The 57,671-nt window shown below is 44.9% G+C and carries 53 protein-coding genes (1 of these 53 running past the window's edge); 15 read left to right on the forward strand and 38 right to left on the reverse strand.

Going from position 1 to position 57,671, the window contains the following annotated elements; genetic code table 11:
• Positions 1-148: 148 nt before the first annotated feature.
• From fusA to fkpA, 8 genes are all read right to left on the reverse strand, one after another.
• Positions 149-2,245: an elongation factor G gene (fusA, locus tag ACFI6G_RS15480; protein ID WP_016768003.1), complete on the reverse strand. Its 2,097-nt coding sequence runs from the start codon at positions 2,243-2,245 to the stop codon at positions 149-151.
• Between the two features lie 166 nt (positions 2,246-2,411).
• A complete protein-coding gene (rpsG, locus tag ACFI6G_RS15485; RefSeq protein WP_010435163.1) occupies positions 2,412-2,882 on the reverse strand; it encodes a 30S ribosomal protein S7 in 471 nt (156 codons plus the stop codon).
• 106 nt (positions 2,883-2,988) lie between these two features.
• The gene (gene rpsL, locus ACFI6G_RS15490; RefSeq protein WP_004737194.1) at positions 2,989-3,363 is read right to left on the reverse strand and encodes a 30S ribosomal protein S12; all 375 of its coding nucleotides are present in this window, start codon (positions 3,361-3,363) and stop codon (positions 2,989-2,991) included.
• A gap of 182 nt (positions 3,364-3,545) precedes the next feature.
• Positions 3,546-3,821, reverse strand: a complete 276-nt coding sequence (tusB, locus tag ACFI6G_RS15495; RefSeq protein ID WP_010435170.1) for a sulfurtransferase complex subunit TusB — start codon at positions 3,819-3,821, stop codon at positions 3,546-3,548.
• An 8-nt stretch (positions 3,822-3,829) separates the two neighbouring features.
• Positions 3,830-4,186: a sulfurtransferase complex subunit TusC gene (gene tusC, locus ACFI6G_RS15500; RefSeq protein ID WP_010435172.1), complete on the reverse strand. Its 357-nt coding sequence runs from the start codon at positions 4,184-4,186 to the stop codon at positions 3,830-3,832.
• The gene (gene tusD, locus ACFI6G_RS15505) at positions 4,183-4,572 is read right to left on the reverse strand and encodes a sulfurtransferase complex subunit TusD (RefSeq protein ID WP_462710349.1); all 390 of its coding nucleotides are present in this window, start codon (positions 4,570-4,572) and stop codon (positions 4,183-4,185) included. The genes tusC and tusD overlap by 4 nt, the downstream gene beginning before the upstream one ends.
• A complete protein-coding gene (locus tag ACFI6G_RS15510; RefSeq protein WP_004729851.1) occupies positions 4,566-5,291 on the reverse strand; it encodes a helix-turn-helix transcriptional regulator in 726 nt (241 codons plus the stop codon). Before ACFI6G_RS15510 ends, tusD begins: the two co-directional genes overlap by 7 nt.
• Before the next feature lie 204 nt (positions 5,292-5,495).
• Complete coding sequence (fkpA, locus tag ACFI6G_RS15515; protein WP_010435176.1) at positions 5,496-6,272, reverse strand: FKBP-type peptidyl-prolyl cis-trans isomerase; 777 nt, start codon at positions 6,270-6,272, stop codon at positions 5,496-5,498.
• A 131-nt stretch (positions 6,273-6,403) separates the two neighbouring features.
• Here fkpA and ACFI6G_RS15520 point away from each other — a divergent pair, with 131 nt between their 5' ends.
• Positions 6,404-7,381 carry a WD40 repeat domain-containing protein gene (locus ACFI6G_RS15520; protein WP_010435178.1) on the forward strand — a complete coding sequence of 326 codons (978 nt, stop codon included), beginning with the start codon at positions 6,404-6,406 and terminating at the stop codon, positions 7,379-7,381.
• A gap of 4 nt (positions 7,382-7,385) precedes the next feature.
• Complete coding sequence (locus ACFI6G_RS15525; protein ID WP_462710350.1) at positions 7,386-7,613, forward strand: SlyX family protein; 228 nt, start codon at positions 7,386-7,388, stop codon at positions 7,611-7,613.
• Positions 7,614-7,793: 180 nt separating this feature from the next.
• Here the strand turns inward: ACFI6G_RS15525 and ACFI6G_RS15530 are convergent, their stop codons facing one another.
• The 5 genes from ACFI6G_RS15530 to kefG all read right to left on the reverse strand — a co-directional run bounded on the left by ACFI6G_RS15530 (position 7,794) and on the right by kefG (position 12,384).
• Entirely contained in the window at positions 7,794-8,759 is a 966-nt protein-coding gene (locus tag ACFI6G_RS15530) for an isoaspartyl peptidase/L-asparaginase family protein (protein ID WP_462710351.1), read from the reverse strand.
• 220 nt (positions 8,760-8,979) lie between these two features.
• Positions 8,980-9,564, reverse strand: a complete 585-nt coding sequence (gene slyD / locus ACFI6G_RS15535) for a peptidylprolyl isomerase (protein WP_016783707.1) — start codon at positions 9,562-9,564, stop codon at positions 8,980-8,982.
• Between the two features lie 96 nt (positions 9,565-9,660).
• Complete coding sequence (locus ACFI6G_RS15540; RefSeq protein WP_022570897.1) at positions 9,661-9,861, reverse strand: YheV family putative zinc ribbon protein; 201 nt, start codon at positions 9,859-9,861, stop codon at positions 9,661-9,663.
• A 155-nt stretch (positions 9,862-10,016) separates the two neighbouring features.
• Positions 10,017-11,813, reverse strand: a complete 1,797-nt coding sequence (gene kefB, locus ACFI6G_RS15545) for a glutathione-regulated potassium-efflux system protein KefB (protein WP_010435193.1) — start codon at positions 11,811-11,813, stop codon at positions 10,017-10,019.
• The gene (gene kefG / locus ACFI6G_RS15550; RefSeq protein WP_010435196.1) at positions 11,800-12,384 is read right to left on the reverse strand and encodes a glutathione-regulated potassium-efflux system ancillary protein KefG; all 585 of its coding nucleotides are present in this window, start codon (positions 12,382-12,384) and stop codon (positions 11,800-11,802) included. The genes kefB and kefG overlap by 14 nt, the downstream gene beginning before the upstream one ends.
• 173 nt (positions 12,385-12,557) lie before the next feature.
• Between kefG and ACFI6G_RS15555 the strand changes: the two genes are divergently transcribed.
• The 6 genes from ACFI6G_RS15555 (at position 12,558) to crp (ending at position 18,349) form a co-directional block, all read left to right on the forward strand.
• The gene (locus ACFI6G_RS15555; RefSeq protein ID WP_010435200.1) at positions 12,558-14,480 is read left to right on the forward strand and encodes an ABC transporter ATP-binding protein; all 1,923 of its coding nucleotides are present in this window, start codon (positions 12,558-12,560) and stop codon (positions 14,478-14,480) included.
• Positions 14,477-14,947: a TIGR02444 family protein gene (locus tag ACFI6G_RS15560; protein WP_010435202.1), complete on the forward strand. Its 471-nt coding sequence runs from the start codon at positions 14,477-14,479 to the stop codon at positions 14,945-14,947. Before ACFI6G_RS15555 ends, ACFI6G_RS15560 begins: the two co-directional genes overlap by 4 nt.
• Positions 14,948-15,218: 271 nt before the next feature.
• A complete protein-coding gene (locus tag ACFI6G_RS15565; protein ID WP_010435205.1) occupies positions 15,219-16,226 on the forward strand; it encodes a hydrolase in 1,008 nt (335 codons plus the stop codon).
• A gap of 91 nt (positions 16,227-16,317) precedes the next feature.
• Positions 16,318-16,530 (forward strand): YheU family protein, encoded by a 213-nt coding sequence (locus ACFI6G_RS15570; protein WP_010435208.1) that lies wholly within the window; start codon positions 16,318-16,320, stop codon positions 16,528-16,530.
• A gap of 77 nt (positions 16,531-16,607) precedes the next feature.
• On the forward strand, positions 16,608-17,477 hold the full coding sequence (locus tag ACFI6G_RS15575) for a phosphoribulokinase (protein ID WP_010435210.1): 870 nt from the start codon (positions 16,608-16,610) through the stop codon (positions 17,475-17,477).
• A 239-nt stretch (positions 17,478-17,716) separates the two neighbouring features.
• Entirely contained in the window at positions 17,717-18,349 is a 633-nt protein-coding gene (gene crp, locus ACFI6G_RS15580) for a cAMP-activated global transcriptional regulator CRP (protein ID WP_004729651.1), read from the forward strand.
• 198 nt (positions 18,350-18,547) lie between these two features.
• On the opposite strand, the gene ACFI6G_RS15585 is transcribed toward crp, so the two are convergent.
• From ACFI6G_RS15585 to pilM, 18 genes are all read right to left on the reverse strand, one after another.
• Entirely contained in the window at positions 18,548-19,339 is a 792-nt protein-coding gene (locus ACFI6G_RS15585) for a DUF1338 domain-containing protein (protein WP_010435216.1), read from the reverse strand.
• A 211-nt stretch (positions 19,340-19,550) separates the two neighbouring features.
• Positions 19,551-21,008 carry a succinylglutamate-semialdehyde dehydrogenase gene (gene astD, locus ACFI6G_RS15590; RefSeq protein ID WP_462710352.1) on the reverse strand — a complete coding sequence of 486 codons (1,458 nt, stop codon included), beginning with the start codon at positions 21,006-21,008 and terminating at the stop codon, positions 19,551-19,553.
• 39 nt (positions 21,009-21,047) lie between these two features.
• Positions 21,048-22,067 (reverse strand): arginine N-succinyltransferase, encoded by a 1,020-nt coding sequence (gene astA, locus ACFI6G_RS15595; protein ID WP_016767993.1) that lies wholly within the window; start codon positions 22,065-22,067, stop codon positions 21,048-21,050.
• A gap of 107 nt (positions 22,068-22,174) precedes the next feature.
• Positions 22,175-23,386, reverse strand: coding sequence for an aspartate aminotransferase family protein (locus tag ACFI6G_RS15600; protein WP_016767992.1), 1,212 nt, complete (start codon positions 23,384-23,386; stop codon positions 22,175-22,177).
• A gap of 464 nt (positions 23,387-23,850) precedes the next feature.
• A complete protein-coding gene (locus tag ACFI6G_RS15605; protein ID WP_010435229.1) occupies positions 23,851-24,429 on the reverse strand; it encodes an aminodeoxychorismate/anthranilate synthase component II in 579 nt (192 codons plus the stop codon).
• 188 nt (positions 24,430-24,617) lie between these two features.
• A complete protein-coding gene (locus ACFI6G_RS15610; protein WP_171343934.1) occupies positions 24,618-27,212 on the reverse strand; it encodes an ExeM/NucH family extracellular endonuclease in 2,595 nt (864 codons plus the stop codon).
• A gap of 384 nt (positions 27,213-27,596) precedes the next feature.
• Entirely contained in the window at positions 27,597-28,613 is a 1,017-nt protein-coding gene (gene trpS / locus ACFI6G_RS15615) for a tryptophan--tRNA ligase (protein ID WP_010435234.1), read from the reverse strand.
• A 176-nt stretch (positions 28,614-28,789) separates the two neighbouring features.
• Entirely contained in the window at positions 28,790-29,476 is a 687-nt protein-coding gene (locus ACFI6G_RS15620) for a phosphoglycolate phosphatase (RefSeq protein ID WP_016767991.1), read from the reverse strand.
• Positions 29,477-29,593: 117 nt separating this feature from the next.
• A complete protein-coding gene (gene rpe, locus ACFI6G_RS15625) occupies positions 29,594-30,268 on the reverse strand; it encodes a ribulose-phosphate 3-epimerase (protein WP_010435263.1) in 675 nt (224 codons plus the stop codon).
• Positions 30,269-30,468: 200 nt separating this feature from the next.
• On the reverse strand, positions 30,469-31,314 hold the full coding sequence (locus ACFI6G_RS15630; RefSeq protein ID WP_010435266.1) for a Dam family site-specific DNA-(adenine-N6)-methyltransferase: 846 nt from the start codon (positions 31,312-31,314) through the stop codon (positions 30,469-30,471).
• A gap of 69 nt (positions 31,315-31,383) precedes the next feature.
• A complete protein-coding gene (locus tag ACFI6G_RS15635; RefSeq protein WP_010435269.1) occupies positions 31,384-32,901 on the reverse strand; it encodes an SPOR domain-containing protein in 1,518 nt (505 codons plus the stop codon).
• 80 nt (positions 32,902-32,981) lie between these two features.
• Positions 32,982-34,070: a 3-dehydroquinate synthase gene (aroB, locus tag ACFI6G_RS15640; protein WP_016793897.1), complete on the reverse strand. Its 1,089-nt coding sequence runs from the start codon at positions 34,068-34,070 to the stop codon at positions 32,982-32,984.
• Positions 34,071-34,094: 24 nt separating this feature from the next.
• Complete coding sequence (gene aroK, locus ACFI6G_RS15645) at positions 34,095-34,613, reverse strand: shikimate kinase AroK (RefSeq protein WP_009848907.1); 519 nt, start codon at positions 34,611-34,613, stop codon at positions 34,095-34,097.
• Positions 34,614-34,789: 176 nt separating this feature from the next.
• On the reverse strand, positions 34,790-36,481 hold the full coding sequence (locus ACFI6G_RS15650; protein ID WP_010435279.1) for a type IV pilus secretin PilQ: 1,692 nt from the start codon (positions 36,479-36,481) through the stop codon (positions 34,790-34,792).
• 59 nt (positions 36,482-36,540) lie between these two features.
• Complete coding sequence (locus tag ACFI6G_RS15655; protein WP_016793898.1) at positions 36,541-37,059, reverse strand: pilus assembly protein PilP; 519 nt, start codon at positions 37,057-37,059, stop codon at positions 36,541-36,543.
• Entirely contained in the window at positions 37,046-37,675 is a 630-nt protein-coding gene (locus ACFI6G_RS15660; RefSeq protein ID WP_010435284.1) for a type IV pilus inner membrane component PilO, read from the reverse strand. The genes ACFI6G_RS15655 and ACFI6G_RS15660 overlap by 14 nt, the downstream gene beginning before the upstream one ends.
• Positions 37,668-38,282 carry a PilN domain-containing protein gene (locus ACFI6G_RS15665; RefSeq protein ID WP_010435288.1) on the reverse strand — a complete coding sequence of 205 codons (615 nt, stop codon included), beginning with the start codon at positions 38,280-38,282 and terminating at the stop codon, positions 37,668-37,670. The genes ACFI6G_RS15660 and ACFI6G_RS15665 overlap by 8 nt, the downstream gene beginning before the upstream one ends.
• Complete coding sequence (gene pilM / locus ACFI6G_RS15670) at positions 38,266-39,291, reverse strand: type IV pilus assembly protein PilM (RefSeq protein WP_016767986.1); 1,026 nt, start codon at positions 39,289-39,291, stop codon at positions 38,266-38,268. Before pilM ends, ACFI6G_RS15665 begins: the two co-directional genes overlap by 17 nt.
• Before the next feature lie 151 nt (positions 39,292-39,442).
• Here pilM and ACFI6G_RS15675 point away from each other — a divergent pair, with 151 nt between their 5' ends.
• Positions 39,443-42,001 (forward strand): penicillin-binding protein 1A, encoded by a 2,559-nt coding sequence (locus tag ACFI6G_RS15675; protein ID WP_010435294.1) that lies wholly within the window; start codon positions 39,443-39,445, stop codon positions 41,999-42,001.
• Between the two features lie 95 nt (positions 42,002-42,096).
• On the opposite strand, the gene oxyR is transcribed toward ACFI6G_RS15675, so the two are convergent.
• Complete coding sequence (gene oxyR / locus ACFI6G_RS15680; protein ID WP_010435297.1) at positions 42,097-42,990, reverse strand: DNA-binding transcriptional regulator OxyR; 894 nt, start codon at positions 42,988-42,990, stop codon at positions 42,097-42,099.
• A 221-nt stretch (positions 42,991-43,211) separates the two neighbouring features.
• Here oxyR and ACFI6G_RS15685 point away from each other — a divergent pair, with 221 nt between their 5' ends.
• Complete coding sequence (locus ACFI6G_RS15685) at positions 43,212-43,940, forward strand: glutathione peroxidase (RefSeq protein WP_010435300.1); 729 nt, start codon at positions 43,212-43,214, stop codon at positions 43,938-43,940.
• Between the two features lie 307 nt (positions 43,941-44,247).
• Complete coding sequence (locus tag ACFI6G_RS15690) at positions 44,248-45,714, forward strand: dihydrolipoyl dehydrogenase (RefSeq protein WP_010435302.1); 1,467 nt, start codon at positions 44,248-44,250, stop codon at positions 45,712-45,714.
• Between the two features lie 250 nt (positions 45,715-45,964).
• On the opposite strand, the gene ACFI6G_RS15695 is transcribed toward ACFI6G_RS15690, so the two are convergent.
• Positions 45,965-46,312 carry a RidA family protein gene (locus ACFI6G_RS15695; protein ID WP_010435305.1) on the reverse strand — a complete coding sequence of 116 codons (348 nt, stop codon included), beginning with the start codon at positions 46,310-46,312 and terminating at the stop codon, positions 45,965-45,967.
• 87 nt (positions 46,313-46,399) lie between these two features.
• Here ACFI6G_RS15695 and ACFI6G_RS15700 point away from each other — a divergent pair, with 87 nt between their 5' ends.
• Complete coding sequence (locus ACFI6G_RS15700; protein ID WP_080572706.1) at positions 46,400-46,648, forward strand: DUF3624 domain-containing protein; 249 nt, start codon at positions 46,400-46,402, stop codon at positions 46,646-46,648.
• Between the two features lie 252 nt (positions 46,649-46,900).
• On the opposite strand, the gene argH is transcribed toward ACFI6G_RS15700, so the two are convergent.
• The 4 genes from argH to argC form a co-directional block, all read right to left on the reverse strand.
• Complete coding sequence (argH, locus tag ACFI6G_RS15705; RefSeq protein ID WP_010435308.1) at positions 46,901-48,775, reverse strand: argininosuccinate lyase; 1,875 nt, start codon at positions 48,773-48,775, stop codon at positions 46,901-46,903.
• A 345-nt stretch (positions 48,776-49,120) separates the two neighbouring features.
• On the reverse strand, positions 49,121-50,332 hold the full coding sequence (locus tag ACFI6G_RS15710) for an argininosuccinate synthase (protein WP_010435312.1): 1,212 nt from the start codon (positions 50,330-50,332) through the stop codon (positions 49,121-49,123).
• Between the two features lie 120 nt (positions 50,333-50,452).
• A complete protein-coding gene (gene argB, locus ACFI6G_RS15715; RefSeq protein ID WP_010435314.1) occupies positions 50,453-51,241 on the reverse strand; it encodes an acetylglutamate kinase in 789 nt (262 codons plus the stop codon).
• Positions 51,242-51,253: 12 nt separating this feature from the next.
• Positions 51,254-52,258: an N-acetyl-gamma-glutamyl-phosphate reductase gene (gene argC, locus ACFI6G_RS15720; RefSeq protein WP_016792190.1), complete on the reverse strand. Its 1,005-nt coding sequence runs from the start codon at positions 52,256-52,258 to the stop codon at positions 51,254-51,256.
• Between the two features lie 153 nt (positions 52,259-52,411).
• Here argC and argE point away from each other — a divergent pair, with 153 nt between their 5' ends.
• The 3 genes from argE to ACFI6G_RS15735 all read left to right on the forward strand — a co-directional run bounded on the left by argE (position 52,412) and on the right by ACFI6G_RS15735 (position 57,351).
• Positions 52,412-53,548: an acetylornithine deacetylase gene (gene argE / locus ACFI6G_RS15725; protein WP_016783697.1), complete on the forward strand. Its 1,137-nt coding sequence runs from the start codon at positions 52,412-52,414 to the stop codon at positions 53,546-53,548.
• Between the two features lie 253 nt (positions 53,549-53,801).
• Positions 53,802-56,438 carry a phosphoenolpyruvate carboxylase gene (ppc, locus tag ACFI6G_RS15730; RefSeq protein WP_016787690.1) on the forward strand — a complete coding sequence of 879 codons (2,637 nt, stop codon included), beginning with the start codon at positions 53,802-53,804 and terminating at the stop codon, positions 56,436-56,438.
• Positions 56,439-56,811: 373 nt separating this feature from the next.
• Positions 56,812-57,351 carry a PadR family transcriptional regulator gene (locus ACFI6G_RS15735; RefSeq protein ID WP_010435321.1) on the forward strand — a complete coding sequence of 180 codons (540 nt, stop codon included), beginning with the start codon at positions 56,812-56,814 and terminating at the stop codon, positions 57,349-57,351.
• Between the two features lie 129 nt (positions 57,352-57,480).
• Here ACFI6G_RS15735 and metF read toward each other — a convergent pair whose 3' ends face one another.
• On the reverse strand, positions 57,481-57,671 hold the 3' portion of the coding sequence (gene metF / locus ACFI6G_RS15740; protein WP_010435323.1) for a methylenetetrahydrofolate reductase. The gene runs 694 nt beyond the window's last position; only the last 191 of its 885 coding nucleotides appear in the window; its start codon lies off the right edge, out of view — the gene reads right to left on this strand; it ends in the stop codon at positions 57,481-57,483.

The following is a 57,671-nucleotide window of genomic DNA, read 5'->3' on the forward strand; positions in this document are numbered from 1 at the left end:
CAATCGTGTTCCTTCCTAGTTATGATTCGCCACGTTCATTATTGAGCGAGACGCGCCAGAAATTGCTATTTTATGCGCCAACTCTCGTTAGCGCAATATTTGGACGCATTGTTCTTTCAAAAAATGAAAAAAAATGCCTCCGTCTTGTTTAACCACGTTCTGCAATGATTGCTTTTGCAACATTGTTAGGCACTTCAGCGTACTCACTAAACTCCATAGAGTAAGAAGCACGACCTTGTGTCGCAGAACGTAAATCAGTTGCGTAACCGAACATGACAGACAACGGAACTTGTGCACGAATTATCTTCAGGCCAGCTGTCCCCTCGTCCATACCTTCAATGAGGCCGCGGCGACGGTTAATATCACCAACAACATCACCCATCCAGTCTTCTGGAGTAGTTACTTCAACTTTCATCATAGGCTCAAGCAGAACTGGTTGCGCTTCAAGTGCACCCGTTCTGAAAGCCATAGAGGCAGCGATTGTAAACGCCATCTCACTTGAATCTACTTCATGGTAAGAACCATCATATAGTGTAGCTTTGATATCCAAAACTGGATAGCCAGCAAGTACACCATTGTTCATCTGCTCTTCAACACCTTTAGCAACTGAAGCGATAAACTCTTTTGGAACGATACCGTTGGCAATTTCGTCTACAAAGACAAAACCTTCGCCAACTTCTGATGGTTCGAGCTTAAGCCATACGTGACCGTACTGACCTTTACCACCATGTTCGCGGATGAACTTACCTTCCGCTTTCGCTGTACCACGAATGGTTTCACGGTAAGCAACTTGCGGGTTACCAACGTTGCAGTTAACGTTAAATTCACGTTTCATGCGGTCAACGATGATATCTAAATGCAGTTCACCCATACCAGAAATTAGTGTCTGGCCTGTTTCGTCATCCGTTTCAACACGGAACGATGGATCTTCTGCTGCTAGCTTACCTAGAGCGATCGTCATTTTGTCTTGGTCAGCTTGAGAGCGCGGCTCTACAACGATCTGAATAACTGGATCTGGGAACTCCATGCGCTCAAGAACGATTTTATGGTTCTGGTCACAAAGCGTTTCACCAGTGGTCACATCTTTAAGGCCAATAATAGCTGCGATGTCACCTGCTCGTACTTCTTTTACTTCTTCACGTTTGTTTGAGTGCATTTGAACAATGCGACCTAAACGTTCACGTTGTTGCTTCACTGAGTTGTAAGCCGTTTTACCGCTTTCAACAACACCAGAGTAAACACGGATGAAAGTTAAAGTACCAACAAATGGGTCTGTTGCAATTTTAAATGCCAGTGCAGAGAACGGTTCTTTGTCGTCTGCGTGACGCTCTGCTTCATTCTCGTTCTCATCGATACCTTTAATAGCAGGTACATCAACAGGAGAAGGAAGGAAATCAACGACGGCATCTAGAACAGCTTGTACGCCTTTATTTTTGAACGCACTACCGCAAGTTGCGAGTACGATTTCATTGCTAAGGGTACGAGTACGTAGACCTTGTTTGATTTCAGCTTCAGTCAGTTCACCTTCTTCAAGGTACTTATCCATTAGCTCTTCAGATGCTTCTGCAGCTGCTTCAACAAGTTCTGTACGATACTCTTCAGCCATTTCTTGCATGTCTGCAGGAATATCTTCGTACGTAAAAGTCATGCCTTGATCAGCGTCGTTCCAGTTGATTGCCTTCATCTTGATAAGATCGACAACGCCTTGGAAATTATCTTCAGCACCAATGTTCAGTTGAATTGGAACAGGAGTCGCGCCTAGGCGGTCCTTGATCTGTTCAATTACACGCAAGAAGTCTGCGCCTGTACGGTCCATTTTGTTAACGAAAACCATACGTGGAACTTGGTACTTATCAGCTTGACGCCAAACTGTCTCTGACTGAGGTTCAACACCCGACGAGCCACAGAACACGACAACGGCTCCATCAAGTACACGCAGAGAACGTTCTACTTCAATAGTGAAGTCAACGTGTCCTGGAGTATCTATGATATTGATGCGGTGGTCTGGGTACTGAGCTTCCATACCACGCCAAAACGTAGTAGTTGCAGCCGAAGTGATCGTAATACCGCGCTCTTGCTCTTGCTCCATCCAATCCATGGTTGCTGCACCATCGTGAACTTCGCCGATTTTGTGAGAAAGACCGGTATAGAACAGAATACGTTCACTTGTGGTTGTTTTACCTGCATCTACGTGAGCAACGATACCAATATTTCGGTATTGCTCTATAGGAGTTTTACGAGCCACGGTTGAATCCTCTTATTCGAGACTTAGGGACTATTGCTATGTCTAGATTATGCGTTAATAGCGATACTTCGCTAAAAAAGGCTTGCCCTAGAAATAGCAATAGTTCCTAGCATAAGCATAGGAACTAAAGAAGTACTGCAAGGAACCTTGCAGTACTAAAAAGGTATTACCAACGGTAATGTGCGAACGCTTTGTTTGCGTCAGCCATGCGGTGAACGTCTTCACGTTTCTTAACCGCAGTACCTTTGTTCTCAGACGCGTCTAGCATTTCAGCAGCTAGGCGTTGAGCCATAGATTTTTCACCACGCTTACGCGCAGCTTCAACTACCCAACGCATAGCAAGAGCGTTACGGCGAACCGGACGAACTTCTACAGGTACTTGGTAAGTTGAACCACCTACACGGCGAGATTTAACTTCTACCGCTGGGCGAACATTTTCAAGAGCTTCTTCAAATACAGCTAAGTGGTCTTTACCAGACTTCTCAGCCATTGAATCTAGTGCAGTGTAAACAATTTTCTCTGCAGTAGATTTCTTTCCGTCAACCATAAGGATGTTAACGAATTTTGCCAGCAATTCAGATTTGAACTTAGGATCTGGAAGGATCTTACGCTGACCTATTACGCGACGACGTGGCATGGATATTCTCCGTTGTCTTCTTCAGGTTTTTTCCAAAACTTTTCAGAATAATAAATAAAATAGTGTTTGGCCTTACTTAACGCTTTCTTTTAAAAAAGAAAATGCATTAAGACTTAGGACGTTTCACACCGTACTTAGAACGACCTTGTTTACGGTCGTTAACGCCAGCACAGTCAAGCGCGCCGCGAACAGTGTGGTAACGTACACCCGGAAGGTCTTTTACACGACCGCCACGGATTAATACAACACTGTGCTCTTGAAGGTTGTGACCTTCACCACCGATGTACGAAGTTACTTCGAAACCGTTGGTTAGACGTACACGACATACTTTACGTAGTGCCGAGTTAGGTTTTTTAGGTGTAGTAGTGTAAACACGAGTACATACACCACGTTTTTGTGGGCACGCTTCTAGTGCAGGCACGTTGCTTTTAACAACTTGCTTTACACGAGGTTTGCGAACCAACTGGTTAATAGTTGCCATTAACTAGCTCCTGAAATTTACTTGAAAGTAAGCTTTGTGAAAAATCTATCCCTAATTACAAGTCGTAATTAGGGACGCAAAATTCTATTCAGCAGTGGGAGGTGTGTCAAGAAATATACAGATCTTTTTTAGCCATCTAGAGCTCAGGATGGTTTATTTTTGACCACAATGATAAAAGATAGTTACCAAGTTACTGATTTGTCGTTTAAAACCGTTAATTTAACAAATCCATCGAAGTCTACTTGAGCCAATGAACTTGAAGCCAACTGTTGTAAACCTCGACTGTCGAGATCCGGTTTTAATACCGACACATCTTCAACTGCAGAAATTTGAGTGTATAACTCATGATTTGGAAGGCAAACATACACAGCATCCTCGACCAAAATAAACTGATCCTGTGGTTGGGAATACAATAATGCGAGTTTTAGTTTCTCTGCCGATTTTACAATATGAAGCATAGCGTTTCCTAAAAAGTCAGTATTTGTTGGCATTGAGCTAACTTTCGCGCTAATTGATCCACTTCAACAACCGTCACATCAATGAGTAGATTGTCCGTCGATAAACCAAATTGATTTAGGCTACGTTGACACACATACACCTGTTCGATGTCGTATAGGTCCATTAATTTAAATGCAGAGATGTAGTCACGTGATAGTGTTTCGCTTGGCTGCTGTGCTTTGAGAAGCTGTGTCACACCATCTCCGACAAAGAACACGGTAATATCTTCACTGAAAGCTGAAGCTGCGAGCAATGCATCTAGCCCTTCTCTACCAGCCGCGGTTGTGTGAGGAAAACTATTAAATATAAAGGCTAATTTTCTCAAAACTGCACAACCCTATCTTGTGTTAGTAACGCTTCAGATAAGCTTCCCAACCCAGTTTGAGTGAAGCCAGATGCTAGATTAGAACCGCTTAATTGATGTTGCTCAGATTCTTCAGAGCTTACCACACCTCGTCTTAAGGCCGCTGCGACACAAGTTTCAAGGCTAATATCATATTCACTTGCAAGCTTTTGCCACTCAGAAGCTAAATCAAATTCATCATTAGCAGGCACAGTGAGATTCGAGCCATTGCTCACACCGTCTTGATAGAAGAATACACTGTGTAGCTTATGGCCCTGCTTTAGTAGAGCCAATGCAAACTGGTAAGCACTTCTGGCAGATTGTGAACCATAAACAGGTCCATTGACTATGAGCGTATAACTTAACAACCCTCTTCATCCTCTGTTTTACGTTGACGGATGTACAAGTACACGGTGTGCTTAGAGATATTCAAACGCTCAGCAACACGGTTAATCGCGTCTTTGATGTCGAAAATACCTTTGTCGTAAAGCTCCATCACTATTTGACGGTTCTTGGTGTTGTTCGATACAGACTTGTCTGCATTGATTTCTTCAATGGTTCGTTCAACCGTTTGGTCAACAAGTTCTTCAACATCACTAGCAAAGTTAACCGAAGATGCAGCTTCGTCAGCATCTTGCGTCGGCATAAAAGATTGCAGCACTTGTGAGAAAGGTGCATCTAAGTTGACGTTAATACACAACAAGCCAATCACTCGGTCTTCACCATTGCGAATAGCAACCGTGATTGACTTCATTAATACTCCACCTTTAGCGCGAGTAAAGTATGAACGAGAGAAGTTACGCTTAGAACCTTCAATATCTTTTAGCATCTTTAGCGCAAGATCGGTGATCGGTGATCCAACCTGACGACCTGTGTTTTCGCCATTGGCAATTTTGATTGCAGAAGTATTGAGGTCTTCTAGAGAGTGTAAAACGATTTCACAAAACGGACCAATTAGACTCGCGATACCGTCGACCACGGCCTCGTAAGATCTTAAGATAATTTTATCGTGTTCACTGAATGGCATGACATGGACTGATTCCATTTCGAGTAACACGTCCGCATTGACTGTTTCTGTAGTAGTCACTTATTCCTTACCTTCGTGTGAAAAATCAACAAATTTATGTAAGTTTATCAGAAAATTTTAATTGCACACCTAGCTAACATTGCAACTAGTGATTTAGAACAAGTTTAAAAATCAAATACTCACCTTCAAATCATAAAAAAAGCCTAACTTGAAGTTAGGCTTTTGTTCAATCAACGAATTTGAGAACAAGAGTTCTCACTGATATTACTGAGCAGGAGCCGCTTCAGCGTTATCAATGTTTAATAGTTCAACTTCGAACACTAACGTTGAGTTAGCAGGGATAGTCGGTGTGTCTTGCTCACCGTATGCTAGCTCTGGCGGAATAACGAACTTGTACTTAGAACCAACTTGCATCAGTTGTACGCCTTCAGTCCAACCCGGGATTACGCGGTTTAGTGGGAATGTTGCTGGTTCGCCACGATCGTAAGAGCTGTCGAACTGAGTACCGTCTGTTAGCGTACCTTTGTAGTGTACTTGAACGGTATCAGTGTCTTTTGGAGAAGCACCTTCACCAGCAGTCATTACTTGATAAAGTAGGCCAGATTCAGTTTGCTTTACGCCTTCAGTTTTTGCGAACTCAGCGCGGAACTCATCGCCCGCTTTTTTCACTTCTGCTGACTTTTCTGCAGCTTGTGCTTGCATCGTTTCAGCAACACGCTTGTCTAGAGCTTCAAGAGCAGCGCGAGTTTCTTCTTCGTTCAGTGCTGTTTTCTCTGCGAATACGTCTTCGATACCTTGAAGAACCATGTCTTTGTCTAGGTTAATGCCTAGCTCACTTGGCTTATCAATACTTGTGCTTAGGTAGTTTGCGAAAGATACACCGATTGCGTAAGCCGCTTTGTCATCTTCTGTTTTAAAGTTTACTGCTTCTACTTTAACTTCTTCAACCTGTGGAGCTTCTGCCTTTGGTTCTTCTTTCTGACAACCAACTGCTAGCATAACCGTTGCGGCAAGCAGTGATACTTTTAAAACTGATTTCATTGAATTCTCCAATTAATGGCCAAGCCATTGGTTATTGTGCACAAATCTAATGATTAGATTGGTGTGAATACGTTAGTTATAACAATATACTAGTCATATGTCTTTCGACACAAACCGGATTATTAGATGTGATGCGAATATTTTTCCACTCATTGCTATATACAATTGTCATCACCTTGTTAAATGGTTGCTTTTTCTTCCAGGATGATGATCAGCGTTGGGAAATAGAACCCAATGGCGCCACCAGCTTTGCACTCAGCAGAGATGGACGTTTTGCCCTGCTCTACTCTCAAGAAAAACAACTGCTCCTTTGGGATTTAGATCAAAACAAAGAACTCGCTCAACTTGGCCCCCAAGACCAATCCGAAAACCAAGTATCGCGAATCCGCATCTCAGACAATGGCCGCTTTGCCATTACCGCCAGCCAGATGAACTTCGCCGTTTGGGACTTATCTTGGACTCAGGCTGAGGGGCTCTGGTCTATTTCCGATGGCTTGATTCGTGATGTCGATATTTCTAGCAATGGTGAAAAAGTCTTGCTTGGCCTATCTAATGGCAAAGCTATCTATGTGGACTTAGTCACCGGACGCCGTCTGGAGTTCCTCGCTCACAGAGAAAAAGTAAATTCAGTCTCCCTTTCTTCGAATGGGCGCTACGCATTATCAGGCGGTAACGACTACAAAGCTTACCTTTGGGACACCGAATCAGGCTTAGTGTTACGTACCTTCAAGCATGAACAAAGAGTAGTACGAGTTGCACTACAACGGGATGGAGAATTAGCTTTTACTTCCGATGGCGGCAACCAAGCGATGATATGGGATTTGGAAACAGGTGAACCTCAAGCGCAATTGCAGAGCTGGTCTCGACAGCTGATATTCTCTAGCGCTCGCTTTTCTGATAACGGCAGTATGCTGGTGACAGGTACGCCATCAAGCCAAGTGAGTGTGTGGAATACTCAAGATGGAAAACGAATTTCTCGTCACGATGCTGAGCCACTAAAAGATGCTCGCCCTCCCCGTGCGGTAGTGTATGATGCAGCCTTTGATGAAAAGAACCGTGTGATATCGGGCACCTCTGCGGGCATCGCCCAAGCTTGGAATGTGGATTAGAACGATGACAGAAAAGCGAATGGAACAACTAGAAAGCCGTGTGAATGACCTAGAATGTCAGTTGGCTTTCCAAGAACAAACCATTGAAGAACTCAATGAAGCGCTTAGCCAACAACAGATGTTGATCACGAGAATGCAAGATCAAATGAAGTTCGTGGTGGGTAAAGTGAAAAATATGGATGGCTCCAACTTAGCTGACGCATCAGAAGAGACGCCACCTCCGCACTATTAAGCGCAGTTCAAAATGACGAATAGATTCTAGCGACGCATATCGTTAGTCTCTCGTCCTCGATGTGTAAACACATGTCAGGGCGGGACATAGAAAACTAAAAGGGCGACAGATGCTTATCTGTCGCCCTTTTGTTTATTCCATCTCAGTGAATAAGTTACAGCCAATTAAGCCAATACCAACTTAGTCGTCGGCATAAATCTTCACTTCAACACGACCTTGAGTATCAACACTTGCACGGTACATTCCTGAGCTGTTCATACCAAAATGAATATCGCCTTGGCCATCGATAGCGATCAAACCGCCTTCTCCACCCATGGTTTTCAATTCACCTTGAATGATCGTTTCACAAGCGGTGTGCACATCTTCCTTCAGATAACGCATTCGTGCTGCGACATCACTGGCGACCATTTTACGTAAGAAGAACTCACCCATCCCGGTTGTTGAGACGGCAACGTTGCCATTTTCAGCAATAGTTCCCGCACCAATAATCGGAGAATCACCCACCCGACCGTATTTCTTATTGGTTACGCCACCAGTGCTGGTTGCAGCTGCTAGGTTACCTGCTTGGTCTAACGCCACCGCGCCAACTGTTCCGTATTTTTTGTCGTCAGGGTATTTCTCGGCTTGCTGCTCGTCGTATTTTGCTTCCGACAAAGCAAAGATGCCTTTCTCTTTCATTGATAGAAGCTGGTCGTAGCGACGCTCAGTAAAGAAGTAATCCTGCTCGGTGAAGGTGTACTCATGCTCAAAGGCGAACTTCTCAGCGCCTTCACCAATCAACAACACATGATCGCTTTTCAGCATCACATCACGCGCAAGTTCAATCGGGTTTTTGATATGACGGACACCAGCAATCGCACCCGCATCCATTTCACGGCCGTGCATAACAGAAGCATCCATCTCAACAAATTCATCATGAGTCAGAACCGAACCTTTACCGGCATTAAAATGCGGGCTGTCTTCCATCACTTTAACCGATGCCACCACCGCATCCAGAGCATCACCGCCCGATTGCAGTACTTGATAGCCAGCTAAAACTGACTTTTCCAAAGCCTCGGTAATACCCGTTTTTAATTCATCGCTCATTTGCTCTCGTAAGATGGTTCCTGCACCACCATGAATGGCAATTGAAAAAGGTTGTGACATGCAAACTCTCCACTGATGTCGTCTTATAATGTTGTGCCTATCAATATCACATCCATGGTTCTATGTCTGATAGCGAAAACCAAACTTTTTACGAATGCTTAGATTTGCGGACACTTAGTTTGGTAGATAAAAGCGAGGTCAAAAAGCTAGACACCAATACGAAAAAAGCCTCCAACAAAGGAGGCTTTCAAGATTCTTAATCTAAACCGTTCATTCGGTATTAGTGAGAACCACAGCTACCGCCGCCGCAGCAGCCTTCTTTTTTCTCTTCACCGTGGTCATGGCCTTCGCCACCACAACAACCACCTTCGTGATCATGGTCGTGATCACCACAGCCACCTTCTTGGTGTACGTGACCATGTTGAACTTCTTCTTCAGTCGCTTCACGAACCGCTACAACTTCAACGTCAAACGTTAGAGTTTGGCCAGCTAGCATGTGGTTACCGTCAACAACAACTTCGTCGCCATCTACTTCAGTCACTTCAACTGGGATTGGACCTTGGTCAGTATCCGCTAAGAAACGCATACCAACTTCGATTTGCTCAACACCTTGGAATACGTCAGCAGGAACACGTTGAACTAGGTCGTCGTTGTGTTCACCGTAAGCGTCTTCTGGAGTAACCGTTGCAGAGAACTTGTCACCAGCAACTTTGCCTTCAAGCTCTTTTTCAAGACCTGTAATTAGGTTGTTGTGACCGTGAAGGTAATCTAGTGGAGCTTCTGCAGTTGATTGGTCAACTACTACGCCATCTTCAAGTTTCACTTGATATGCAACACTAACTACTACGTTCTTTTCAATTTTCATGAGAGCTCCAAGGAGGTTTGGACTAGGCTCGAACAGTTGAGCCTAGGAATAAATTTTATACACCCGGTATTATGGGGATGAATTAGTGAAACTCAATCATTCTGGTTTAAAAATACCGATCATTTCTTGATTCGCGTGTTCAGATTTCTCTACAGTTTTCGGTTTCCGCTGCTCATTGAAATTACAATCAACACATTCCACCAATTCGATATTATTCTCTATCCACCAGCGAAGAGTATCTTGAGTGTTGCAGCTTGGGCAGCTCGCCCCAGCGATAAAGCGTTTTTTCTGTTTCACGTTAATGTCCTTTACTACTCTGGATTCGCAGTTCATCCCGCCCGCTCTATTAGAAACTAAGCAGAGACCGCGTTTATTATTAGGTTGGTTCTTTAGACTGCTATTTCTGAGTTCAGTTATATTCCTAAGCTCGGGTTATTCACTCTAGACTCAGGCTACTGCCAATAGTTTCGAGACTGATGATCATTTTCCATCTCGTGTCCAAAAATTTCTTCCAGCTCTTTACGAGCCTCTTTCGCTCTTTGAGCTAGCTCGGCATCTTCGTTGTGCTGAGGAAGTAACTCTTTGAGCATACCATTATCCAATTTCCTAAAATGTGCTTCTGCTCGCTTCGCTTTATATGGATGCATGCCAAGTTCAGTCAATGTTTGACGTCCTAAGTCTAATGCTCCAAGGAAAGTTTCACGAGAGTAGTTGCTCACACCATGGTTAAGTAATTGATAGGCTTCAACACGGCTTCGTGCACGCGCTAAGATCTTTAAGCGCGGGAAGTGCTGCTTACATAAATCGACGGTTTTCATGATTTCATCGGGAGAGTCAGTACACAGTACAATCGCCTCCGCTCTATCAGCGCCTGCGGCACGTAACAGTTCTAGATGAGTTGAATCACCGTAAAATACCTTGTAGCCGAATTTTCTAAGGATATGTATTTGGCTGGCATCACTTTCAAGGACGGTGATACGAATCTTATTAGCGTACATCAAGCGACCAATGATCTGACCGAAACGACCAAAACCAGCAATGATCACTCTAGGGCTACGATCAACCACATCAGAAGACATCGCGCTTTCACTGATTTGATTAAGTTGACGAGCAAAGAATCGGTCTTGCAGCTTAAGCATCAATGGCGTAGTCACCATTGATAAACTCACCACGACCAGTAAGAACGATACCTGTTCACCACTTAAAATACCCTGTGCACTCGCCGCAGTAAAAATAACAAAGGCAAACTCACCACCTTGGCTGAGTATCATCGCCATTCGGCTACGCGCTTTTGTCTGTGTACCAAAGATACGGGCAAGTGCATACAGTACCAAACCTTTCAACACGACCAATGCACAAACTGCAATCAGTATCGCGAATGGGCTTTCGGCTAGTAAACCTAAGTTCACCGCCATACCCACAGAGATAAAGAACAGGCCAAGCAATAACCCTTTGAATGGGTCAATCGCAATTTCAAGCTCGTGTCGATATTCACTTTCTGCTAGAAGAACACCCGCTAAGAAAGTACCCAGCGCCATCGACAAACCAATCTGCTGCATGATGACGGCAATACCAATCACCAATAGCAGCGCTGCAACGGTAAACAACTCACGAACACCGCTCATGACCACATAGCGGAATAGTGGTCTCAGTAAGAAATGACCACCAACAAGTAAGCCAATCACGCCGCCTAGCATCCACAACATGTCAGCCCAACTACCGCCCGTATTGCCCGCAAGCAGAGGCAACACCGCTAACATAGGGATTACTGCAATATCTTGGAAAAGTAAGACTGCAAAGCCTGACTGTCCCGCTTCTTTACCACCAAGCTCTCGCTCTTCAATAACGCGCAAGGCGATGGCTGTCGAAGATAAGGCTAACCCCATACCTATCACGAGGCTAGTTTGCCAAGTCAATCCGAACAAACAGGCGATGGCGGTAATAATCAAGGTGGTGATCAACACTTGCGCCCCCCCTAAGCCGAGAATAGGCGCCCGCATCTGCCACAGTTTTTTGGGGTTAAGCTCTAAACCAATAAGGAAGAGCAGCAGCACCACCCCGAACTCTGAGAAATGTAGAATGGCCTCTACGTCACTGATTAGGCCAAGCCCCCATGGACCAATAGCGACACCCGCTAATAAGTAACCTAATACTGAACCTAAGCCTGCTCGCTGCGCGATAGGAACCGCAACCACAGCCGCCGCTAAAAATATAGCGCTACTTTGTAGGAAATCATTAGTCAGAGCCATCATTTGCTCCTATATCTTGTAGCGGATCTCGCAACCAATTTCGATATTCTTCAGCGTGTTGGTAACGCGTCATATCCGAGACATTTCGAGCCCAATGTAAAACTAAAGGTGACATCCAGTGCATCTGGCACAAAGCGGCAGTTAGCTCAAACGGTTGCAAGATCTCTTGTAAGGGATACTTATTATAGCCTGCAGCACCAAACGCCTCTTCTTTACCACCCGTGGTGATAACACTGCGCCAATGCTTACCCTTAAGTGCACTTTGCTCACCAAACGCAAAGCCCTTGCCTAATACTCGGTCAAACCATTCCTTCAATAACGAAGGGCATGAGTACATAAACAAAGGATGTTGGAATACAATCACATCGTACTGCAGAAGCAGTTCATGCTCATAAGGCACATCAATAAAGAAGTCAGGATAGAGGGCATAAAGATCGTGGATTTTAACATTCCCAAGCGACTCTATCTTTTTAACCATGATCTGGTTAGCGATAGAGGTTTGCGGCTCTGGGTGCGCATAGATCACTAATACCTTTGGCACGGGTTTGTCTATCGAGGGAGTAATACTCATTCCTTTGAAACATTCCTTTAAGGGCTAAACGGTGGCAAGGCCACTAGAATTTAAATAAAAGTTATTAATATGTTATTGGCATCATAACGCAAATTGCATTGTGATCGACTTTTATCTGGATTCAGCCTACTATGCAGGCGTCTGTTCACCTCTAATTTCTATGCTACCTCTATATGATTACTTTCTCTGATATTCAATTGCTACGCGGCGGTAAGCCACTCCTCGACCAAGCATCTGCGACTTTTCATCCTGGCGACAAGATCGGTTTGGTTGGTAAAAACGGCTGTGGTAAATCTACGCTGTTCGCCTTAATTAAAGACGAGCTGTCTATTGATGCTGGCTCATTCAGTAAACCAGCCCATTGGGAAATGGCTTGGGTTGCTCAAGAAACGCCAGCACTAGAAAGAACAGCGATTGAATACGTGATTGATGGCGACCGTGAATATCGCGGCCTTGAAGATCAACTAGAGAAAGCTGAACAAGCCGACAACGGCACATTAGTAGCAGAGATCCACGGCAAAATTGAAACCATTGGTGGTTACAGCATCAAAGCACGTGCTGCTGAGCTATTGGATGGCTTAGGATTTCGCCAAGAACAAATGACATGGAACCTAACCCAGTTCTCGGGTGGTTGGCGTATGCGTTTGAACTTAGCGCAAGCCCTATTGTGCCGCAGTGACCTACTGCTACTCGATGAGCCAACCAACCACTTGGATTTAGACGCAGTAATGTGGCTAGAACGCTGGTTACAAAACTACCCTGGCACACTCGTTCTTATCTCGCACGATAGAGATTTCTTGGATCCTATCGTCAACCGCATCGTGCATGTTGAAAACCAGCAGCTCAATGAATACACCGGTAACTACTCATCGTTCGAAACTCAACGCGCGCAAAAACTGATCCTGCAACAAGCGATGTACCAAAAACAGCAGAAACAAATGTCTCATATGCAGAGCTACATTGACCGTTTCCGCTACAAAGCCTCAAAAGCTCGCCAAGCGCAAAGCCGTATCAAAGCATTAGAGAAAATGGAACAAGTGCTGCCCGCTCAATTTGATAACCCATTCAGCTTTGAGTTTAGAGAACCAGACGCGCTACCAAATCCAATCATGATGATGGATGAAGTCTCTGCGGGTTACGATGACAACCTGATTCTAGAGAAGATTCGCTTGAACCTAGTACCGGGCAGTCGTATTGGTCTACTTGGCCGAAATGGCGCTGGTAAGTCAACACTGATTAAACTCCTTTCTGGCGAACTGAAACAGCAAGGTGGTGAACTGAGCTATTCACAAGGCGTTAAGATGGGTTACTTTGCACAGCACCAATTAGAGACGCTGCACCCAGAAGAAACACCGCTGCAACACATGATGCAGATTGCCCCTAAACACACAGAGCAACAACTGCGTGATTACCTAGGTAGCTTCGGTTTCCAAGGTGAAAAAGCGCTCGATAAAGTAGCCCCCTTCTCAGGCGGTGAAAAAGCGCGTTTAGTTCTGGCGCTACTAGTATGGCAAAAACCAAATCTGTTGCTGCTCGATGAACCAACCAACCACTTGGATCTCGACATGCGTCAGGCGCTGACGTTTGCATTGCAGACGTTTGAAGGCGCAATGGTTATCGTATCGCATGACCGTTACCTACTCCGTGCGACTACCGATGATTTGTATTTGGTACACGACCGCCAAGTGGCACCGTTTGATGGTGACCTAAGCGATTACTACAAGTGGCTAACCGAACAGCAGAAAGTTGAACGCAAAGAAGCACAAGCATTGGCACCAGCAAAAGACGGCGCCAACAGTGCAGCAGCAAAAAAAGATCAGAAACGTAAAGAAGCAGAGTTCCGTAAACTAACGGCACCAATTCGTAAAAAGCTGAGTCAATTTGAAAAGCAGATGGATAAATTAACGTTGGCTCTTAAAGAAGCCGAGCAAGAATTATCCGACACTTCACTGTATGAAGCTGAAAATAAGGCTAAACTGAATAAAGTACTCGCTCTCCAAGCGAGCAGTAAATCACAGCTAGAAGAAGTTGAAATGGATTGGATGTCCACTCAAGAAGAGCTTGAGCAGATGGAACAGGATATGGATAGCTTATGAGCCCAGAGCACGCCCCAATATCACTAACACTGGAACGACTATGGCAATTTAGCCTTCAGTATTACAGTGTGCGTGGTGTAAAGGATGCGTGCCTAGCTTTACAAAACCAGTTTCACGGCAACGTCAATCTACTGCTGCTGCTCAAATGGCTTGATGAGCAGCAATTGTCTTTTGCCGAAGAAGAGTGGCACAAAGTTCAACAGTGTTTGAGCCGCTCTGAAACCCTGCTTCATAGTTATCGAGAGCTACGTAAGCATCTCAAAGCACACGTTGTTGATTCACTCTACCGTGAAGCCTTACAGTTCGAATTACAACTAGAGAAACAACAACAATCTGATCTCGTCGACTACATAAACTCTCTTCAGCTTTTCGCAAACCAACAAGCGCCTCTCGCTTTTCAATACTGTCGATTATTAGGGGCAGAAAACCTCTATGTTGCTTTTTCTGAACCAGCCCCTCAGCCCTAAGGCATTCCCTTTTCCTTTTGTTAGATCAAGATCCAAGCTTATTGGGGACTATCGTTCTTCGTGTTCACGCGATGGTGGCTCGGATTATTAGCAATATATAGAGCTTAACCTCGATAGTATTCAACCAGTTACCTACAACCTGTTTTGTAACCTGTATGAGTGAAACTCTTGCGCTTATGCCGAGAATCAACCAAGCTCAAATAAAAACATGGGCGTTTCACTAAAAGCTCAACACTTTATCAAAGCCCATAAAAGAAGCATGGACTGTTTTATGACAATATTTACCGCAGCGGCTGGTCTCTCTAATCCGCACTTACAAACCTTAGTGCCACGGTTTATTAGAAAGCAGGCGTTATTTGATCCTCAATGGCAAACCTTAGAAACTCCCGACGGTGATTTCCTCGACCTTGCATGGAGCGAGGACCCTAAGGGAGATAGCACCAATAGTGATAATAAAAGCAGAGGAGATGCGAATAATAAGCCCATTTTCGTTCTATTCCACGGTTTGGAAGGCAGCTTTGAAAGCCCTTACGCCAATGGACTGATGAATGCGTTTGCTAAAGATGGTTGGTTATCCGTGATGATGCACTTTAGAGGATGCAGCGGAAAACCGAATCGCTTGGCTCGCGCGTACCATTCAGGAGAAGTAGAAGATGCTCGTTTCTTTCTACGACACTTACACGCGCAATTTCCCAATAACCCAAAGGTTGCGGTTGGTATATCTCTAGGCGGAAACATGCTGGCGAACTACTTGGCTGAGTATGCGGACGACCCATTACTGTCGGCGGCAACGATAGTTTCTGCTCCTTTTGATTTAGCTTGCTGCTCCAGTCGTATTGAAAGAGGCTTCTCTAGGCTCTATAAAAAATACCTGCTCAACTCACTCAAATCGAATGCCTTGAAAAAGGTTAAGCTGTTACAAGAAAAAATAGGTATCTCCGCTGAAACCATCAAAAAAATAGACAAACTGTATGAGTTTGATGAAAGGATCACTGCGCCTCTGCATGGATTTAAGAATGCTCAAGACTACTATGCTCAATGTTCAGCGCTTCCAAAACTGAATAAGATTAAGCTACCGACTCAGATCATTCATGCTAAAGACGATCCTTTCATGACTGATGATGTTATTCCAAAATTCGTACTACCAGACAATATTGATTATCGCTTGTTTCAGAAAGGTGGCCATGTGGGGTTCATTACCGGTAGCACGCTCAAGCCCAGGTTTTGGCTAGAAGAAGCATTGCCAGCCTACTATGAAAGTATCCAAGATTCGGCATAATGACCGAGCCTTAGTAAATAGAAGTAAAAACATTACTAATTAATAAACATAGTTATCAACATATCCATGAACATAAAAGAGAGAAGTATTTATGATCATCCCATGGCAAGACATTGCACCAGAAACACTGGAAAACCTCATCAAAGAGTTCGTGCTGCGTGAAGGTACAGACTACGGTGATGTAGAGGTTTCATTGCAAAACAAGATTGACCAAGTGAAACATCAATTAGCCTCAGGAGAAGTCAGTATCGTATTTTCTGAGCTGCATGAAACCGTTGATATTCAAGTCACAAAACGCTTCTAGGCTGCGCTCATAAAGGAGCCGTGTTATAGTGGTAAACGATTGCTAACAAGTAAGTTACTCAAAAGACAAGGGTTGTCATGTCCGCTAAACATCCAATTATTGCGGTGACGGGTTCATCAGGAGCCGGCACCACCACCACCTCAGAAGCCTTCCGTAAAATGTTCAATATGATGGACGTGAAGGCCGCTTGGGTTGAAGGGGATAGTTTCCATCGCTTCACTCGACCAGAGATGGATGTCGAGATCCGTAAAGCGCGCGAGCAAGGTAAGCACATCAGCTACTTTGGTCCACAAGCCAACGACTTTGGTGCGCTAGAAGAGTTCTTCCGTAAATACGGTAACGAAGGTACAGGCAAGGTACGTAGCTACCTGCACACGTTCGATGAAGCCGTTCCTTACAATCAAATGCCAGGCACCTTTACGCCATGGCAAGAGATCCCAGAAAATTCAGATGTGATGTTTTACGAAGGCCTGCACGGCGGTGTGGTTGATGGCGATATCAATGTTTCTCAACACGTCGACTTGCTGATCGGCATGGTACCTATCGTCAACTTAGAATGGATCCAGAAATTCGTTCGCGACACACGCGATCGTGGTCATTCTCGTGAAGCAGTAATGGACTCGATTGTTCGCTCGATGGATGATTACCTTAACTACATTACTCCTCAGTTTTCGCGTACTCACATCAACTTTCAGCGTGTTCCAACGGTAGACACATCAAACCCTCTCAACGCTAAAGGGATCCCAAGTTTAGACGAAAGCTTCGTTGTTATACGTTTGCGCGGCATCAAAAACGTCGATTTCCCTTACCTTTTAGCTATGATTGATGGCTCATTTATGTCTCGCCACAACACGCTTGTGGTACCAGGAGGGAAGATGAGTTTTGCTATGGAGCTCATTGTAAGGCCGATCCTACAACAACTCATCGAAACCGGAAAAATTGGTTAACAGAGCACCATTCTGGTTGATTACTTTTCATACCGTGATCATGTGCACAATTTTGCGTAAAAAATCGTAGCTTGGTCACGATTAAAATCAAGAAATAGTACCTGAAAAAGGATACTATTCTTAAACGAAACACAAGATAGCTTGCAGCGCTCAACGAGTGCTCTTATCCTACAAGTCAATCCAGGCTTAGCTAAAATACGGAAAGCGGCAAGCATACCCTGCAGAGGAAGTGAGATATTATGGTTCTAGGTAAACCTCAAACCGATCCAACATTAGAGTGGTTCCTTTCACACTGTCATATTCATAAGTACCCATCAAAAAGTACTTTGATTCATGCTGGTGAAAAGGCAGAAACCTTGTACTACATTGTTAAAGGTTCTGTGGCAGTTCTTATCAAAGACGAAGAAGGTAAGGAAATGATTCTTTCTTACCTAAACCAAGGCGACTTCATCGGTGAGCTAGGCTTATTCGAAGAAGACCAAGAGCGTACAGCTTGGGTTCGTGCAAAATCTCCTTGTGAAGTAGCTGAAATTTCTTTCAAGAAATTCCGTCAACTTATCCAAGTGAACCCAGACATCCTAATGCGTCTATCAGCGCAAATGGCAAACCGTCTACAAGTAACTAGCCAAAAAGTTGGTGACTTAGCGTTCCTTGACGTAACTGGTCGTATCGCACAAACGCTACTAAACCTAGCAAAACAACCAGATGCAATGACTCACCCTGACGGCATGCAAATCAAGATCACTCGCCAAGAGATTGGCCAGATCGTTGGTTGTTCTCGTGAGACAGTTGGTCGTATCTTGAAGATGCTAGAAGAGCAGAACCTAATTTCTGCACACGGTAAAACTATCGTGGTATATGGCACTCGTTAATCTCGATTAACTGAGCCTAAAATTTGAAAGCCACCAAATGCAAATTTGGTGGCTTTTTTGTTTTCTAAAGATCTAGAGAGCAGATGCGAGATGCGAGATGCGAGATGCGAATGAAACACCTACAGCTTCGAAGCGCAAACACTCTCGAAGCGAAGCCTATCTGCATCTTTAGGGTAAAGTCCGTACTCGTATCTTTCTTTAACCGTTAGTGCTTTCGAAGATCTTGTCAGCCGATGCTGCCACAAAACCGGTATAAAGCTCACCATTAGCCATCGCATAACGCTTAGCGAACTCATAGAAGCCTCCAGGAATCATCTCATTGCCCTCAACAAATGAAACTGGGACTTTATCTGCCATTGTTGATGATTGCTCTAATAAGACCTCTGGAGAGCCTTTAACCTGGCCACCAGATGCATTGATCGTGAAGCCTGATTCGCTCAAATAATCATTCACTGCCTGCACTTCATCAAAAGCATCGAGTTGATTAACGCTCACTGTAAAGTGGTTGGCACCGTAACCATGAGCTGCGAGCCAAGACGCGTATTCACTTTCTTTTGCAAGCACTTGGAAATCTGCGAAGCTCAAGTCCCATAGACGACCACCAAACAAGAATTCATGGCCTTGAAGCTTGCTTACGTCGACTTGCTCAACCAATTTAGCAACGATCTGTTGTAAGTCACTTGAACACTCTTCGACCTTCAACTCACTAATGAACACTTTAGGTTGATTTGGATCTGGGTGCTCGTAATGCTTCGCGACTAGCTTCTTACTCTCAAACAAGTAATCGCCACACGCTTTATAACCTAGCTCAAGGAAAGGCTTAGCCAATGTTTCAATACCTAGCGGAGCAACATTGAAAGTACGCAGTGCAATGTGATCATTAATCAGAGCTTCGTCTTCTTTCAGCAAGTGATGTACTTTCTCAGCCGATGGACAAAGCCTGTGAATGTAATCGTCCCAAAGTGATTTAAAGAGTAGATCGGGCGTCATGGTGACTCCTTGTCAGAGGTTCTAGCAAGCTAGTAATTTGGATTAGAAAGGGAGAGGCTGAGACACAGAGTCAGCAGCCATCAGCCTGTGACATACTTTTCTATTATTATCTACCGCCCAATCTAGGTGTTGGGCGTGATGGAAAAAGGAAGCGATAGCACCGCTTCCTATTTCAAACTTAACGCATAAGCCTAAGACTCATTAGCCTAAATTAAAGCTCAATACCTGGGCTAAACGTTGCCGGAAGTTGAGTTTCGCCACCTTCCATTGAAGCCATAGGGTAAGCACAGTAGTCAGCCGCGTAGTAAGCACTTGGGCGTAAGTTGCCCGAAGCACCTGGACCACCAAATGGAGCATCGCCACTTGCGCCTGTTAGCTGGCGGTTACGGTTAACAATGCCCGCACGGATATGGTCAACAAAGTATTCCCATTCAGAATCATCTGTTGATACTAAGCCAGCAGATAAACCAAAGCGTGTGTCGTTAGCTAGCTCAACCGCTTGCTCTAGCGATTGATAACGGACCACTTGTAGCAATGGACCAAAGTACTCTTCATCCGGCAGTTCAGCAATGTTGGTTGCGTCGATAATACCAGGAGAAACAAACGCCGCTTGACCCGCTTTTGCTTCTACTAGACTTACACCGCCTAACGATTGCAGATTCGCTTGTGCGTCCAGAATGAACTTAGCCGCAGCTTCAGAGATCTGTGGGCCCATGAAGGGTGCTGGCTCAGCGAGTGGCTGATCGACACGAATTTTCAAGGTCGCAGCAACGAGCTTATCCAGTAGTTGATCGCCCTTATCTCCTATTGGAACATACAAGCGACGTGCACATGTACAACGTTGACCCGCACTGATGAAAGCTGATTGGATGATAGTGTATACCGTTGCGTCTGCATCACCGTATTGGTCGCTGATCACCATAGGGTTGTTGCCGCCCATTTCTAGTGCCAGCATCTTGCCCGGTTGGCCCGCGAATTGACGATGCAGGATATGACCGGTATTGGCACTACCTGTGAACAGCACGCCATCAAGGCCTTTAGCATCAGCCAGTGCGATACCTGTCTCTTTGGCACCTTGTACTAGGTTAATTACGCCAGCAGGAAGGCCAGCTTCTTGCCATAGTTTCATCGCAAACTCACCCGTCCAAGGTGTCTGCTCTGACGGCTTAAATACCACGGTATTACCCGATAGCAGTGCTGGAACAATATGACCGTTAGGTAGATGACCAGGGAAGTTATAAGGACCAAATACTGCCATTACGCCTAATGGACGATGACGCAGTACAATTTGGTTGCCTGCAGCTTCACGTGAAGCTTCACCAGTACGTTCATGGTAAGCACGAATAGAGATAGCAATTTTGCCCGCCATCGCGCCCGCTTCAGTACGCGTTTCCCAAATCGGTTTCCCCGTCTCTTTTGCAATAATTTGTGCTATTTCTTCGCTGTTCTCTTTAACTTTCTCAGCAAAATTCAACACGATCGCTTCACGCTCGGCAAAGCTCAGTTTTTTCCAAACTAAGAAGGCTTCACGAGCCGCTGCTACTGCAGATTCAACCTGTGCAGGAGTTGCGCTATCACCCTGCCATACTACTTCATTATTGTATGGGCTTACTGATGCCATGGCGTCACCTTGACCTGCCACCCATTGTCCTGCTATCCACTGAGTCATACTTCTATCCTTAAAATCTTCGACAGATAATCGCTGCTCTTACTGAGCTAACATGCGAACGAATTCGCCTTCTTTTACTTCAAGAGCGCTTGCTACTTCAGATGATAAAATCACTGTGTCACTTGCTTGGTCATACGCACCTTTCGCAGCGACTGCGCGGAAGTTCTCGAACGAGGTATTACCAATTAGGAAGTCTTTAGAACTGGAGTGCTCTGCAATTTTTACTTGAGCACGAATCGCATAACGTACCGATTCAATGTTTCTTAAATCACATTCAACCGTTGGCCCCGCATCAAAGATGTCAACGTAGCCTCGGTTAGTGAAACCTTCACGTTCCAGCAACTTAAGTGCAGGGCGCGTATTATCATGTACCTCTCCGATCACCGCCTGAGCTTCTTTGCTCAGCAGGTTCACATAGATAGGTAGCTTCGGCATTAGGTCAGCAATGAAGCCTTTCTTACCAATACCGGTTAGGTAATCAGCAAGCGTGAAATCAATCGAGAAGAAGTGCTCTTGCAGCCATTGCCAGAAAGGAGAGTTGCCTTCGGCATCCGATACACCACGCATCTCAGCAAAAATCGTTTTTGAGAAACGCTCTGGGTGTTCCGCCATGATCAAAAACCGACACTTCGACATCAAGCGACCGTTCAAGCCGCCACGGAAATCTGGACGCAAAAATAGCGTACAGATCTCACTGCACCCGGTGTAGTTATTACCGAAAGTCAGTAGCTTAACGACGTTGTTCACGCCTAGCTTTTGTGATGAGTGGACTACTTTGCTGATGTGGTAAGAATAAAACGGTACATCCCAGCCAATCGAGGCTTCTATGCCGGTCGTACCCGCCACTTCTCCGGTTTCGGTATCGTAGCCAACCATCAGGTAGCCTTCATCACCGGGCTCGGTCACGTCTTGTTTCGCGAAGCTGTATTCAGAGTGAGTAATACGATTGGTTAACAGTTCTTCGTTAACCGGAAGAGATGTGAATCCATGTCCTGACTCAACAGCGCAGGTATGCAACGCGTCGTAATCAGATAGTTTAATTGGGCGAACAACTAGCATCAATATTCCCTCCAGATGCAAAATAGGCCCAAAACCAGAAGCTTGGGCCTTTAGCAAAACGTCATGGGATCGCTCTAATGGCGATCATTCCTATGACGCCGCTTAGGCTAAACTAGCGTAGCGATTGCTTTGTCTAGTTTTGATAAGCCTTCTTCAATTTCTTGTGTAGTAATAACCAGTGATGGCGTAAAACGAACCACGTTTGCACCCGCAACCAATACCATCAAGCCTTGTTCGCCTGCTGCTACTAATACGTCACGTGCACGTCCTTGCCACTCGTCATTTAGTGCAGCGCCTAATAATAGGCCTTTACCACGAACTTCACTGAATATTTGATATTTGTCATTAATCTTAGCTAAGCCGTCACGAAATAGCTCTTCACGCTCTTTTACGCCAGCTAAGGTTTCTGGTTGGCTAACGACGTCAACAACCGCTTCAGCAACGGCACACGCTAGTGGGTTACCGCCGTATGTTGAACCGTGCGTACCGACTTTTAGGTGTGTCGCGAGTTCAGTCGTTGTTAGCATCGCGCCGATAGGGAAACCACCACCGAGTGATTTTGCTGTACTTAAGATATCAGGTGTCACACCTAGGCCTTGATACGCATAAAAATTGCCCGTACGGCCATTACCTGTTTGCACTTCATCAAAAATAAGCAGCGCATTGTGCTTGTCACACAGCTCACGAACCGTGTTCACAAACTCAGAGGTTGGAGAGATGATGCCACCCTCACCTTGCAGAGGTTCCATCATGATTGCACATGTGCGATCAGAGATGTGCGCTTCTAGCGCGGCAATATCATTGTAAGGCAGGTGAGTTACATCGCCCGGTTTAGGACCAAAGCCATCAGAATAAGCTTCTTGACCACCTACAGTTACAGTAAAGAAAGTACGACCATGGAAACCTTGTTTGAATGCAATGATTTCAGACTTCTCAGGGCCATGAACATCTGCCGCCCAACGACGAGCCAACTTCAATGCTGCTTCATTCGCTTCTGCGCCAGAGTTGGCAAAAAATACTTTTTCTGCAAAACATACGTCGGTTAGCTTCTTCGCTAGACGCAGTGCAGGTTCGTTGGTCATCACGTTACTCAGATGCCAAATCTTGTTTGCTTGCTCAGTAACGGCATTCACCATTGCTGGGTGACAGTGGCCCAAGCAGCTCACAGCGATACCGCCAGCAAAGTCGATATACTCTCGGCCTTGTTGGTCCCAAACGCGTGCGCCTTCCCCTTTTACCGGGATCATTTCCATTGGGTTATAACAAGGCACCATCACCTCATTAAAAAGACTACGTTCTACATTATTTTCCACTGTCATCGTACATTCCTTCTCGATACCGCAAGCTTCGCAAATAAGCGTAATGGTTCATAAGTGAGATAAAGATATTTTGTCCCGCCATAATCCCGCTGCAGCATTATATTTACATTTAATTAACCTTTTCAATAGTAGATTATTCTTTAGCCATCCCTAACAACCAGCTAAACGTCACTACCTATGACTATTTATGCATCAAACAATCTGTTTTATGAAGCTTTTTTTAACTAAACGTCTATCCATCAACAGCAAAGCCTTACTGGTACAGCGGTATAAGGGGTTCGAGAGGAAATAAGGCGAATAATATTGCATAGACTAAAAACTTAGCCTGAAGAGGGAGAAATGTTATAAAAAGTGATCGGCGTCAGAGGGATGAAGACGCGGCGCGCCCGAATTAAAACGCTTAACGAACGAGGTAATACGTTTAACTGGCTTATTTGAACGAATGAAAAGCCAAATTTAAACACTCAACGCGCTAAGAAGTTAGCAAGAAGCTGGTGTCCTTGCTCTGTTTTAATCGATTCAGGGTGAAATTGGACGGCATCAATCGGCAAGGTTTTGTGTTGATAACCCATGATCTCATCCATACTGCCATCTTCAAACTCTGTCCAAGAAGTGAGTTCAAAGCAGTCAGGGAGCGTACCATTTTTCACCACTAAAGAGTGGTAACGAGTCACAGTCAGAGGATTATTGAGACCTTGAAAAACGCTCTTACCGTTATGACGGATCGGAGAGGTTTTACCATGCATCACTTGTCTGGCTCTCACCACTTCACCACCAAAGACTTGAGCAATGGCTTGATGACCAAGACACACACCTAAGATCGGCAACTTACCCACGAAGTGCTCAATGACTTGCAGAGAGATTCCCGCATCATTCGGCGTACAAGGACCCGGAGAGATAACAAGATGGCTAGGGTTCAGCGATTCGATACCCGCAATATCAATCTCATCGTTGCGAACAACTTTCACAGTGACCCCTAACTCACAGAAATACTGATACAAGTTATAGGTAAAAGAGTCGTAGTTATCGATGATAAGTAACATGGGTCGAAATCGTTTGCTAAATACTAAATGATTGGGAGATATAGGGGCGGTATTGTGCAATACCCATGGCGAAAGGCAAGTGGAAACTGCATTTCGCCAATAATTAAGGCCAACCTAAGTTGACCTTAATTGTTTACAGATAACTTTCAGTTACCTGTATCAGCTGGCTTGCGCAGTTAACGATGTCGCTACTGGCGACGACGCCACATTGCTAAACCAAACAATGACATCAGTGCACCGAAGCCGAAAGAACCGCCTACTCGCAGTTCAAGAACAGCAGGATCATGATCCGATGAACGGAAGTGATCTTGGTACTTAGGTAGGTCAGCTTTGAACTCTTCGTTGTAGTCAAACAACGTCGACTCACCACCATTGATGTGCCAATCGGTCGCATCAACAACCCTATCTTTCAAGCTGTCACTGATCAACAAATGATCCAAGGCACCGACTTCATCATTGTATGAGTAGCTCCAGCTGTTTGGGTGCTTTTGAGCCACAGCATTAATGTAGCCGTAGTTCTTAGTGATCACAGCACCGCTGTCACCAAACTGCTCGACGCCGTCAATGTAAGTGTTACGCGCCGCTTTGATTTTCTTACCGTATTTCTCTTCAGAGTAATCCGTCAGTACCAGCATTGGGTCTTCCATGCCGTACGAGTTCATATCACCCAGAATCACTTTATGGCCTTTAATGCCGTCTAGCGCTTCACCTAATGCAACTGCCGCAGCAACACGGAAGTTCTCACATGAACCTTGCTTATCAGCATCAACACCACCTTGACCGCCCTGCTCGACAGGAGCTGCATCTTCCCAACACTTAGAACCTTTCGATTTAAAGTGGTTGATCGCTACGGTGAGTTTCTCTTTGGTGCCTTTAACTTTAAAGGTTGGCGCCAATGAGTCGCGCTGGTAGTTCTTACCGTCTTCAATCACCTTGCCAGAATCATCTAACACTTCTGGCGCTTGTTGGCTTGGCATCGCGATAACACGGCTGTCTTTAAGCTTAACTACTTTCTTACGGTAAATAACACCTGTTGTAATGACATCAGTACCAATTGAGTCCATCTCGTCGGTCACGCCATCTTCGTTCGAATCGACAGCCACAAAAGTATAGCGGTCTTTCTTGCGCTCAATGCGGTCATTCAGTTGGTTAACAAGCTGCTGAATGGCAGAGCCTTCACCAAAGCCGTTGTTCTCAATTTCCATCAAACCAATAATGTCAGCGTCTAAGCGAAGAATCGCATTCACAATCTTCTCTTGCTGCATCTCAAATTCAGTGATGGTGTTCGCGCCACGATTGTTACCATGCTGATTCGCGTCACCACCAAATGGAGAGTTAAAGTAGTTCAAGACATTAAAAGTCGCGATACGTAGATCACCTTCATCCATATCAGGCTTGTCAGTGCGTGGGTCATTACGTACAAAGTTCTCAGCCGAGATCTGGTTGGTTGTCACTAAGCGGTACTCGCCGTAGCTGTAAGTCAGCACACCTTCTAGGCCAACAATGGTGTCATCGATACGGATGTAGTCTTCCGTCGAACCATCTTGGTCGATATCGGTGCGGCCAAAGTCTGGGTAGAAAGGTACTTGTCCGTCAGCCTCTTTTTGATCGGTTTCAACGAAAAGACGACGGTCTGCGTTATCTTCCGTTTGTTGTTTCGCGTCTTCAGAACCTGCTGCGAAAAGCTGGTTCGGTTGCATGTTAATACGCTCATGCGCCAGTACCATGTTGTTACGACGACCTGCGTAGTCATAACCAAAGGTACGAGTGACACGCATATCAAGCGCTTCCGTCGTTTTCACCAACATGCCTTCGTAGCGTTCAAGCGTTGCAGCGAAGTTCTCATCACTGTCTAGAGCTTCAATCGCAGTTGCTTCAGGCGCTTGTTGTTCGCCCTGTTTTAGCCATTGGTTGTTTTCAACTTTAAGCTGAGTATGGCTGTAGTATTCTTGAACCTTACCTTTCACACACACCACATCGCCCGCAGCTAGTTCTGAACTCGATTGATTGGTGTGAATAAATAGGCCTTCAGAAGTACTTGAATTAAAGTCGTCATCAAGTGCTTGCAGGTAGAAACCTTTGGTTATGCCTGTAGTCACCGCACTCACAACACCTTTGACGAAATACTCATCGTCAGTGATGTATGGGTAGCCATCAACGAACGGCGATGTTGCGCTCTCACCTTGGATCTCTTGAATGGTGGTGAATACTGGGTCAGAACCATCTTGTGTACAAGTGAACGCTTCTGGCAGTTCAACACTGTCTAATGAACCTAGCCCTTCAATGTTGTCTTTTGGTAGCGATACCCATTGCGAAGCATCAAACGTCGCCGAAGGTGTTTGTGTCGCACGAACCAAAGTAACATCTTTGCCCCAGTCTACATCGCCCATCAAACCAACAACATCATGTATCGAACCATCTGAATTCAAAATAGCTAACGGGTCATCACCGTTATGGTTAGCGATAGAAGCATTAATGATGTCAGCTTTCGCTTTAATCTCATCACTCGCACTAGAGTGTGCGACTACCAGTACATCACCGGGCGCTAAAACGTGGCCATCCAAAGGTAAAGTGGCACCCCATGATCCGTTGCCGTTCGCTGACTTAGCCAGTGAATAACCATCTAAATTCATGCTGCTATCGCCGTTATTGGCAATCTCAACCGCTTTGTTGTAGCTGCCGCCTTCCACATATTGTGAAATAAACAAATCAGCGTGTGCACTTGCTGTTAGCAAGCTACCAATTGCCACTGCTAGCAATGAAGGTTTGTGTAAAAGAGCCATCCGTTTCACCTGAGTACATTGATTTATCGTCACTGCCATCTATGGGCAGTCATGTATTTTGTGGTAACTATCAGGTTTATTTATGAAAGGAATAAGTCAGTTGGCAAGAAAATGAGGAACTTATCACTTTGGAATCATCAATTGTTTGGCACGTTATATATTTCCAACACAAATAGAAACGAGCTGAATTTTATAAAATTAAAGACTCATTAACAGGATCGTCTGCACAGCATTAATATGATGAATATGTTAGCTAAATAATGCTTAAATTATCAATTCAAACAAGAGATTTACTGGGAAGGTAAATGGAGCGGGCAATAAAAAGCCCAAAGTAAACAAAGTCACTTTGGGCTCAAATTCTCAAGCGAGTTATTTTAGTTCACTCTATGGGCGAGTTACAAAACCTACCGCTTCGTATGCTTTTTTCAGTGTTACTGCAGCACGCTCAGAGGCTTTTTCAGCACCCGCTTTCATTACTGCATCCATGTAGGCACGATCAGCACGGATACGGTGATATTCAGATTGAATCGGCTCAAGCATCTCAACCAATGCTGCGCCTACATCTTTCTTGAATGGACCGTACATTTCAACGCCTTGATATTGCGCTTCGATCTCTTCAAACGTTTTACCCGTCGCCGCAGAGTACAGACCCATTAGGTTAGAGATACCCGCTTTGTTTTCCCAATCGTGAGCAATACGTGGTGGCGTTTCTGCATCGGTTTGCGCTTTGTTGATCTTCTTGATGATCGACTTAGGCTCTTCTAGCAGAGTAATTACGTTCTTACGGTTGTCATCCGACTTAGACATTTTCTTAGTCGCATCTTGCAGGCTCATAACACGTGCATTCACTGTTGGAATGTAAGGTTCTGGTACTTGGAAGATTGGCGTTTCAGGGCCGTAGATGTTGTTGAAACGAGTTGCGATATCACGCGCTAGCTCTAGGTGTTGTTTCTGGTCGCTACCTACCGGCACCTGGTGAGCACCGTAAAGCAGGATGTCTGCAGCCATCAGAACTGGGTAGTCGTATAGGCCTACGTTTACATCATTTGAGTGACGTGCAGACTTATCTTTGAACTGAGTCATACGGCTCAGTTCACCCATTTGTGTGTAACAGTTAAGAAGCCAACCAAGTTGAGCATGCTCTGGTACGTGTGACTGAACAAATAGCGTGCTCTTCTTTGGATCAACACCGACAGCAAGACAGATTGCTAATGCGTCTAGAGTCGCTTCATGCAGTGCTTTCGGATCTTGGCGAACCGTAATTGCGTGAAGGTCTACAACACAGTATTGGCAATCGTAATCATCTTGCATCTGTTGCCATTGACGTAGAGCACCCAAGTAGTTACCGATACTTAGTTCACCAGATGGTTGAACACCACTCAATACGATGGGCTTGCTCATGGTTTTAATTCCTTTGCTTGTTCGCTAAGCTCGTTAACTTAGTTTCTTAACGTAGTATCTGAAAAACTTAGCTTCTTAACTTTAAAATAGAAAAGCCGCACAGCTCTTCTGTACGGCTCATCCAGTGTACTCATTGATAAGTATTTTGCTAGTAGGTTAGCTAACTTTTGTCCGCTTTATGCTGAAACTAGAACGACATCTAGTAATTGCGCAATGTTGTCTGCGACATAGTCAGGGTTCGATGCTGAAATTGGCTCACCGTGGTTGTAGCCGTAAGTCAGACCAAACGAGTGGCAGCCTGCATTCTTAGCGGCTTTGATGTCGTTGCTTGAATCACCAACCATCAGCATCTCTTCAGCCTTCACATTGTGCTTTTCTAGCAACCAGTTCAGCGCCACTGGGTTCGGCTTTTTCTCTGGGAAAGAGTCACCTCCCAACACATCAACAAAGTACTTACCGATACCGTGCTGCGCCAGAACGTCTGGTACAAATTTCGAGGGCTTGTTGGTGACAAGCGCCATCGTGAAGCCCGCTTTGTCTAGCTCAGCGAGTGTCTCTTTAACCGATGGGTAAAGGTGGCTCAGCTTATGACCGCCCTGCTCGTAGAAATCATCAAACAGGATACGTGCTTTCTTTAGCAGCTCAGGCTCTAGGCTTGGATCAACCGTCAGGTTGCGGCTGAGTGAACGTCCGATAAGAACGTCAGCACCATTACCCACATAGTCGCGAACTTGCTCTTCGCTCACTGAAGGGAAACCCAGCTCCCGACAAGCTTGGTCAGCCGCGACAGCCAAATCCGGTACGCTGTCTAACAAGGTTCCATCCAAATCAAAGGCGATCAGTTTTATTGAGCTTAATGACATCTTACTTTCCTATTTATTATGTTCGTCTTACAGGTTGAGCTACAAGACGTAAAAAAGGGGCTAATTAGCCCCTTATTCTAAATTTTTAGTTTGGGTCAACAGACCCTAGTTCTACTTTTATGCGTTAACTTTTGCAAGCTCTGCTCGCATCTCATCAATCACTTCTTTGTAATCCGGTTGATTGAAGATTGCTGAGCCAGCAACGAACATATCAGCGCCCGCTTCTGCAATTTCACGGATGTTATCCACTTTCACGCCACCATCAATCTCAAGGCGAATATCGCGGCCTGACTCATCAATGAGTTTACGAACAGCACGCAGCTTATCAAGAGTGTGTGGAATGAAAGATTGACCGCCAAAGCCAGGGTTCACAGACATCAGTAGAATCATGTCTACTTTGTCCAGGATGTAATCTAAGCAAGACAACGGTGTTGCCGGGTTTAGAACAACACCTGCTTTACAGCCGTGTTCTTTGATCAGCTGTAGAGTACGATCTATGTGCTCTGATGCTTCAACGTGGAAGGTAATCATTGATGCGCCAGCTTTAGCGAACTCAGGTACGATGCTGTCTACTGGCTTCACCATTAGGTGAACATCGATAGGAGCAGTAATACCGTAGTCACGCAGTGCTTTACAAATAGGCGCGCCAAAAGTCAGGTTAGGTACGTAGTGGTTATCCATCACATCAAAGTGCACAACGTCGGCACCGGCTGCGAGTACTTTTTCTACGTCTTCACCAAGACGAGCAAAATCTGCAGACAAAATAGATGGAGCGATTAGAAAATCTTTCATACCTGACCTCTTAAGAGTGAGTAAAATGCGGGCGTCACTGCCTCTATGGCTGGTTCACAAAAGAAACACAGACACACAAGCTATTTAGGGCGTAATTCTACCTAAGCACCTAAGCAGATCCTAGCAGTTCGAAAGATTAGTTTAAGAAAGTATCCGTTGGTCACTCAATTTAATGAGTTTGGCGGTTATTCTGACCAGTACTATTCCGCAGATGCGTGTTGCTGGTTTTTCTCTTTATGGAAAAGCGCCAGTAGCTCATCAACTTTATTACGCCCCGCGCCATTACGGCTGATAGTGCGTTTCACCTTAACCACGTTCAACTCCGCCCCGTGATATAAGCGACGTGTTAACGTCGTATCGTGGTTAGATATCAAAACGGGAATACCGCGCTCCATTGCTGCTCTTTCAGCAACGTCAGCCAAGGCCGCTTGATCATCTAAGCTGAAGCCATTACCTGCATAAGAGGTAAAGTTAGCCGTGTTCGACAACGGTGCGTATGGGGGATCACAATAAACCACGCAGCCTTTACGGGCGCGGCTAAAGGTTTCATGGTATCCCTCACAGACGAAAGTGGCTTTTTTCGCTTTCTCAGCAAAAAACTCCAGCTCGGCTTCTGGGAAGTAAGGTTTTTTGTAAGAACCGAACGGAACGTTAAAGCCGCCCTTCTTGTTGTAACGACACAAGCCATTGAAGCCAAATCGGTTCATATACAAGAAAGCAAGCGAGCGATACATGATGTTATCTGTACCGTTGAACTGAGCTCGAATATCTAGAAAGACTTCTTTGCGGTTGTTCTCAGGGCAGAACCAACGCTTTGCTTCAGTGATGTACGTTTCAGGGTCGGTTTTCAGTAGGTTATATAGGTTGATAAGGTCGGGATTGATATCGGCTAGTAGGTACTGCTCAAAATCAGTGTTCAAAAATACTGAACCAGCACCGACAAACGGTTCTACCAATTTACGAGCAGGTGGCAGGTGACGTTGGATGTCTTCAACTAGGCCATATTTACCACCAGCCCATTTTAGAAAGGCACGCTGCTTTTTCATTTACTGCTCTATCTATCAACTCAAAAATAAGGCTGCGGAATGTAACATATTTTGAGGCTAAGCTCAGGGTTATTTCGCACGTTCTATCTCTCGATGCACTTGATTCATCGATTTTGCCCAAGGTTCCAACTGTTGAAGTGGTTTTGATAATGCACTTACCGCGTCCCGAGCTACTTGAATCGTTGGATAATCTTGATAAGTAATAATAAACCACTTGGTGTCATTACGAAGTGTTGGATAGATACGAACCTTGTCTTCGACTTCATATTCTTCAATAAAAGACTGAACGTCTTCTAATGACGTCATGGCACTCAACTGCAAAGTATAAGCTCGTGGTGAGATAGCTTGTAACTCTTCGCGAGCAAATGAGAAAGTGATCTTTTTCGTCGGAGGATTTGAATTTGTTAGGTCTAACTCTTCATCGATCGAAGGCTGTGACTCTACCTTTTCTGATTCTGGCAGTGGACTAACCGGGTCACCTGTGTTTTCTTCAACAACAGCATCAATCACACTGGTATCGGCACTCTCCGGTTTATCGTCAAGTAGAGCATCAACCACATCAGAGGTAATCACGACACGTTGCTGATCTTGCTCCACCTCTCCAACACTAGCGGTATCTTCAACAACGGTTGGTGGCAGAGATGAACTATCATCATCAGCACCTTGGTAGCTCATGTCAGTTTCGGCTTCAGCACTTAGCGCTCCGTCGACTCCAACCTGTTCGGAACCACTTTCCACTTCAAAGGTTGGGATAGCTGTCTGTTCAATGGGAGCAATAAGAGATTGCGCTTTATCGTCGGGGGTTGGTTGACTGAACATCCACCAATAACCACCACCAATTAAAACCAACAACAAGGCCACCACTATTGCAATGTTGATGGGCGAGCCAATAATTGAGCGAATAATAATCCTTTTTTCCACTTTCAATTCTCCTAAAGCCATTAACTCACCGGGCAGAGGTTGTGCTTTATTAAACGCACGTCGCACGCGAGTTTCAGACTCATCATCTACATATCGAATCACCAGAGATTCAAAGAAATGTTCAGCCTCTGATTGTGAAAGGTCATCGATCTCGAGATCGATAGGCTTGTGTTGCTGACCGTAACTCAGACGTGTTAATAACGTATCTAAGTGGCCACTTTCCGAAAAGAGAACGATATTGATCGTCCATTGAGGGTTTGATTGAGCCTCAAGTACCAACATCCATAATTCGGATACTAATAGCTCTGAGAGTCGGTGGGCATCATCAACAACAATAACCACGTTGCACGAGTCTCCGTCAAGTAACCTAGTAAGGCTATCTGACAAGGAATCATGTTGGTTAAACAGTGGATCAGAAACAATTTGGCTAAGAATAAGCGCTCGATGTTGTTGATCATCTTGGCTCGGATGGCAAAGCAGTAAACACTGATTTTTTTCTGTGGACCACGCTTCAAGATAACGCTGAGCTAACCAAGAACGGCCAGAGCCAGCTTTACCAGCTACCGTCACAAGGTTTGAACCAAAGTTCGTCAAAAGTTGTAAGCGTTCTAGTAGCTCAACTTGAGACTCTAACTCCAATACTCTTAATTCATGAGCCAAACTCATTGGGGATCCCTACTGAATAAGACCGATCAGTAAAACGCTTCAGTTGCCTAGGGTTTAGCTAGGCAACCTCACAACCAAATTTAAAGAGTACGGCAGAAATCAATCGCTTGTTTAATGATGTCCTGAGGCACATCAGCAACCACTTCAGCAGTACCAATACTTGTTGGCAATACCAGACGTAACTGACCAGACAGCACTTTTTTATCTCGCATCATATGCTTCATAAAGTCTTCAAAAGACATGCTTTCTGGCGTATGGATTGGCAGTTTCGCATTCTTGAGTATAGAAATAATTCGCTCAAGTTGCTGCTGAGAAATCAGCCCCTGTAATTGAGCAGTTTTCGCTGCCATTACAGTACCTGAAGACACAGCTTCACCATGTAGCCAATTACCATAGCCTAGTTCAGCTTCGATCGCATGACCAAATGTATGACCTAGGTTCAATAACGCTCTGATTCCTGACTCTTTTTCATCGATAGCAACCACTTCAGCTTTAATTGCACAACAACGAGCAATAGCAGTGATCAGTGCTTGTTCATTAAGTTGATAAAGTTTCTCTAGATTCAGTTCCAACCAATCAAAGAAAGCTTCATCATAAATGATGCCGTATTTAATGACCTCAGCAATACCCGCTGCAAATTCACGCTCAGGAAGTGTGGCTAAACAGTTAGTATCGATGATGACAGATTTTGGTTGGTAAAAAGCGCCGATCATGTTCTTACCAAGAGGATGGTTCACTGCAGTTTTACCGCCTACAGAAGAATCCACTTGAGAAAGAAGTGTCGTCGGGATTTGAATGAAATCAATACCGCGTTGGTAACAAGAAGCAGCAAAACCGACCAAATCACCGATAACACCACCACCCAAAGCAATTACCACCACATCGCGGCTGTAATTTCCTTCAAGCATGTAGCTCATCACTGAATTGAATGTTTCAAGGGTTTTATACTGCTCGCCGTCTGGCAACTCTAAAAGAGAAGTCTGACAACCAACTTGATCCAATAACGATAAAATTTTATCAGCATAAAGGGGCGCTACTGTTACATTACTGATAACAACAACTTTCTGTTTGCCTGATAAAAAAGAAAGGTACGCCGGGTCTTCAAATAACCCGGCGCCAATAGAGATAGGGTAGCTACGCTCAGCTAGATTGACCGTAATCCGTTCCATGGGTTTGCTCTCCGAAAAATGAACTTAACGTTCTTCTAGCATTTTTACGATCTGGTTGGCTACCACTTTTGCACTTTGGTCGTCAGTACGAACTGTGTAGTCCGCCACTTCTTCGTATAGTGCGTTGCGAGATACAGCTAGATCTTCTAGCACATCACGCGGGTTGTCTGTTTGAAGTAGAGGGCGTTTCTTGTCGCGGTTAGTGCGAGCAAGTTGCTTTTCAATTGTTGTCTCTAGGTATACAACAATGCCTCGTGCAGATAGACGGTTACGGTTTTCTTTGCTCAGCACTGAACCACCACCTGTCGCAAGAACAATACCTTGTTCTTCTGTCAGATCGTTGATTACAGATTCTTCGCGCTTACGGAAACCATCTTCGCCCTCAACATCAAAAACCCATGCGATGTCTGCGCCAGTGCGCTCTTCGATCACAGTGTCGGAGTCTAAAAACTCCATATGAAGTTGGGAAGCTAGGTGTCTACCAATTGTACTTTTGCCGGCGCCCATTGGGCCAACAAGAAAAATATTGCGTTTCTCAGCCATGTTTTTAGCAGTAATTTACAACGTTAATTCAATGACATCGCCACAAGGTAGGTCAGTACAAGTACTGAAATTAAAAGGCCTGTGGCACCGATTCCTCACAGATAATTCGTGATAAGACCCGAAATTATCAAGGTTAGGTGCCACTAATGCAACTTTATTTTTAATCTAATTGTTCATTACTGAATCACAACTTTAGGTGTAACAAAAATAAGCAGTTCACTTTTGCCTACATTTTCATAGCTGCGACGGAACAATGCGCCTAAAACTGGCAGGTCGCCCAACAGCGGAACTTTGTCGACAGTACTGCTGACACTATGTTGAAAAATCCCGCCAAGTACGACTGTTTCACCATTATTAACAAGCACTTGCGTTCCTATTCGTTGAGTATCAATGGCCACTGCTTCGCCCGTTCCTGTTTTCACTACCTGCCCAGGTCTATCTTGAGTCACACTCAAGTCCAACACTAAGCGGTTATCTGGCGTGATCTGCGGTGTCACCTTCAAACTTAATACCGCTTTCTTAAATGCGACCGACGTTGCACCACTTGAAGAGGACTCCAAATAAGGAATTTCCGTACCTTGCTCAATATAAGCCGGTTTTTTATTGGTGGTGATTAAGCGTGGGCTCGAAATTATTTCGGCTTTAGATTCTTGTTGTAGCGCTGATAATTCAAGATCGAGCAGCGTATCCGAACCCAACTTAGCAACCTGAAACGCAATACTCGATGCGTTCGGCGATGTTGCCCCTAAATTGACGTTGAGATAATCATCAATCGCACTATTCCCACCATTATCGTCATACGGCGTAATTTGCGATGGGTGGTTGCCTTCAATTGAACCCCCAACGGTGAAGCTTCCGTTGTTTGAGGAAACGCCCCAGCGCACACCAAGCTCATCCAGGTTACCCTCGGTGACAGTTACGATGCGCGCCTCTATCTGAACTTGCTTCACCGGAATATCTAGCGATTCAATGATACCTCGGATCACCGCAATGTTTTCTTCCAACTCACGAATGAGCATTGAGTTGGTTCGTTCATCAATGGTAATTGAACCTCGATCAGACAACATACTCACCGCACCTTCACCGCCAATCATGTCGGCAATGTCGGTCGCTTTAGCAAAGTTGATTTTGATGATTTCAGATTTGAGTTCACCCAACTCCTCTTCTAAACGCGATTTCTCGAGCGCTTGCTGCTCTCGAAGATCGAGTTCCGCTTTCGGTGCGACCAAGATAACGTTGCCATCAACACGTTTATCTAAGCCTTTAACTTGCAAGATAATATCGAGAACTTGCTGCCAAGGTACGCCATCTAAACGTAAAGTTAGGTTACCTGCCACCGAATCAGATACGACTAGATTGAAATCATTGTAATCGGCAATCAGCTGCAAGACATTTCGTACCGGGATATCTTGGAAGTTAATCGATATCAGTTTGCCCTCTTTTTCTAAGATACTTTTCTCAATCGCAGCTTCATCGATCTTAGGCTGACTCACAACAACCTCAATAAAACGTCCTTTGAGGTTGTACTCATATTGGTAGTCATTGGAGATGTTTGCCAACAGCCGAGTGCTCGGCAACTCCCTAAAGACTTCAATCCCCTCAACTAAAGTCGCAAAGTCCTTTACGTCCAGTAGGTACAGTTTATCGTCGTCAACCTGAGTATTGATCAGTTCAATACTCAACCCTTCTTGCACTCGCTGAACATCGACAACCGCAGTAGTCGTTGCCAGTTCAATAATGATGACCGCTTCTTTGTCCTTGTTGACCCTGAAATCAATATTCTCCAGCTTGTTGGAGGTCTCTGCATGACTCATCACCGTAAAAAACAACACCACCGACAACACAATGCCTTGCAGCCCTCTGTTCATTGTCTCACTTATTCCTTTAATCATAGTTACATCTCATATCCACATCATGTGACATTGGTTTACTTCAGAGCCAGCCTAACGTTGCGCTTGTGCCAACAACCTAAGCCATCTGGAAGAGTTTCATTAATCAGAACGTACTGGCTTGTTACCTTGGTAACTCGACCATTGTTTAAGCCGATGAACTGACCTTTCTTAACATTCACAACGTTACCTATAGGCGTCTGCACAAGGCCAAATACACTTGAGTCACTTCCCATTACACCTTTTAAACGCAACTGATTTAGCGGGTACTTTTCTAATTTTCCATTACGAGCACGAGTACTGGGCTGCCAACAGTTTTTTTTAACCAGAGGTTGATTCTGCACAATAGCTTCCTGAGGAAGTTCAAAAGGAGGACGAAAAGCTCGGCGTTGATAAGTGGCAGCAGCAAACTCAGAGGCAGGAACAAGCTGTTCCACCTCTTTCCTCGCCTTGACCTCAACTTGCACAACAAAGTCTTCTAACGAATCCTCATTTGCTTTGCAGCCCGACAATAAAAGTAATAACAAGATCGAATAAAGCGCGTTACTGGGTTTCATCATTCACCTCCGACTTAAACTGGTAGGTATAAGCGCGAACCCTAAAGTGCAGCGTGCTACTTTCTTGACTGACTCGCTGCCAGTTCACATCATCAAAGCTAATAATTCGTGGCAGCTTAGCGATGGCCGCCGAGAAATCACCAATCTCATGGTAGTCACCCGTCAACTCGATATTGAGAGGTAACCGATACAGAAACGCTTTGTTTTGCTTCTGCCCCCAATCAATCCGTGTAAACGTCAGCTTGTTATCCAAGCCAAGTTCATTCACTGAGGCCAACATGCTGGCCAGCTCCTTTTGAACCGGTAGTTGCTCTAACAAGTAGTCGTAACGGCTAGTTAATTCATCTAACTGACTCTGCAACTTAGGCAAGGCTGCAACCTTATTGGCCTTTATTCTCAAGGTCGCTTTTAAGGTTTGCTCTTGTTGTTTCATTTTCTGTAGCTCATCGTCCAAAGGCAGAATATAGAGCCAAGTCCCTAATCCTTGGATAAGCACCATCAACAACAGAATCACCAGTAATTGAGGCAGTAACGGCCATTCGGTGATTTCATCAACATCAAGATCTTGCAAGCTCATCCTATTTTGCCAACTAATCCTATTTTGAAGGTTAGCCATGATTCGCCCCCTTCTCTTTTATGTTCGCAGTTGTGCCCTCTGCGGTTGTGTTTTCTAAAGAAACAGGGCTAAACACAAAAGAGACCTTGAAGCTCTGAAACTCTTTATTGAAGCGCTTACGGTTATGAACAATAGAGTGCATCTCAACTTCTTTAAGAGAGTCAGAACGTTCTAGGTTGTCCAACATGGTGGCTAGACGAGCGGTGCTGTCGCTGATGCCCGACATTTCAATCTCCTGACCATTCATCTTTATCTTGTCGACATACACGCCCTCAGGAATCAGCTCCGGCATCAGGTTCATAAAGTCGGTGGTTTTATTGCGCCCGAACTGTAAAGACTCCACGACAGCAAGTCGTGTAAGGATGGCTTTGTGCTCTTGCTCTGCGACTTTTAATGACTGGATTTGTCGGTCGAGCACTGCGATGTACTTATCGAGATAACTGAGGCGCGCTTGCTGCTTGGCTTGTTGGTCATGAAAATAGTGTCCCACCGCCCATTGCCCGGCAAGCGCAATGATGACGCCAAGAATGACCAGATGAATGAAACGCTTTTTATGCTGAGCGCGAATCTCATCACGCCACGACAACAGGTTAATTTGATGCAACATGCTTTTCTCCCTGCCACTTGAGTCCACTCATCGCCATGCCTGCTGCAATACCAAAATGTTGCCAATCCATGGGTAATCGACGTTTTTTCGCGACCTTATTCTCAAACAAAGATAGGGGGTTCAAAGACTCACAACTTAACTGAAAATGTCGCTCTAACTCTTCAACGACCATCGGCATACTTGCTCCTTCGCCCATTAGCCAAATTCCTGAGATAGGTTGAAGCGCATTGACCGATGAATAGAGCTGTAACTGACGCTTGAGTTTTTCAATCAAATTGACAATAAACTTATGCTTCTCCTCAACGTTACTAAACCCACCCTCCATATCCATCGAGTTACCCGTACTGCAAAGATCTTGAATGCCAAAGGCAATATCTTTATAAAATGGCGCTGAACCTTGGGGAATAATGCCTAATGAAGTTTGATCAACGCCAACATCCACCAACAGCCAATTCTTTTTTTCTGGATACAAATGCGAAGCCAATTGCCAAATGTTGAGTAAACCATGGGCCTGAGTGTCGACAACGATGGGCTTAAACCCTGCTTTCGTTAGCGCGTCAGCTCGGCTATCAACCACCTCTTTACGAGTCGCATACACTTGATAGCTGCTTGTTGCTCCTTTACCAAATCGTTTGTCTTCTAGCTTTACAAAATCTAAACTCAGCTCCTCGATAGGAAAGGGAGATTGATGAGCAAAGGTTTGATAGATCGAGAACTCCTTTTCTCTATCTTCTAATTCGCTCTCTATTTGCAGTACTTTGCTGATCACCGTGTTATCCGGTACCGAAATAGCGACGTTGCGGCTTCCAAAAGGCAGCCCTTTCCTAAGTTCTTTGAGTTTCTTAACAGTTTTCTGATACTCCAAAGTATGGTTAGCTGTAAAAATGTCGTCCGAAATCGGCAGCTCTTTGTATCCCACCAGGGCATACGACTCCCCAACGGGTTTTAGTACCACGGCTTTGATGCTGTGGTGATTTATATCTATACCTGTAATTAATGATGAACCCATGTGACCTAGCTCCTGAAGTGCCAAGCATTTCGTTGATTATCTAGGGGTTGTGATTATTAGTTAAATAAGCGTTAATAAACGAAAGCTAAGTTTTTAACCTAGAGTACAAGGGTTTGCTGCTTATCAGCCTTAACTAATCAGGGATTATCCGGTGAAGTTCATAAAGCGATTATTCATATTTACATTGGTTTGCATGATTCTTGGAGTCAGTACAATTTTCGGGTTTTATTATTACGTAAAACCAGAGTTGCCTGATGTTGCCACTTTGCGTGACGTAGAACTCCAAACGCCAATGCAAGTCTTCAGTCAAGACGGTAAATTGATCTCTCAATTTGGTGAAAAACGTCGTAACCCAGTCACTTATGACGAGATCCCTCGCCACTTAATTGAGGCTCTGATTGCCACCGAAGACAGTCGTTTTTACGAGCACCCAGGTATTGACCCAATCGGTATTACTCGTGCAGCGATCGTGGTTGCGATGTCGGGTTCAGCAAAACAAGGGGCGAGTACCATTACTCAGCAACTTGCACGTAATTTCTTCTTATCTAATGAGAAGAAGATCATGCGTAAAATCAAAGAGATCTTTATTGCGATCCACATTGAACAGCTGCTAAGTAAAGAAGAGATCATGGAACTGTACGTGAACAAGATTTTCCTTGGTCATCGTTCATATGGTTTCGGCGCCGCAGCTCGTGTTTACTTCGGTAAAGACCTTCCAGAACTAACACTCAGTGAGCTCGCTACGCTTGCTGGTATGCCAAAAGCACCGTCAACCATGAACCCTATTTACTCGGTAGAGCGCGCAACTCATCGTCGTAACGTTGTATTGCGTCGTATGTTAGACGAACAGTACATCACTCAAGAAGAGTACGATGACGCTCGCAGTGAAGAACTTATCTCTAAGTACCACGGTGCCGAAATTGAACTCAGTGCACCGTATGTTGCTGAAGTCGCACGTGCTTGGATGGTTGAGCGATACGGTGAAGCCGCTTACACATCAGGTATGAAGGTTTATACGACTGTTGATTCAAAGCTGCAGAAAGCCGCAAACCAAGCTGCGATTAAAAACCTACTTGGTTATGATGAGCGTCACGGTTACCGCGGTGCTGAAAAAGTGTTGTGGCAAACTGAGCAATCGGCTTGGGAGCATGAACAAATCGTTAAGCACCTTAAATCTCAACCAACCTATGGCGACCTAGTCCCAGCAGTGGTTACGGCCGTCGATGCAAAAAGCGCACAAATCTGGGTTAAGAACCAAGGTGAAGGCTCTATCGAATGGCAGGGTATGAATTGGGCGCGTAAATTCCTAACCGACAACCGCCAAGGACCTGCGCCTTCTCAAGCAAAAGAGATTCTGGCTGTTGGTGAACAAATTTGGGTTCGCCATGAAGCAATTACAGGCGACGAAGTATCTGAAGAGCCTAAAGAAGAATCAGCGATAACTGAACCTGCAAAACCTGTTGTATGGCGACTAAGCCAAGTACCCAATGCGAATACCGCTTTTGTTGCAATGAATCCAAATAACGGCGCGGTATTGTCGATGGTCGGTGGTTTTAACTTTGTTCACAACAAATTCAACCGCGCGACGCAATCTATTCGTCAAGTCGGTTCTGGTATCAAACCATTTATTTACTCGGCGGCGATTGATAAAGGCTTAACGCTGGCATCACTGATCAACGATGCGCCTATCAACCAATGGGATAAGAGCCAAGGTACGGCATGGCGACCAAAGAACTCACCACCGACATACGTGGGTCCTACGCGTTTACGTATTGGCTTAGCTCAATCTAAAAACGTAATGGCTGTCCGTGTACTACGTGAAGTGGGGTTGGATGACACTCGTAATTACCTAACTCGTTTTGGTTTTGATATTGATGAAGTACCTCGCTCAGAAACTATTGCTCTAGGTGCTGGCAGCTTAACACCAATGAAAGTAGCGCAAGGTTACTCAGTATTTGCGAATGGCGGCTACTACGTAGAGCCTTTCTACATCAGTCGTATTGAAACGCCATTTGGTGAAATTGAATTTGAAGCGACACCAAAAGTGGTGTGTAAGGATAATTGCGAGCAGAACGTCGCTACAGACCCAATGGCCGATGAGTTTGCAGAGCAAGATGTTGACGCGAAAGTACAATACGCGCCTCAAGTTATCTCTGAGCAGAACGCTTTCCTTGTTCGTGAAATGATGTACAGCAACATCTGGGGTGGCGGAGATTGGAGTGCTGGTACTGGTTGGAACGGTACAGGCTGGCGTGCTCAGCCATTGAAGCGTCGTGACATTGGCGGTAAAACTGGCACCACTAACGATTCAAAAGATACTTGGTACAGCGGCTACGGCCCAGGCATGGTTGCAACGGTATGGGTGGGTTTTGATAACCACAACCGCAACCTAGGTAGAACCAAAGCGAACTCAAACCTTGGCAAGAACCAGATTACAGGTGCAGAAGCTGGTGCTAAAACAGCAGAGCCTGCATGGGTAGATTTCATGGGTACAGCGTTAGCTGGCGTGCCAGCACAACGTAAAGAACTTCCGGAAAACATCATCCGTGTTCGTATCGACCGCGAAACTGGCTTACTGACAAACAAGTTCGATAGTTCATCAATGTTCGAGTACTTCGAGAAAGGCACAGAGCCAACCGAATACATCACTGAACGTTTCAATGACATCTACTCAACATCATCAGGTGAAGCCGTAGAAGAGCTGTTCTAACTAGGGTTTGTTGAACCTAGCAACATGAACCAACAAAAAGGGTTGATATGAATTCATATCAACCCTTTTTTATATCTATTATTTAATACAAACCGCTAAACTGCTTTCTCTAATTGAACTCGGATAGTGTCCGCCAGTTGCTCAAAACGTCCCTTCAATGGAGAGCCCGGTCGATATGCGACCACAATACGACGTGAAGGTGTTGGATTAACAGCCGGTACGTAACACACACCGTCTTTCTTTTTTTCCTTTGGAACGGAAAGTTGAGGTAACAAGGTAATGCCTGCCCCTGCGGCGACCATGTTACGAAGCGTCTCTAAACTGGTCGCTTTAAAGCGTTCATCATCTTTTGCACCTGCGGCAAAACAAAACCCTAACGCTTGGTCTCGTAAACAATGCCCATCGCCCAAAGCCAGTACCGTTCTCCCGTTAAGCTGCAACATGTCCACACTGTCTTGATTCGCCCATTCATGGTCGCATGGCACGGCAACACTCAATGGCTCATCGTAAACATCAATTTCTTTAAAAGAAGCCGTTTCATCAACCGCAGCCAGTACTAAACAATCCAATTTGCCATCTTCTAGCTGACTCACTAATTGATTTGTCTGTGCTTCATGCAAGTAAAGCTCAAGATCTGGAAAGCACTCTTTCAGATGAGGAATAATTTTCGGCAAGATGTATGGGCCAACGGTCGGAATAAAACCAATATGCATTGGCCCCGTCATCGCTTCACCATGCCCGCTCGCCATATCTTTAAAAGTTTTCACTTCATTAAGAATGCGCTTTGCCTGCTCGACAAGTTGTAAACCCGATTCTGTAAATATTACCTTCCTTGGGCTACGCTCGGTTAACTGAAGTCCAATTTCATCTTCTAGTTTACGTATCTGTCCGCTCAAGGTGGGCTGACTGACAAAGCACGCTTCTGCCGCTTTTCTAAAGTGCTTATGCTCTGCAAGAGCCACTAAGTATTCAAAGTCACGAATGTTCATGATCTGTCTCTTACCTCAAGTTTTAAAAAGAACAAAGGTCTGAATATAAATATTTTGGAATAAAATACTTTTGATAGAATTTACCTATCAAAACCATAACATCAAACGATTAGAACTATCAAAGGTTTTATCTAATAATGGGCTCAACGAAACGAAACAGAGCAAAGAAAAACGTTAAGCTCTGATAGAACAAAATTAAAATACTATTTAAGGAAATCAATATGTTTGCATCTAAAGAAGGTCAATCAATCCCTCAAGTAACATTCCCAACTCGCCAAGGTGATGCATGGGTTAACGTAACGACGGAAGAACTATTCAAAGATAAGACAGTTATCGTATTCAGCCTGCCAGGTGCGTTTACACCAACATGTTCTTCAAGCCACTTACCTCGTTACAACGAACTACACTCAGTGTTCAAAGAAAACGGCGTTGATGACATCCTTTGTGTTTCAGTAAACGATACGTTCGTAATGAACGCATGGAAAGCAGACCAAGAAGCTGAAAAAATCACATTCATCCCAGATGGCAACGGTGACTTCACAGACGGCATGGGTATGCTGGTTGAGAAAAACGACATCGGCTTCGGCAAACGTTCATGGCGCTACAGCATGCTGGTTAAAAACGGCGTGGTAGAAAAAATGTTCATCGAAGAAGATGTACCAGGCGACCCGTTCAAGGTTTCTGATGCAGATACTATGCTTAACTACATTGCTCCTGAGCACAAAGAGCAAGAGTCGATCACAGTATTCACTAAGCCAGGCTGTCCTTTCTGTATGAAAGCGAAACAAAACCTAATCGACAAAGGTCTAAACTACGAAGAAGTGGTGTTAGGTAAAGACGCAACAACAGTAAGCCTACGTGCAATCTCTGGTCGTACTACCGTTCCTCAAGTATTCATCGGTGGCAAACACATCGGTGGCAGCGAAGAACTAGAAGCTTTCCTAGGTTAATCACTTAGTCGCTAATAAACGCCTAGCAATTAAATAACCTAAGTAATACCAGCTAACCCAACCTCTTGTGGGTTAGCTATTCCAAATCACTCTTATATGAGCTTTGGAAAAGATAAAGCTTCTGACTCGCGAACTTTTAACTAACCTATAGTGAGTAACAAGAAGCAGTTAGTAACAAAAAGCTGAATCACAAGCTAAACCTAATAAAACAGAATCACAAAACTGAACCGCTATCCTGACTCTCAACAAATCACCAGAGTTGGAGGGGTTTGTTCAAACTAAATTTAGCCATTGCGAGAAGATTATTATGAAACAAGTCAATGTAGATGTAGCAGTTATCGGGGGCGGTACGGCAGGTCTAGGTTCTTACCGCGCTGCAAAAGCACACACTGACAGTGTTGTGATGATTGAAGGCGGCCCTTACGGTACAACCTGTGCTCGTGTTGGTTGTATGCCATCGAAACTGCTTATTGCAGCTGCAGAAAGCGTACACCAAATAGAGAAAGCTCCGGCTTTTGGCGTTCACCCACAAGGTGATATCGTGATTAACGGCCGTGAAGTGATGGATCGAGTGAAGTTTGAGCGTGACCGTTTTGTTGGTTTTGTTTTAGAAGGTGTTGATGAAATCCCAGAGCAAGACAAGATCTCTGGTTACGCAAAGTTCTTAGATGACAACACGCTACAAATTGATGATCACACGGTTGTCACCGCTAAACGTATTGTTATAGCAACCGGTTCTCGCCCTGCATATCCTGCAGTTTGGAATGAGCTTGGTGACCGTCTGATCATTAACGACGACGTGTTCAGCTGGGATGATTTACCGGAATCAGTCGCAGTATTTGGACCTGGTGTTATTGGGCTTGAGCTTGGTCAGTCACTGCACCGCTTGGGTGTAAAAACAAAACTGTTCGGTTTAGGTGGTCAAGTAGGCCCAGTAACCGACCCAGAGATCATGGCTTACGCAGACAAAGCTTTCAATGAAGAGTTCTACCTAGATGCTGACGTAAAAATCGAAAGCATGAAGCGTATTATGACTGAATCAGGCGAAGTTCGCGTCGAAATCCAGTTCATCAATAAGCAAGGTGAACTAGAAACCAACATCGTTGAGTTCGTACTGGCAGCAACAGGTCGTCGTCCTAATACAGACAAGCTTGGACTAGAAAATACCTCTCTAGAACTTGATGAGCGTGGTGTTCCAATCGCAGACCACTACACGCTACAAACATCGCTACCATCAGTATTCATTGCAGGTGATGCAAGCAACCAACTGCCTCTACTACATGAAGCAGCAGACCAAGCTCGTATTGCGGGCGACAACGCAGGTCGTTTTCCTGAAATTCGAGCAGGCTTACGCCGCTCTAAAATTTCAGCGGTATTCTCTGACCCGCAAATCGCGATGGTTGGTGAAACGTACAAAGAGATCACAACACGATTGGGCACATGTGGTTGTTTCGCAACAGGTGAAGTGTCGTTTGAGAGCCAAGGTCGTTCACGAGTGATGCTACGCAACAAAGGTATCCTGCACGTTTACGGCGAACAAGGCACTGGTCGCTTCCTTGGTGCTGAGATGATGGGACCAAATGCGGAACACTTGGCGCACCTATTAGCTTGGGCACATCAGAATAAGATGACGATTTCGGAAATGCTAGACATGCCTTTCTACCACCCAGTGATTGAAGAAGGTGTACGGACAGCACTACGTGACTTGAATGCGAAACTGCACCTAGGTCCAGAGACGGTGAAACACTGTCTAGATTGCGGACCGGGCTGTTAATCTCAGATTATCGTTAGCAGTTAGCAGTTAGCAGTTAGCAAACACTAGATACTAAAAAGGAAAGCCATTGGCTTTCCTTTTTTTGCAACGAGCAAATAACAGACTCCCTATTACGCTCCTTCGTCACTATCGGAAATGACGATAATTTTCACAATATGGTAGGAACAAAATCCTCTACGTCATTCCAGAACCGAGGGACGAGGTATCTGGAGTCTCTTGAAGCCATAGCCTGTCGCTAAATACTTAGCAGTTACTTCTCAGCAGCAATCACAGAGATTTCAACAAGTAGCGCTTCGCGAGCCATATCGCCAGTCACACATGCGCGAGCTGGAGCGTGACCTTCTGGTACCCATGCATCCCAAACTGCGTTCATTTCTTGGAAATCTTTCATGTCTTTCAAGTAAATCGTTGCTGACAGCATGTGCTCTTTGTCGCTGCCTGCTTGCTCAAGTAGCACTTCTACTTTATCTAGCATCGTCTGTGTTTGCTCAGTGATGTCTTTGGTTGCATCAGCACACACTTGGCCACATAGGTAGATAGTGCCGTTGTGTTTCACAATACGGCTCATGCGTTGTTTGGTGTCTTGGCGCTCAATCATCGACTTTCTCTCTCTGTGTCACCGTGATCCAATATCTTGTGACGTGTTATTATCAGGGCAATAAGCATAACGCGAATCAAACCCAAGATGACATGCATTCATTGCAATAAAAGTGAAAAAATCCGTAACAAACTCGGTCGCTGCCAGCGTTGCATGAATCAGCTGATGGTGTTGTCGATTTTGAGTTGGGGAGTATGGTGGCTATTTTTCAGAGAAGATCCAAAAACCATCAATGCCATCGCTTTGATGATGGCCGCTTTCGCGTTCAGTGGTTTGTTGTCGCTGCATTGGTTCATGAAGTTTGTCGTGCTGCCTTTAAGGAACAAAAAGCATTAATAACGAGATTGGTTGGATAGAGGATAACGGCTAAGTGCTAGATTCAATACACAAAGAATTAATCTCAACTCGAGTTATCATCACTTCTCAAACAACAGATAGAAAAAAGCCCCAGAACCAATCGATTCTAGGGCTTTCTTAGAAAATTCTAAGAAAAAGCAGTGGTACTTTAATAGACCGGACTTTTCTTAATTTGTTCCCAAAAAAGATCAGATTTTTGATCTTTTTTTAGGGAGCTACAAAATCAATGCGTTATGCCACATTAACCTTTGCGATAATCTGCTCTACCAAGTTTACTTCCAAGGCCACTTCATCACATGCATGTTGACGAGGGCACTGGTCACAATCTTTCAGTACTTTCTCTGGCAACAAAGATTTTGAAGTTGGTAAGAAGTCATGCTTCATAAAGAACTCAGGAGTGCGCGTCAGTACAAACACCTTCTTGATGGCCATTTGTCGTGCTTTATCAACCAAGTGTTGCACAATCGCCGTACCCTGCCCTTGACCTTGCCAGCCAGCTTCCACACCAAGTGAGCGAATTTCTGCTAAGCCAGAGTCATACACATAGAGTGATGCACAACCAGTGACTTCACCATGATGTTCTGCGACCGCAAACGAGCCAATATCACGCACCAGTTCATTACGAGAGCGAGGTAGGTTTTCACCCATATTCGCCCAGTAGGCCACCATGCCTTCTAATGCTTCAATATCGGTCAGACGAGCAGGACGAACCTTCACAATAGAAGTGTCACGCTGTGATAAACGTTTCTCTGCTTGGTCAACCGCGTAAGCCACCTGCTGTGGTGATACACCGCCTAGCGCACTACGTTTTTCAAGACACGATTCAATGGTTAGGATGTCATACACATCCTCTTCTATCACCTCAGAGAACTCTTTCATCTCTGCGATGGTTAATTCTTCTAATGCGCAGCCTTTTGCAATCGCCGCCACTACCGTTACACCGACAATGTGGTGAGCTTCACGGAAAGGAATGCCTTTCGCTACTAGATAATCAGCCAGTTCAGTTGAGTTCGCGTAGCCTTGTTTTGCCGCTTCAAGTGTACGCTCGCCGTTCACTTTAATACCGTCAAAACACAATGCCGCCATTTCCATACAATCATTCCAAGTATCTAAAGCGTCGAACAGACCTTCTTTATCTTCTTGCATGTCTTTGTTGTACGCCAAGGGCAGAGCTTTCACTGTCATCATCATTGCGGCTAATGAGCCATAAACACGGCCAGTTTTGCCACGAATCAATTCTAGCGCATCAGGGTTTTTCTTTTGTGGCATCAGAGATGAACCTGACGTCACGGTATCCGCTAACTCGATGAAGTTTGATTCACCTGAGTTGTAGAAAATCATATCTTCTGCAAGACGTGAAAGGTGAAGCATTGAAATAGAAGCGATCGACATCAGCTCCATCACATGGTCACGGTCAGAAACTGAATCTAGAGAGTTGCGCGTTGCACGACGGAAACCTAAGTTGTGAGCTAACTCTTCACGGTCCATCGGGTAAGCAGTTCCTGCAAGGGCACCAGAACCCAGCGGACATGTATCTAGACGCTTAATCGCATCATTCAAACGTGAATAGTCACGCTCAAGCATTTCAACGTAAGCCAAGCACCAGTGAGCAAAAGTTACCGGCTGAGCACGCTGTAAGTGAGTGTAGCCAGGAAGCACGGTTTCTTGATGCTGAGAAGCAACATTCACCATTTGGCTCTGCAGACGATCAAGCGCTAGCAACAGTTGGTTGCCTTGTTGACGACACCATAGCTTAAGGTCTGTCGCCACTTGGTCGTTACGAGAACGGCCAGTGTGGAGCTTTTTACCTAAATCACCGACTTTGCCGATAAGTTGTTGCTCAACCCAGCTGTGAATATCTTCTGCATCAGAACGTAAGATCTGTTCAGGGTCTTCCATCACTTCAAGTTTTAGCTCATTCAGCGCTAACTCAAGCTTCTGTTGCTCTTCTTCTGTTAATACGTTGACCGATTGTAGAGCTTTTGACCAGGCAATTGAGCCCACAATGTCTTGCTCAGCCAATCGGTAATCAAAACGAAGAGAATCGTTAAAATCTTTAAACCGGGTGTCTGCTGCTTGGGTAAATCTACCGCCCCATAATGCCATTGTGTATCTCCTAATTGCACAGTGCTCACTGTTTTTGCAAATGATAATTCTGATTAAGATTCAGTATTTTTCTGATGGTTTAAACTTACGGCAATTCAAAATGAAAATAAAGTATTAATTCATTATTTTCACATATTTATTCACAAAAAGTTCAATCCATTGATTATTTCATTGTGGAGCGTGAATTATATGCCATTCGATAGTAAAAACCGAAGCTGATTTATTAAACAAACAGAAAGCAAAAAGCCCACTCACTAATCAATAGTGAATGGGCTTTGCATAATAATGTCTGTTTACTGGCCTTCAACCTTTCGCGGAGGCTAGCTCACTAACTCATAGTTAGGATTACTTTTGACTATTCAAAGCACGGATACGGCTTGATAGTGAGTAAAGACGGATGAAGCCTTCAGCATGGCTTTGGTCGTAAACTTCATCTTCACCAAAGGTTGCAAATTCTTCTGAGTACAAACTGTTGTCAGAACGTTTCTGAGTCACCGTTGCATGGCCTTTGTAAAGCTTAATAACCACTTCACCATTTACGTCTTGTGCTAGTTCATCTGTCGCCGCAAGAATTGACTTACATAGCGGAGTGAACCAACGACCATCGTATACAAGGTGAGAAGCTTTAACACCTAGCTCTTCACGGAATTCGAATGCCGCTTTATCAAGAACCAGTTGCTCTACTGCACGCAGTGCTTCCATCATGATTGTGCCACCTGGAGTTTCGTAACAACCACGAGACTTCATACCAACAAGACGGTTCTCTACGATATCTATACGACCAACACCGTGCTTAGCACCCTTCTCATTGAGGTAAACCAGTGCGTTGTATGGCGTCATTGCTTCGCCATCTACCGCTACCACTTCGCCTTTTTCAACTTTCAGCGTTACTGTTTCAGATTCGTTTGGTGCTTGCTCTGGATCTACCGTCCAAGCCCAGCAATCTTCATCAGGTGCATTCCATGTATTTTCCAGAACACCGCCTTCTGTAGAGATGTGCCATGCGTTTGCATCACGTGAGTAAATCTTAGTAAGAGAAGCAGTACAAGGAATGTTACGCTCAGCTAGGTAATCTAGACACTCTTCACGGCTCACTAGATCCCACTCACGCCATGGCGCAATTACGTGTAGATCTGGTGCCAGTGCAGCGAATGCGCCTTCAAAACGAACTTGGTCATTACCTTTACCTGTACAACCGTGACAAAGTGCGTCAGCGCCAACTTTACGCGCTACTTCAACCTGTGCCTTCGCGATGATTGGACGCGCCATTGAAGTGCCTAGTAGGTATTTACCTTCGTAGTAAGCACCTGTTTTTAGCGTTGGGTAGATGTAGTCTGCGACCATTTCTTCTTTAAGGTCAGCGATGTAACATTCAGATGCTCCAGACGCTTTTGCTTTTTCTTCGATGCCAATCAGCTCTTCATCACCTTGGCCTACATCAGCAACAAATGCGATAACTTCGCAGTCATAGTTCTCTTTCAACCATGGAATGATTACTGATGTGTCTAGACCGCCAGAGTAGGCTACTACAACTTTCTTTACGTTAACTTTGCTCATTTTCTTTCTCCTAGTTTCCATACTGCACATGGCGGTCAGCGTTGGAAATGACTTTAATAGTTATATGTTTGTACTAAATTTTTTTGTCTAAATTCTTTAAGTAGTAACTCGTTGCGAGGCCTACTGAGGTAAAAACTGTGTTCCTATACTTTTACCTGAAAAAAGTTGTGTTAGTTTTTCTGGATATCGCCAAGTAGCAACTTCGATAGGTCGTCCTAAGTCGTTAGCAGCTTCTAGTGCGGCTTGTACCTTGACGATCATGCCATCGGTAATCACTTTACCGGTAATCAGGTCATCGGCTTGTTTTTGGTTAAGGCTTGGAATGAGGTGGCCTTTGCCATCCAACACACCACTGACATCAGAAAGTAGCACCAATTCAGCATCGAGTGCGCCAGCAACGGCAACCGCCGCTTGGTCTGCATTGACGTTCATCAGTTGGCCTTGTTCAGTCAAACCAATCGAGCTAATGATTGGCAATGCGCCAGCATTAAGAATGGCTTGTAGAACAGTTGAGTCTCCCGGCTCCGCTTTGCCTACCGCGCCCAGTTCAGGATCCAGTTCGCTCACTTTACATAAGCCGCCATCTGCTAGGCTCAAACCAACAGCGTTGATGCCATCTTTAATCGCCTGACCTTGAAGCAGTTTGTTAGCCGTGCCCGCTAGTGCACCGGCGATCACAGGGATTTGGTCGTAAGGGGTAACACGTAGCCCCTCTTTCTTCACCGTCTTTAGGTTTAAATTCTTCATCAAGTCATCAACAAGGTAGCCGCCACCGTGCACAATCACGATTGGTCGTTGTGCCTGTTGTTGGTAAGCAGAAATTGCACCAAATAACTTGCTAAGTGTTTCACCACAAGATAGCGCAGCGCCACCTAACTTTATGATTAATGGTTGATTATTCAGGCTCATATCTGGATTCCTTTACACTAACGCAGTTAATGGTGCAAAACCATAACGTAAATTTAAACACTGCATCGCTTGACTAGATGCACCCTTTAATAAGTTATCAATCGCTGAAACAACGATGATGTGCTGACCTTGAACCTTCCAACCTAAATCGCAGAAAGGTGTCTGTTCTACATCTTGAATTCTTGGCAGTGTCTCTTCGAGTAATCTCACTGCTGGCTTCCCTTGATAAGCTTTCTCAAAGGCTTCTTGTATCTGTTTTTCTGTCACGCCTTCAGCCAACTTCATGGTAATGGTTGCCAAAATACCGCGCTTAAAATTCCCTAGGTGCGGTGTGAAAATTACATCACATCCTAGATGGGCAGCCATTTCAGGTTGATGACGGTGGTTAAATACACCATAGGCTTGCAGGCTTACTTCACAGAAGCTGTTAACCATACTCGCCTTTCGACCAGCACCAGTTACACCACTGGTCGCGTTAATCACTGGCCATTGGTTTGTATCAAGTAGCTTTGCTTCCACAAGAGGTTTAATCGCCAATTGGGAGGCCGTTGGGTAGCAACCCGCTACTGCGACAAGTTGAGCTTCTTTAATTTCTTGCTCATTCCATTCCGCTAAACCGTAAGCGGCTTTATCTAGCCATTGTTCGTGTTGATGTTCAAAACCGTAGAACTCTTGGTAGAAGTTTTCGCCTTTAACTCTGAAGGCTCCCGATAGGTCGAAGACTTGGCAATCGTTCTCAAGGAAGATTGGCGCGAGGTCGTGACTGACTTCATGCGCGGTTGCTAAGAAAATCACATCAGACTGCTTTGCCACTTCTTCAGGATTGGTTAACGGCTGTACTGGCATATCAATCAAGCCAGCTAACTTACCGTGCAATGCTGCAATAGGTTTGCCTGCATCTACACTATTGGCTGAGACATATAAACCTGATAGCGTGAGCTCAGGGTGTCTGTTTATCATTAGAGCCAGTTCTGCTCCTGTGTAGCCGCTTGCGCCAATGATCGTGGTTTTCAACATCTCAACACATCCATTCTTGAGGTAAGTAACATTTCAAATTTGACTATTCATACTTAATTTTTAGCTTTATTTGATTTCTTATGCATTAAATATGATTTAATATGTGTTTTACCGACTTATGGTTTTCCTGTCAATAGTAGAAGTGAAGATAATATGCAATTACCGAGTTTTCTTGAGGTCTATAAAGGCCTAATTTCCACAGACTCTATTAGCTCTACCGATCCAAGCTGGGATCATGGCAACGAAAAAGTCATAGAAAAAATGGCGCAATGGTTTAAAGACCTGGGCTTTAGCGTTGAAGTAGTGGAAGTCGAACCCGGCAAGCATAATATGGTTGCGAAGATGGGTTCTGGTGAAGGTGGCTTGCTACTTGCGGGACACAGCGACACGGTTCCCTTCGATGAAGGACGTTGGAACTTCAACCCTCATGCGCTTACTGAACACAACAATCGCTTCTACGGACTAGGCACCGCAGATATGAAAGGCTTTTTCGCTTTCGTTTATGAAGCTGCGAAGAAAATGGATTGGAGCAAACAAACCAAACCACTTTATGTATTAGCCACCTGTGACGAAGAAACCACCATGCTAGGTGCTCGTCATTTCACGGAAAATGCACCATTTAAGCCGGATTACTGCATTATTGGTGAGCCAACCAGCCTAGTGCCGATTCGCGGTCACAAAGGTCACGTGGCAAATGCAGTGCGAGTAACGGGCAAATCAGGTCACTCTTCAGATCCAGCTTTAGGCGTCAACGCCATCGAGATCATGCATGAGGTATTGTTTGCTTTAATGCAACTGCGTGACAAGTTAGTAAAAGAGTATCATCACCCTGGTTTTGCGATTCCAAGCCCTACTCTAAACCTGGGACATATCCACGGTGGCGACAGCGCCAACCGTATCTGTGGTTGTTGTGAACTGCACTATGATGTTCGTCCTTTACCAGGCATCAGCTTAGATGGCTTGGATAACATGCTGCGTAGCGCACTTAAAGAAGTCGAAGCAAAATGGCCGGGCAGAATTGAGATTACTCCATTGCACGAACCTATTCCGGGTTACGAGTGTCAGCACGATCATCCCTTTATTGGTGGAATGGAATCGGTGTGTGAAACTGAATCTCAAACCGTGAACTACTGCACAGAGGCACCTTTCCTTCAAGAGTTGTGTCCAACCTTAGTACTGGGCCCAGGTTCAATTGATCAAGCTCACCAACCCGACGAATTCCTGAGCTTCGATTTTATTGACCCAACGATTGATGTTCTAAGTAAATCGATCCGTAAATATTGTTTCTAGTTACCCACTATCCATTCGATATTTTCCGATAAAAGCCGCCCGAAAAGGTGGCTTTTATTCTGCGATTCCTCGTTTAGTCTTAATCTTGTAATTAAATTTCACTTTTTACCTAAGTTTTGGAAAATTTACTTCTCCCGCATTTTTAAAACTAATAATTGCAAACTTAGAATGCTTTATTTGACTAGATACAGCACTTTTCGCTAGATTGTGTACTTAACAAGGAACAATGGATGTAATTTTTTTACGAGGCAGGATGACAATGAACGAGAAATACGCCGCTCTCAAGAGTAACGTAAGCATGCTAGGACGCTTGCTAGGTAACACAATCCAAGATGCACATGGTGACGTTATCTTAGAGAAAGTGGAGACTATCCGTAAACTTTCCAAATCCGCCCGCGCAGGCAACAAAGCTGACCGTGACAGCCTAGTTGAAGAAATTAAAAACCTGCCGAACGAACAACTCACTCCTGTTGCTCGTGCATTTAACCAATTTCTCAACCTCACCAACATGGCAGAGCAATACCACACAATCTCTCGCCACTGTGAGGAGCATGTTTGCGAACCTGACGTGCTGCAGTCTCTATTTTCCAAATTAAATCAAAATGACATCAGCAAGTTAGATGCTGCTCAAGCTGTTCGCGATCTGAATATTGAGCTCGTTTTGACAGCTCACCCAACAGAAATTACTCGTCGCACCATGATCAACAAGTTGGTTAAGATCAACGAGTGTCTGTCTAAATTAGAATTAAGCGACCTATCACATAAAGAGCGCGTGAAAACCGAACGTCGCCTAGAGCAGCTTATCGCGCAAGGTTGGCACTCTGATGTGATTCGTCAGCAACGCCCGACACCACTTGATGAAGCTAAGTGGGGCTTTGCGGTTGTAGAAAACTCTCTATGGGAAGCTGTGCCTGATTTCCTACGTGATATGGATAGCCGACTAAAAGGTTACCTTGGTGAAGGCCTACCAATTGATGCACGCCCGGTACACTTCTCATCTTGGATGGGCGGTGACCGAGATGGTAACCCATTCGTAACGCACACCATCACCAAAGAAGTACTGCGCCTATCTCGCTGGAAAGCCGCTGATCTGTACCTAGGTGACGTGAACGAGCTGATTACCGAACTGTCGATGACCAAGTGTAATGATGCCGTTCGTGAATTGGCTGGCGATGAGCACGAAGCTTACCGTGCCATCCTCAAAAGCCTACGCACTCTGCTGAACAACACGCTAGAAGTGCTTGATGCAAAACTGCACGATGCTGAAGTACCGAAGAAAGAAACACTACAGAACATCGACCAACTTTGGACTCCGCTTTACGCGTGTTACCAATCGCTGCACGAATGTGGCATGGGCGTAATCGCGGATGGTTCTCTGCTTGATACCCTGCGTCGCCTGAAAGCATTCGGTGTGCACCTAGTGCGTCTCGATGTTCGTCAAGAAAGTACACGTCACTCAGATGTGCTGTCTGAACTGACTCGCTACCTAGGCATTGGCGATTACGACCAGTGGAGTGAGCAAGACAAGGTTGCTTTCTTAACTAATGAATTAAGCTCAAAACGCCCGCTGCTACCACGCGACTGGGAGCCATCTGAACAGGTCAAAGAGGTTTTAGACACCTGTAAAGTGGTTGCTGCTCAACCTCGTGAAGCCTTCGGTGCTTACGTGATTTCTATGGCTCGTACTGCATCAGATGTACTGGCTGTTCACTTGCTGCTACAAGAATGTGGTTGCCCGTACCGCATGGACGTATGTCCTCTGTTCGAAACGCTAGACGACTTGAACAACTCAGAAGCGGTAATGAAACAGTTAATGAGCATCGACTTGTACCGTGGCTTTATCCAGAACCACCAAATGGTGATGATTGGATATTCTGACTCAGCGAAAGATGCCGGCGTAATGTCTGCAGGTTGGGCTCAGTACGACGCGATGGACAAACTGGTTAAGGTTTGTGAAGAAGAAGGCATTGAGCTGACTCTATTCCACGGCCGTGGCGGTACAGTTGGTCGTGGTGGTGCACCAGCGCACGCAGCCCTACTTTCTCAGCCACCTAAGAGCTTGAAAGGCGGCTTACGTGTAACAGAACAAGGCGAAATGATCCGCTTTAAGCTTGGCCTACCAGATGTTGCCGTAAACAGTTTCAACTTATACGCAAGTGCGATTCTAGAAGCGAACCTTCTGCCGCCACCTGAGCCAAAACAAGAGTGGCGCGACCTAATGGAAGTTCTGTCTCAAGTCTCTTGCGAGGCTTACCGCAACGTGGTTCGTGGTGAAGAGAAATTCGTACCTTACTTCCGTCAAGCGACGCCTGAACTGGAGTTAGGTAAACTACCTCTTGGTTCTCGCCCTGCAAAACGCAACCCGAACGGAGGCGTAGAAAGCCTACGTGCAATTCCGTGGATCTTCTCTTGGAGCCAAAACCGTTTAGTTCTTCCTGCATGGTTAGGCGCTGGTGAAGCGATTCAATACTCAGTAGACCAAGGCCATCAAGCGCTACTTGAAGAGATGTGTCGTGAATGGCCATTCTTCTCGACTCGCCTTGGCATGCTAGAAATGGTGTACTCTAAGTGCAACATGGAAATTGCCAAGTACTACGATCAACGTCTTGTTGACGAAGAACTGTTACCTCTAGGTGAATTACTGCGTGAACAGCTGCAAAAAGACATCAAAGCAGTGCTGAATGTAGAAAATAACGAGAACTTGATGCAAAGCGACCCTTGGGGGCTTGAATCGATTCGTCTACGTAACATCTATGTTGAGCCACTAAACATGCTTCAAGCAGAGCTGCTTTACCGAACTCGTAAGTGTGAGACACCACCAGCAGAGCTAGAAGAAGCACTAATGGTGACGATTGCAGGTATTGCTGCTGGTATGCGAAATACAGGTTAATTAGCGAACCCTACTATAATCTAAGTAGCATTTACCTCTAAAAAAAGAACAAAAGGTCGCCATGTGCGACCTTTTTATTTTGTCATAAAACAATTAATGAGTATTTTGTCAGTTTTTCGGGTTATTTTGTCCATGTATTCTACTTTATGCTTATTATTTAGATATACTACTGCTCCGCTGCGGAAACACTCCAAAAAAATAATCTGCAGCAACTTGACCAATAAACTGGTCAACCTAGGTGATAAACGGCTTTGTAAGGTGACATAACCAACCGATGAGTTGGTGCTACTTAGACATAACCAATATAACGTGCCATTAGAAGCACACTTGTTGTTTAAGTATTTGTTTACTGTTTACCATTTGGATTTCAGACATGTCATTACCACACGTAATTCTAACCGTTTTAAGTACACGCGATGCTACTGGTTACGATATCACAAAAGAATTCTCCGCAAGCATTGGTTACTTCTGGAAAGCTAGCCACCAACAAGTTTACCGCGAGCTAAATAAAATGGCTCAGAACGACCAGGTAACTTGCGTGCTTGAGCCTCAAGAAGGCAAACCTGATCGTAAAGTTTACTCTATCACTGATGCAGGCCGTGGCGCGCTAGGTGAATGGTTTGAACAACCAACTGCACACCCAACTGTTCGTGACGAGTTCTCAGCTAAGCTAATGGCTTGTGCTGTGCAACCTTCTGACGCTTACCGCGTACAACTTGCTGAGCTAGTAGAAGAGTCTCGCAAACTGGTTTCTCACTACAAAGAAATCGAAGCAGCTTACTACGCAACGCCATCGACGCTAGACAAGCAAGCACGCCTTGAACGCCTAACGCTTCGTCGTAACCTACTTATCCGTGAAGCATGGATTGTATGGGCTGAAGAAGTACTGCTTGAACTTGGCGCTCTTGCTTAAGTTAAGCTAGAAGCTGAAAAGCAAAAGGCTTGAACTCTTAGAGTCCAAGCCTTTTTTGTATCTATAAGATTTGAGAGGTACAGCCGATGGCTTTTTATCCGAGCCTGAGCTTAACTACAAGGCAGCGACTTATGGACGAACACCCAAAGTATGGCAAAGTGCATAAGTCATTTCTGCACGGTTTAGCGTGTAGAAGTGGAAGTCTTTCACACCTTCACGGCTCAACGTACGAACCATATCGATCGCTTGACTAGCACCCACTAACTGGCGAGTCGTTGGATCATCATCCAAACCTTCAAATTGCTTGGCCATCCAGCCCG

The sequence above is a fragment of the Vibrio sp. PSi01 genome (assembly GCF_054960695.1).

Bases quoted from the DNA above. Each gene is read 5' to 3' on its own strand.
- kefB (WP_010435193.1), bottom strand. From the start codon at position 11,813: ATGGCTCTGACTAATGATTTCCTACAAAGTAGCGCTATATTTTTAGCG.
- ACFI6G_RS15700 (WP_080572706.1), top strand. From the start codon at position 46,400: ATGACATGCATTCATTGCAATAAAAGTGAAAAAATCCGTAACAAACTC.
- rpsL (WP_004737194.1), bottom strand. From the start codon at position 3,363: ATGGCAACTATTAACCAGTTGGTTCGCAAACCTCGTGTAAAGCAAGTT.
- fkpA (WP_010435176.1), bottom strand. From the start codon at position 6,272: ATGAAATCAGTTTTAAAAGTATCACTGCTTGCCGCAACGGTTATGCTA.
- ACFI6G_RS15560 (WP_010435202.1), top strand. From the start codon at position 14,477: ATGAGCCCAGAGCACGCCCCAATATCACTAACACTGGAACGACTATGG.
- crp (WP_004729651.1), top strand. From the start codon at position 17,717: ATGGTTCTAGGTAAACCTCAAACCGATCCAACATTAGAGTGGTTCCTT.
- ACFI6G_RS15695 (WP_010435305.1), bottom strand. From the start codon at position 46,312: ATGATTGAGCGCCAAGACACCAAACAACGCATGAGCCGTATTGTGAAA.
- trpS (WP_010435234.1), bottom strand. From the start codon at position 28,613: ATGAGCAAGCCCATCGTATTGAGTGGTGTTCAACCATCTGGTGAACTA.
- ACFI6G_RS15630 (WP_010435266.1), bottom strand. From the start codon at position 31,314: ATGAAAAAGCAGCGTGCCTTTCTAAAATGGGCTGGTGGTAAATATGGC.
- ACFI6G_RS15585 (WP_010435216.1), bottom strand. From the start codon at position 19,339: ATGACGCCCGATCTACTCTTTAAATCACTTTGGGACGATTACATTCAC.
- ACFI6G_RS15690 (WP_010435302.1), top strand. From the start codon at position 44,248: ATGAAACAAGTCAATGTAGATGTAGCAGTTATCGGGGGCGGTACGGCA.
- ACFI6G_RS15620 (WP_016767991.1), bottom strand. From the start codon at position 29,476: ATGTCATTAAGCTCAATAAAACTGATCGCCTTTGATTTGGATGGAACC.
- aroB (WP_016793897.1), bottom strand. From the start codon at position 34,070: ATGGAACGGATTACGGTCAATCTAGCTGAGCGTAGCTACCCTATCTCT.
- slyD (WP_016783707.1), bottom strand. From the start codon at position 9,564: ATGAAAATTGAAAAGAACGTAGTAGTTAGTGTTGCATATCAAGTGAAA.
- ACFI6G_RS15710 (WP_010435312.1), bottom strand. From the start codon at position 50,332: ATGAGCAAAGTTAACGTAAAGAAAGTTGTAGTAGCCTACTCTGGCGGT.
- argE (WP_016783697.1), top strand. From the start codon at position 52,412: ATGCAATTACCGAGTTTTCTTGAGGTCTATAAAGGCCTAATTTCCACA.
- oxyR (WP_010435297.1), bottom strand. From the start codon at position 42,990: ATGAACATTCGTGACTTTGAATACTTAGTGGCTCTTGCAGAGCATAAG.
- ACFI6G_RS15665 (WP_010435288.1), bottom strand. From the start codon at position 38,282: ATGTTGCATCAAATTAACCTGTTGTCGTGGCGTGATGAGATTCGCGCT.
- aroK (WP_009848907.1), bottom strand. From the start codon at position 34,613: ATGGCTGAGAAACGCAATATTTTTCTTGTTGGCCCAATGGGCGCCGGC.
- ACFI6G_RS15655 (WP_016793898.1), bottom strand. From the start codon at position 37,059: ATGAAACCCAGTAACGCGCTTTATTCGATCTTGTTATTACTTTTATTG.
- ACFI6G_RS15520 (WP_010435178.1), top strand. From the start codon at position 6,404: ATGCGAATATTTTTCCACTCATTGCTATATACAATTGTCATCACCTTG.
- ppc (WP_016787690.1), top strand. From the start codon at position 53,802: ATGACAATGAACGAGAAATACGCCGCTCTCAAGAGTAACGTAAGCATG.
- ACFI6G_RS15660 (WP_010435284.1), bottom strand. From the start codon at position 37,675: ATGGCTAACCTTCAAAATAGGATTAGTTGGCAAAATAGGATGAGCTTG.
- ACFI6G_RS15735 (WP_010435321.1), top strand. From the start codon at position 56,812: ATGTCATTACCACACGTAATTCTAACCGTTTTAAGTACACGCGATGCT.
- kefG (WP_010435196.1), bottom strand. From the start codon at position 12,384: ATGAGTATTACTCCCTCGATAGACAAACCCGTGCCAAAGGTATTAGTG.
- astD (WP_462710352.1), bottom strand. From the start codon at position 21,008: ATGACTCAGTGGATAGCAGGACAATGGGTGGCAGGTCAAGGTGACGCC.
- argH (WP_010435308.1), bottom strand. From the start codon at position 48,775: ATGGCATTATGGGGCGGTAGATTTACCCAAGCAGCAGACACCCGGTTT.
- ACFI6G_RS15605 (WP_010435229.1), bottom strand. From the start codon at position 24,429: ATGTTACTTATCATCGATAACTACGACTCTTTTACCTATAACTTGTAT.
- ACFI6G_RS15600 (WP_016767992.1), bottom strand. From the start codon at position 23,386: ATGACAGTGGAAAATAATGTAGAACGTAGTCTTTTTAATGAGGTGATG.
- ACFI6G_RS15650 (WP_010435279.1), bottom strand. From the start codon at position 36,481: ATGAACAGAGGGCTGCAAGGCATTGTGTTGTCGGTGGTGTTGTTTTTT.
- rpe (WP_010435263.1), bottom strand. From the start codon at position 30,268: ATGAAAGATTTTCTAATCGCTCCATCTATTTTGTCTGCAGATTTTGCT.
- pilM (WP_016767986.1), bottom strand. From the start codon at position 39,291: ATGGGTTCATCATTAATTACAGGTATAGATATAAATCACCACAGCATC.
- astA (WP_016767993.1), bottom strand. From the start codon at position 22,067: ATGCTAGTTGTTCGCCCAATTAAACTATCTGATTACGACGCGTTGCAT.
- ACFI6G_RS15530 (WP_462710351.1), bottom strand. From the start codon at position 8,759: ATGTCACAACCTTTTTCAATTGCCATTCATGGTGGTGCAGGAACCATC.
- ACFI6G_RS15570 (WP_010435208.1), top strand. From the start codon at position 16,318: ATGATCATCCCATGGCAAGACATTGCACCAGAAACACTGGAAAACCTC.
- ACFI6G_RS15565 (WP_010435205.1), top strand. From the start codon at position 15,219: ATGACAATATTTACCGCAGCGGCTGGTCTCTCTAATCCGCACTTACAA.
- tusB (WP_010435170.1), bottom strand. From the start codon at position 3,821: ATGCTTCATATTGTAAAATCGGCAGAGAAACTAAAACTCGCATTATTG.
- ACFI6G_RS15575 (WP_010435210.1), top strand. From the start codon at position 16,608: ATGTCCGCTAAACATCCAATTATTGCGGTGACGGGTTCATCAGGAGCC.
- argB (WP_010435314.1), bottom strand. From the start codon at position 51,241: ATGAGCCTGAATAATCAACCATTAATCATAAAGTTAGGTGGCGCTGCG.
- ACFI6G_RS15610 (WP_171343934.1), bottom strand. From the start codon at position 27,212: ATGGCTCTTTTACACAAACCTTCATTGCTAGCAGTGGCAATTGGTAGC.
- argC (WP_016792190.1), bottom strand. From the start codon at position 52,258: ATGTTGAAAACCACGATCATTGGCGCAAGCGGCTACACAGGAGCAGAA.
- ACFI6G_RS15525 (WP_462710350.1), top strand. From the start codon at position 7,386: ATGACAGAAAAGCGAATGGAACAACTAGAAAGCCGTGTGAATGACCTA.
- ACFI6G_RS15685 (WP_010435300.1), top strand. From the start codon at position 43,212: ATGTTTGCATCTAAAGAAGGTCAATCAATCCCTCAAGTAACATTCCCA.
- ACFI6G_RS15635 (WP_010435269.1), bottom strand. From the start codon at position 32,901: ATGAGTTTGGCTCATGAATTAAGAGTATTGGAGTTAGAGTCTCAAGTT.
- rpsG (WP_010435163.1), bottom strand. From the start codon at position 2,882: ATGCCACGTCGTCGCGTAATAGGTCAGCGTAAGATCCTTCCAGATCCT.
- ACFI6G_RS15555 (WP_010435200.1), top strand. From the start codon at position 12,558: ATGATTACTTTCTCTGATATTCAATTGCTACGCGGCGGTAAGCCACTC.